The sequence below is a fragment of the Bacillus cereus group sp. Bce019 genome (assembly GCF_051781745.1).
In the GTDB taxonomy this organism is placed as follows: Bacteria; Bacillota; Bacilli; order Bacillales; family Bacillaceae_G; genus Bacillus_A; species Bacillus_A cereus.
This window is the reverse complement of the sequence record NZ_JBPWJX010000017.1, coordinates 57,672-115,342: the sequence shown is the minus strand read 5'-3', so window position 1 is coordinate 115,342 and position 57,671 is coordinate 57,672. Positions and strand designations below refer to the sequence as shown.

Here is a 57,671-nt window from a genome sequence, read left to right as displayed (position 1 = left end):
CAATCGCTCCCGTCGGTCCAGCCACCCCTGTAGGACCAACAGGACCTTCATGCCCTCCAGTTGGACCGATTGGACCACTATTACCTGTCGGACCAGTTGCTCCTATAAGCGGAAGAGGCAGTGCCACTCCGAATTTTTTGTAATTTCTATGATGACGCACAACAACCCCCCTCCCCAAAAATAATTACACTTTTTATATGAAATGCGTTTTTATAACAAAAGTACACATTTAACCTCAATTTTATTAAAATAAAGAAGCCTATCATTTGTTTGAAATGATAGGCTTCTTTTATAAAAACAGTTTACTTTCTAGCTTTAATAATAAAAGTAGTCGGCACCATTCTAGCTTTATATAAAGAATAATACTTCGTAGACGGCTCAGCTAGTTCTCCACCAAACGAGCTTGATGGTTCAGGCTCTTCTATTCTCTCAATTTTAAATCCCGCTCTATTTAACTCATTTATGTATGTACTTATTTTTCTCTTATATAATGTCGCTTGTACATTTTCTCCTTTAAATGTTTCAAACGTAATGGGCGTTTCCTCATGATAAGAAGACTTTATAGCAACTTCTTCTGTACCATACTGTAAGTTTGAATATACTGGGTGCTCCCAACTCAAATAAAACTTCCTCCTGGCTTTACATATGAATAAATCAGTTCCAACGTTTTTCTTAAATCCGAAGTCCAACCTAATGCATAACTGGAATATACAATATCAAAATATCCTTTCGGAATATCTCCTTCTTCTTCCATTGCTCCGCATACTAACTTTGGATTCCAACCCTTTAACGTCTTATTCGCTATTTCAATTTGTGCACTCGAAAGATCAAGCCCCCATAATTCCTCTGCCGCCTGTTCCGCCATAGACTGCAACGAATGTCCACTTCCACACCCAATATCAAGAACCTTTTTCTTTCTAATTGAATCGGATAAATGAATCTCATCTTCAGACGCTGTATACGGACCATATTTAGGTAAACAATCCACTTGAAAGAAATAAGGGGCAACTGTATCCCAACAATTTTTATTTATAGCTAACATTTGCGTACCTTTCATATTCTACATTCCCCCATCCATTTTTCTTTCTCTAATATTAATTACATATCATAACCAGATCGCCCTTTTCTCTTCGCCCGGTAGTTTTTCACTTTCGCAATCGTACCGCATGCTCTTCCTCCTTCTTCTCCAGCATACATACCGCACCATCTTTTACTTCCATTTCGCGAATGATCATAAAATACCCAGCGACAATCTGGACATGCTTTTAACCTTCCCCACACATTTTCTTGAATTGACATTAACACAATGCTTAACACTTTTGTATACACATTCTCTTCATATACTGGTTCATATGTAATACCTTTCATATCATCCTTTATATGTACATGAAATGGGTATTTCTCTAACCATTTTTGCAATGATCCTTCGCCTTCAATTGTCATCCGAATATCTTCTCGAAAATCTCTTAATTCCTCTATCGTATGAAACGGAAACTCTTCATGAAAATATTTATTCATAAATTGCTTTATATTATCTTCTGTTTGTAGCAAATCAATTGCTTCTCTCGTATCATTTGGTATTCTCCATGTATTTAAAAATTCTCGAATATACTCTAATTCACCTGGTGCGTTCTGGTTCAATTCCTTCCACCTTCTTCTTAAAATTTACTTTTTTCTGACTTTATGTATAATTATAGTATAAAATCGTTAACCATCAAATTATTTTATTGGTTACATAATTAGGAGGGTTTCTGTGAAAAGTTTCTCAACACCGATACGTTTCATGCTTATTTCTTCATTTTTTATGTCTTTTGGGTATTTTGCAGTGTACGCATTTTTAGCTATTTATCTATTAAACTTTCTCCATTTTTCAGCTGTTCAAGTAGGAACAGTGTTGACGGTTATGACAATTACATCACGAGTTATCCCTTTATTCTCAGGATTAATTGCTGATAAAATAGGCTATATCATTATGATGATAGTCGGATTATTTTTAAGAGGAATCGGATTTATCGCTTTAGGAATATGCTCTGATTTCTATACAATTTCTATTTCTTCTGCACTTATTGGCTTTGGAACTGCATTTTACGAACCTGCTGCCCGCGCCATTTTCGGCTCACAACCAGCCCATATAAGAAAAAATTTATTTACATATTTAAACCTTAGTTTTAATTGCGGTGCAATAATCGGACCAATTGCAGGAGGTGTCTTACTCTTACTCGATCCAATCTATGCTTTCTCTCTAACAGGATCCCTTATGCTATTATTTGCTTTCATCTTTTACTTACTTAAAAATCAATTCCAAGTCACTTCTGAAAATACATCTATTACATTAGGAATACAGGCTATTTTACAAAACAAACCTTTCCTTTTGTTTTCATTTATCATGATCTTCTTCTATATTATGTTTACTCAGCTTACTGTCGCACTTCCACTTCATATGAAAAACATTAGTAGTAGCAATCAGCTTGCTACATTAGTTATTACGATAAATGCAATAACAGGCGTCATATTCATGGTTTTATTTCGCAAACTATTTCACAAATACAACACACTTTCGATTATTAAATACGGTGTTTTATTAATGGGAACTTCCTTTTTACTCATCCCTTTATTTCAACAACCATATTGGCTATTTATTTGTGTAATTTTATTTACAATTGGTGAAACGCTCGTATTACCAAACGCTGATATCGCTATTGCGAATTACAGTAATGAATCATATACAGCTACTTATTTCGGATTTTATCAACTATCACTCGCATTTGGTTTTATCATCGGTAACTATACCGGGACATCGTTTACATCCAACTTAAACAGAATGTTTACACCATGGCTTATTTTCGGCGGAATAGGACTTATTGGTTTTATTTCTCTTCATATTTTAAATATTAAACAAGGGGACTCTAAAGAGGATATATACCTGTGTAATGAAACGAAACATCTGTAACACATTACAATTGAGAAGGTACTTTTAGACAAGCGACCTATAATAAAAAGATTCGACCATCATCTTTGACAGTCGAATCTTTTTATTTTTCATATTCAAGGTGATTATGTCTTTTACAACCAAATAAATAGCAAGCCCCTATATAATCAGTTTCAAACTCTAATCCTGGAACGTATCCAGATTTGATACGTTCTACCATTGTTTTATAACAATTATTCTCTTCTGTATATTCCTCAATTAACTCTTTCTTATCATTTTCTGTCCAGTTTTCTTCTACTTCTTCATTCTGAACATCTTCTATTTCTGCTGTTTTCGCTTCGATAGATTCCCGTATAACTTCATTTATACGGGAGAAATTATTCGTTTTATATAGAGCATACACAAATCTACCAATCCAATTAGGACTTTTCCAGCATTCTTTGTATCCCTTTTCGAACCATTCAATTGCTTCTTTATAGCAATTCAACTCAACATATAAATCTGCTACATTAATTTCCCCTAAAAAATTATCAGCTTCCCTGTTAAAAGTATCTAACTTCTCTTTTGCTTCTGTCGTTCGTTCTAAATCAATTAAACATTTTACATAGCTATACATGATATAGTCCGAATCCCCTGCAACTCGTAAAAAAAATTCCGAAGCTTTTTCCAGCTCTCCAAGTTTATAATGAGCTACAGCTACATTATGATATGCTTCATCCGATGGTTGAATCGAAATAGATTTTTGTAATACTTCCTCCGCTTCTTCCCACTTTTTTTGTTTTATATAAATTTCCCCTAAGATGTTATAGGGAAAGTATGAAGAAGGATTCAACTTAACAACTTCTCTTATTAATTCAAGAGCTTTCTCATCATTCTCTTCCTCATAAAAGTACATCCAAGCCAGATTATTGAGAGATTGTACATCTCTAGATTTATGTACTGCTTGTTGAAATAGTTCCATTGCTTCCTCATATTTATTTTGTTCAAACATTTCAATTGCCTTCTCATTAATGTTCAAATAACTACCTCCGAAGTGAATGAATTCATCTATTCCCTATCATTATTGTAAAATGTAAAAATTATAATTTCTATAAAAAAATTTCTTTCTCTCGTCTACATTTCGATTGAAATAGAAGCTAAAACACAAGAATTTACAACAATCAGTAAATTCTTCAATCTCCCTTAAATTGGATATACACCCTGTTTTAATTTACATATTATGGTACAATTAAGGGGGGTACTAACTAAACATTTACGCTCCACACTAGTAATCTAGCAATACCAAAATCAAAAATCACATAGAATGGAGGGGATGTTATGAAAAAGAAATTACTTGTTCTTCTATTCACTGGAATCATATTATCAGGATGTTCAACTATAGCAGAGAATTCTTTAGAAAGCGGGAAAGGCAGTATGGAATTATTAACACCAACGATCACAGCAAAAGATAATGAATTAGAAATTAAAACTAAAGGCATTGATGAAAATAAAGTAACTTTTATTTATGTTGCTAATAAAAAAGTGTTAGAACAAAAGCTAAAGAATGGTGAATCCTACAAGCTTAACATTAAAGATATCGAACACGCTCATCGGACAGACTACAAACCAAAAGTTCAACTTTTGCAAACGAAAGATGATAATGATGATGGAGAAATAGTAACCTTCAAACAAGTTAGATATACAGTTAAAAACTAATTTTAAAGTTGTTTCATTATAAATGTAACGAACGAAAATATACTTTTAACAGTAGATAAATGTAAGGGGTGCTAACATGAAAAAACGATGGATTTCTTGGTGGATTGGTAACCTATTTTGGATTATCGTTTTTGGAATATGGGCCGCTATTATTTGGTTACGAGAGGTTGATGGTGCTGGTGTTATTCAAACACCTGAAATTAAATCCATATCACTTATCGTTATATTAATCGCGTTTATCATACCGGTATTTTTTCAAGTTATATGGCTAATCATTAATTTGAGGATGAGTAGAAAAAATAATTATACGATTTAGTTTTTCAATTAACAATAAAAAAGAGAGGAATCTACATCAAAATAGATTCCTCCCTTTTACATTTGGACTTATACTGCACTTTTAATGCAGCACTACTCCTCTTTTTTACGATGCATGTTCATCTTTCTTCTTCATTAACGCTCTTTTCTTCATCGCCTTCGTTAAATATCCACCCTTAAACGAGCGAATTTCATACGAAGACATAAACGCTTTCGGTGCAATTTCATTAATGATTTCTAAAAGCTCTTTCTCTCTAGAACGCTTTGCGACGATATCTAAGCGATAACGTATAGAATTAATACCTTCGCCTTCAAATACTGTAACGCCAAATCCAGAGTGACGTAACTCATCTACTAATTCATTACAACGGTCTAGTAAACTAACTTGATACGTAATATAACCAATTGCTAATTTATTCTCTATATAACCGCCTAATAACAGTCCCGCACTAAAGCCAATGACATAGGCAACGATGTTCATCCAATTTGATAAATCTTGAAACACAATACCTAAACTGACAATGTAAATAGCTCCTTCTAACAATCCAACACCAGCAGCGGATCTTGTTTGATTCTTTACAAGCAAAATCGTACGGATTGTTAAAATTGGAACGTAAATAATTTGAAGCACAAAAATAAGTAGCGCTTGTAACATTGGTATCCACCTCTTTCAAAAAGTCTTTTGTCATAATAACATACATAACCTTTAGAAATCGATGGGTTTTTAATTTTTTTTTTATTATTTTTCATACTATTGAAAAACGCAAAAAAGAAGCGTATTATATTTGTCGTTAATTTGATTACTTGTATCATATCGCTAAACTAAAAAAGGAACCTGATTAGGTCCCTTTCATCATAGCTCTATATTTTTCGAAGCATGTTCTCTTTGCTTCTCTTCTTCTTTCACTAACTGCATATTTGTATAAGCTAAATTTGCAATCATTAAAAAGTGACCACCTAAAATACCTGTACCGAATGCCCACATTTCCATTTCATGCTCAATTTCATACATGATGATAGCTCCTAAAATAGCAGCTGCAAATCGGTTTAAAACTCCTAATCCAGGAGCCTTTTTCTTCATTACGATACTTTTTCCGAGCTTCTCCACTCTGCGAGCTAATAACCAAAGACAATAGGCGCTTACTGCTAATCCAATACCGAACCCTGTCACTTGTTTTCCAAACGGAGTAATCGTCCACATAAGTAGTAAACCACTAAAGATCACATACAATTGTAATCGATATACACGTAAGGCTTCTTGAATCAAAATATCCGCTCCTAAGTTCTCATTTTTTGTACTTTAGAAGAAAAGCAGCAACTTACACAGTTGCTGCTTTCTCTTCTTCTTGTTCTTGTTCTTGTTCCATCTTACGAATTTCAACACGTTTAATTTGGTAAGCGTCTTTTTCTAACACTTTAAATTCATAACCTTCCGCCTCAACGTGTTGTCCTTCTTCGATTTCATGATTTTGCATCATAATCCATCCACCGATTGTATCCACATCATCTTCTTCGATGTGTAATCCAAATAAATCTTTCACTTCTGAGATAAGCACTTTTCCATCAACAATAATATGTTGCTCGTTCACATGTTGAATTGGTGGTGCTTCATCTTCATCATATTCGTCACGAATTTCGCCGACGATTTCCTCCAAGATATCTTCAAGCGTTACAATTCCAGCTGTTCCTCCGTACTCATCATATAAAACAGCCATCGGAATTCGCTTCTTCTGCATTTGAAGTAATAAATCGTGAATTGGAGTCGTTTCCATCACTTCAATAATCGGACGCATATACGAGCGAATAGATGATAAATCTTTTTGATCCTCGGTCATATATCGAATAAAGAAATCTTTTACGTTGACCATACCGATAATATCATCTTTATCTTCTCCAAAAATCGGATAACGTGTGTATCGCTCATTTTGGATTACTTTCATGTGTTCTTCTACTGAATCTTCCAGGTAGAAACCAACGATTTCTGTTCGCGGTACCATAATCTCTTTTGCAATACGATTATCAAATTCAAAAATATTATTTACATACTTGTATTCAGCTTGATTAATTTCGCCACTTTCATAGCTATCTGAAAGGATAAGACGTAATTCTTCTTCTGTATGAGCTACTTCATGTTCAGAAGCCGGTTTTAAACCGAATAAACCAGTTATCACACGAGCTGAACCGTTCAATACCCAAATAAACGGGTACATCACTTTATAGAACATCATTAGTGGAGCTGCAAATAATAATGTTACTTTTTCAGCCTTTTGAATTGCCATCGTTTTCGGAGCCAATTCCCCAACTACAACGTGTAAATACGTCATTAACATAAAAGCAAGACCAAATGTTAATACTGATGAAATAGAAGGATTTAAGTTCCATTTCTCAAATAACGGGTGTAATAACTTTTCAATTGTCGGTTCACCTAACCAACCTAATCCCATAGCTGTAACTGTAATACCTAATTGACAAGCAGATAAATATTCATCTAAATTTGTTGTTACCTTTTTCGCTGCTAAAGCACCGCGTTTTCCTTCCGCAACAAGCTGATCAATACGACTTGAACGTACTTTTACAATCGCAAACTCTGCTGCTACGAAAAATCCAGTAAATGCGATTAAAATCGCAACCATGACTAAATTAAATATTTCCAATGAATCCCCTTAGTTAAAAAACTAAGGTGTCCACCTCCTGTATACTATAATGTTTTCTTATTTGTTTGTTAGAAAACATAGCCCGATACAAAAATTAAAGAGGTCGGATTTCACTTATTCTATAATAATAGAGCAAGTGTCTGTATTAAAGCTGTCGTTTGACCTGATAAAGATTTCGATATTTTTTCACGTTGTGAATCAGTCAATTCATCTAAAAGCGGTTTTAACTCAGTAAGCTCCACTTCTAATCGATGAATATGGTCTGTCACTTCATTCACTTGTTTCGAAACGTGTTCATTGATACCGAGCAGCTTCTTCTTCTCCTCGATTTTCTCTTTAATCTCACAAAGCGGCATATGCATTTCTTTGCACTTCTCAATAAATTGTAATGTCTCAAATGCTGTTTCGTCGTAATAGCGATAATTAGATTGAGATCGCTCCGCTTTTAAGATACCTAGATTCGTATAATAATCAATCGTTCGTTTCGACACGTGAGCCATGAGAGCCAACTGTCCGATTCGATACACCTTCCCAACGATCTTCCCCCCTTGTTTATATTACTTACATCATACAATACATAAACTGTACAGTCAAACGTGACGGTTTATTATTGACGATTTATACCAAATTCCAAGCTCCACCCTACTATTATCCAATACGAGTCACTCATACAATAAAATTACTAAACTATTACCTAATCACTACATTGTCTGTACCTTTTAACCTTTCTTATTTAAAAGCATATCCTACTAATAATGATTGCTTGTATAGGAGGGAATTAACATGAAAAAGACAATCATTTCTCATTTTTATAATGAAGAATACCTACTTCCATGGTGGCTTATGCATCACACGAAAATATTCGATCACGGCATTTTAATTAATAGAGGGTCTACAGATCGTTCCGTAGAGATTTGTAAACTATTAGCACCCCACTGGGAAGTACGAAATTCCAGATTTCTTGAGTTTGATCCAACTAATACTGATATTGAAGTGATGGAAATTGAAAGAGAAGTTTCAGGTTGGAAAATCGTTTTAAATACTACTGAATTCTTTTGTTGTAATAATACTGAAGATTTTTTTTCATCTCTTCATACACTAGGCCAAAACATGTATGCGATTAGAATGATTTTAATGATAGATAATCACAATTATAATTATTCAAAGCCTAGATATTCTATCCCCTTAGTCGAACAGCGATACCACGGTGTCTTCCCTTACAACCCACAACTCGGATGTGCTTGGAGATTTATTCACAATCATCTAGATGGTGCATATTTACCTGGTAGACATCATTCGCGGCACGGATATATAATTTATGACTATCCTTCATTTATTTTAAAATTTTATTTTAGCCCTTGGAATGAACAGTCAAAGGCAAGAAAATTACAAATTACACCTACCCTTTCAAAAAGGGGTGTTCAAATGGGGCTTCAAACACATTACGGTCAATCTCCTGAAGTACTAGAAATACGTTTTTTAGAGCTTAGTAACCTAACACAAGACCTCCGTAATAACCCTGAATACCAAGAATTATTCCCAAAATTCAAACCGTAATATTTTCTACATTGTCATCGCCTCAAACAATTTCATTCGCTTAATCAAAAACAATCTCATTTGCATAAAACATGAATACTGTATAAATAATAAATTTTTATTTTAGGAGGAAAAAATGAAAGCTGTTATTCTTGCTGGTGGGTACGGTACAAGAATTGGGGAAGAAACACATTTAAAACCGAAACCTATGATTGAAATTGGAACAAAACCCATTCTATGGCACATTATGAGTTTGTATAGTCACTATGGGATTACTGAGTTTATTATTTGCTTAGGCTATAAAGGATATGCAATTAAAGAGTTCTTTCTAAATTACAACTTACACATGTCTGATTTCACAATACAGTTAAATGATAATACAATTACTAGCCATTCTCATCGTGTAGAACCGTGGAAAGTTACACTAATCGATACTGGTGTAAATACCGAAACGGGTGGCCGAGTGAAAAAGATTCAAAATTATGTCGGAGACGAACCTTTCTGTCTCACTTATGGTGATGGATTAAGTAATGTAAATATAAAAGAACTTATTACATTCCATAAAAAACATGGAAAAATGGCTACTGTTACTGCCGTACAACCTCCTGGTAGATTTGGTTCTCTCATATTAGATAAACAGTCTGTAACATCTTTTCAAGAAAAGCCATTAGGTGATGGCGGATGGGTTAACGGGGGATTTTTCGTTTTAAACCCTGAAGTTTTCAATTACATTAGTGGAGATAAGTCTGTTTTTGAAACAGACACTTTAGTTCAGTTAGTAAACAAAAACGAATTGGCCGCATATCAACATTCTGGTTTTTGGCATCCAATGGATACATTGCGTGATAAAAATAAATTAGTCGAGCTATGGGAAAGTAATAACGCTCCATGGAAGGTTTGGTAATATGGCTTCATCATCTTTTTGGAATAAGAAAAAAGTATTTATTACGGGACATACTGGATTTAAAGGCTCCTGGCTCACCCTTTTCTTAAGTTCTTTAGGGGCAGAAATAGTGGGCTTTTCTTCGCATCCCCCATCCATTCCTAATCTTTTTGAACAATGTAACGTAGCGAAAGAGTGTATGACAATTCATGGCGATATTACTGATTACGACTCTTTATTCCACGCCCTAAAACAACATAATCCCGACATAATATTTCATTTAGCAGCTCAGCCAATCGTAACCGCTTCATACAAAAATCCTATCGATACATTCAAAACGAATGTTTTAGGTACTGTCCACGTGCTAGAAGCAGCAAAGTCCGTCGAAAGCGTACGTGCCATTATTAATGTGACAAGCGATAAATGTTATGAGAATGATGGTAGTGGCGACCGAGCGTTCGTGGAAAAAGACCGGCTAGGAGGTTTCGATCCTTATAGCGCTAGTAAAGCTTGCGCTGAATTAGTCGCAACATCTTATCACAAATCTTTTTTTCACACGAATACTACTTCGCTTGCTTCTGTAAGAGCAGGTAACGTTATTGGTGGTGGTGATTGGGCAGAAGATCGATTATTCCCTGATATCATTCGGGCATATTTGCACAATCATACTTTGTGTATTCGAAACAAATATGCCGTCCGTCCGTGGCAACATGTTTTAGATCCTCTACATGGCTATATCCTTTTAGCTGAGAAACTTTGGAACGATGCTAAATATGCAGAAGCATGGAATTTCGGACCGATTAATGAACCTAACAAAACCGTAAATGATGTCATTCAATCCGTAACGAAATTATGGAATAAACGACTCACCATCCATTCTCCCTCTACGAAAACTCCTTATGAATCACCAATTTTAACACTCAACAGTACAAAAGCAGTAAACAAACTCGGCTGGACCCCTAAGTTATCAACAGATGATTCTATTGCTTGGACTGTTGATTGGTACAAAAAATATGCATCCGGTGAAAATATAGAATCTTTCACGCGACAACAAATCGATGCATTCAAAAATTTATAAGGGGGCTATAAAATGGAACAGAAAAAATGCCGTTTTTGTCACTCATTACTCACAAATACTTTTTTAGATTTAGGTGTTTCCCCTCTCGCTAATTCATTTGTAACTCCAGAAAACTTATATAAAATGGAACCATTTTATCCGCTGCACACATTTGTTTGTCACTCTTGTTTACTCGTGCAGCTAGATGAATTTGAATCTCCGCACAATATTTTTCATGACTACTTATACTTCAGCTCTTACTCCTCAAGCTGGCTGCTACATGCTAAAAAATATGTAGAAATAGCGATTAAGCGTTTCAACTTAACGAAACATTCAAAAGTGATTGAAATTGCAAGTAACGATGGGTACTTATTACAATACTTTCAAAAAGAAAATATCGAGGCATTGGGAATTGAACCCGCGAAAAACGTAGCAGAAATCGCTATCGATAAAGGAATTCCTACTCATGTGAATTTTTTCAGTAATGACTTAGCAAAAAAATTACCACAAGCAGATTTAATCATCGCTAATAACGTATTAGCACACGTTCCGAACTTACATGATTTTGTAGCAGGTTTAAAAACGTTATTAAAACAAGATGGCACGATAACAATTGAATTCCCGCACCTATTAAACCTCATATCTTTTAAGCAGTTCGATACTATTTATCATGAACACTTCTCCTACTTCTCACTTATAAGCCTTCAAAAAGTTTTAACTCATCATCATTTACAAATTGTTGATGTGGAAGAACTTTCAACGCATGGTGGTTCCTTACGGATTTTTGTAAACCATCTAAGTGCCCAATCAACTATCCATTCCAATGTTACAAAATTAATTCAAAAAGAAGTTGACCACGGGTTAGATACATTAGATTGCTATCTCCTTTTCTCTAAACAAGTGGAACAATTGAAATTAAATATTTTAAAGTTTTTTATTGAAGCGAAAGCTTTAAACAAACAAATTATCGGTTACGGTGCTCCAGCTAAAGGAAACACCCTTTTGAATTATTGCGGGATAGGTAAAGAATTTCTAGCTTATACAGTAGATAAAAATCCTCACAAACAAAATCTCCTTTTACCAGGAACTCGTATTCCAGTAAAATCTCCAGCAGAAATTAAACGTACAAAACCGGATTACATTTTCATACTTCCTTGGAATTTGAAAGACGAAATTATGAAAGAATGCTCTTTCATTCGTGAATGGGGCGGTAAATTTTTAGTGACGGTTCCAGAAGTTGAGGTGATCGAGCCATGAAGAAAGTTGTTGTAACAGGTGGTAGTGGCTGGATAGGTAAATATGTTGTACATTCACTTATACAAAAGGGATATGAAGTGCACGCCACGTATAATAAAAATAAACCCTCTCACCTCCCTTGCCATTGGCATAAAGTAAACTTGCTTCGCGATGACGAAGTAAAACAATTCATTTCGGATGTTCAGCCTAGCCATCTCATTCACCTTGCTTGGGAAGCAGTGCCACCAGCATGCTATGTATCTATTAATAATTACTATTGGCTAAAGTCTAGTATTTCATTGATTCAACACTTCACAACATGCGGTGGAAAGCGTGTTGTCGTTGCAGGTACTGGCGCAGAGTACGAATGGTTTAACGGCGTATTATTTGAAGATTCACCGCTCCTTTCCTATAAAACCCCGTATTCTTTATGTAAAAATGCACTGCACTCCTGGCTAGAAACGTATGCACAACAAACAGGCCTCAGCATGTGTTGGGGCCGCATTTTTCATATGTATGGACCTCACGAACAAGGTAATCGGCTCGTTTCTAACATTATCACTTCCTTATTAAAAAACGAGGAGGCACTATGTACACATGGAAAACAATCGAGAGATTTCCTCCATGTGAGTGACGTCGCTGACGCTCTCGTAACAGTATTAGAACATGGCGTTACAGGCACCATCAATATCGCTTCAGGTCAATCTGTACAAATTAAAGAACTAACTTCTATCATCGCTAAAAAAATAGGAAAAGAACATTTAATTAAACTAGACGCGATTCCTTTCTCTAAAGATGAACCTTTATTTGTCGGGGTTAGTGTAGAACGTTTAAAAACTGAAGTAAACTGGAAACCAACATACGATCTAAATACAGGAATTGAAGAAACAATTTTATGGTGGAAATCATTTATACAAAAACATAACGATATGCATCATTAAAACGTAAATCCTTCGTTCCTCTCGCTAATTCCTTATACCATTCTTCTAATCTTTCCGACGTAACAATATGTTGCGTCCCCATTCCCCCATGCTTACTAGCTTCAGAAAGAGTCGGACCAATTTGTAACTTTCTCTTTCTCATCGCATCGTTCCACGGACTAAACCCAAACCATAGTATACAGGCAAGAGGTGGATAAATCATCGATTCATGCGCAGATAAATGTCTTCCAACCGTATAACTTCCATGCTCATGATTATGAATAAATCTACCTCTTCTCCATAACGGCCAATCTTCTGGTAAATAACCATGAAATCGCTGTTTCATTAAAGGTATTCCAAAGTTAAGGTCCGGATAGTTGTAGTTAGGATCATCAACCATAATAAGCCCTTCCAGCCAATACATCCTCCCCCCCAATTCATTTAGCGATTTCCAAAACTGATTTTTATCTTGCACGCAAAGAAACTCAGTCGTATTTAAAATCATTTTCCATCCTTGTACTTCTTGTTCTATCCTCATCACTTCATGATCTGTCGCATATGCATCAAACTCTGGATTTACAGAATCTCGCACCTCCCAATGCGGTGCGAATTTTTTACAAATCTCAACCGAACGATCCGTAGAACCTTTATTAATTAAAATGCCATGATCAAACAGTTTCGTATGATGTATAAGCCACCACGGCAATAAATACTCTTCGTTATAAAAATGAGAAATAACAGTTGTAGTTATAACAATCTCCTCCTCTTTCTCTATTAATCTACTTTTTCATCCTACTCTTAATATACTTATCTGCTATGTCATTGGTTTCTTTTATTTTAAAAATATGTTTTTCTACCATATACTACGCTTTCTTAGACAGCCACTATTTCCTAAAGAAACATCCCAATAAACTGAAAATTAAGTTATAATATCATTATAAAATATGAAGGAGGAATGCACCTATGTACTACAACACTTCATTCGAAAACGATCAACCTGTAGGCCGTCTATAAACTAAGACGGGCTTATAACACGTGCACCATGCCTCGTCTTAGGGAACTCATATTACCCTAAAAATAGACGGAGGTACTTTACATGAAACAAACAATTTTAGGAGCTATATATTTATCACTAGCAGCAAGTATATGGGGCGGTATGTATGTTGTTAGCAAATACGTACTCGATTTTATCCCACCACTAACACTCGTTTGGCTACGCTTTATTATCGCTTTTGTTGTTTTGTATGGCATTTTAAAACTAGCTGAGAAAAAGCAAAAGAAAAAAGTAACCATCCGCAAAAAAGATTGGCTCCTCTTCGCTTGGATTGGATTTATCGGCTATTTCATTTCGATCACATGCCAATTTATCGGAACAAAATTATCCGACGCCCATACAGGCTCTTTAGTCACATCAGCTACACCTGCATGTATGGTTATATTTGCAGCGCTCATTTTGAAAGAAAAACTAACCGCTCGTAGACTTTTATCTACTATAATAGCGACAATCGGTGTCATAATCGTAATCGGATGGGATATTGAAGTTGGCTCCTATTTTATCGGTACAATCATATTAGTTGGAGCCGCTATTACGTGGGCTTTACTATCTATTTATGTAAAAATTGCTTCAGCCAAATTTTCATCTTTAGTGATTACAACGTACGCCATCTTCTTTTCACTCTTTTTTATTACACCTTTTATGATATGGGAATTTCAATCAAACCCTATTGAACATATGAATATGTACGTACTATTAGGCATACTTTATTTAGGAATCGTCTCAACAGCAGGTGCCTTTTTCCTTTGGAATAAAGGATTAGAATTACTGGATGCAAGCATAGGTTCCTTATTTTTCTTCTTCCAACCTATCGTTGGATCGTTACTTGGTTGGCTCTTATTAAATGAAACATTAAATAGTAACTTTTTTATTGGTGGTATTCTTATTATATGTAGCGTTTTAATTACTACTTTTGAAAAGAAATAAAAAGCAGGCAGAGATTCTTAGTCTCTGCCTGTTCGCATTATTGGATCTTGGTCGTGAAAACCAATACAAATCGGTATATTATTTTGCACTTCACTACGTACACTTATAAAACTACACAGCGTTTTAGCAATTAAATATAAAGTGATACCGATTGCTTTTTCACTTGTGTCAAAGCCATTTTCATTATACATATCCGCTAATTCTACAGACTCCGGTCCCTCAACATCATATGTCCATTCAGAAGCCCAATCATCATCCTCTTCTTCAAGTGGAGCATACTCCTCACAAATATAAAACTGACTAGTCCACTCGTTATCAAGGTCATACTCAAAATAAATCGCTTTTGCTTCTTCATTAGTAGCCATTTCTACAGCTGCATCCAAACCTACTCGAATACTTACCTTATATGACTCTACATCAATTACTTTAATTCGTTCTGCATATTCTGTAGACGCCAACATGCAACAAATATCATAATACTTCGCTTCTATTTGCTCTACTGCTAACGAAAAGACATCCTCTTGCATCTCTTCTAAATACTGAAATATATCCACACTAAATACTCCTCACTCTTTACGCACTCCAATGCGATGGACGAGACAATAATTTCGGTAATTTCGTATGTTTGTCCCCTCTAGCAGCATTAACTTGAACTTGCGTCAGAAAAATACTATTAGTAAAATCAGCCCCGCGAATATCTGCATCTCGCAAATCTGCTCCGATGAGATCTGCTCCTCTTAAATCTGCACCATTTAAGTTAGCCGCAATTAAGTAAGCTCCTCTTAAATTTGCACCTTGTAAATTTTTCTTTTTCAGATTCGCTCCCATAAGGTCTGCTCCGCGGTGAATAATTCGTTTCTTACGCGCAGTATTCATTTCCTTCCATACTAATTCGCTCGTTTCTAAAAGAAGAATGTTCACCTCTGCCCTATGCATTGGAACATTTATTTTCATTAACTCATCTGGATTTAAATTCGAAAGTCGCTCTGTCTCCTCAATTGCGGTCTCTAGCTCTTTATGAATTGGCTGTGTTGCCTTTAAAAGAATCGCTTCATTCAAATACCAAAGCATTTCATGAAGTTGATGCATAACCGGAAAAGCATCGTACATTTTTCTTGCATGCTTTGCATCTTTCCTCCAATCAATCCCTTTAAACGTACCCTGAGAAATCTTCTGCCCAGCACCGAAACATTCAAATACTGTACAACCTTTATAACCTTTTCCTCTAAGATTTTTATGTATACTACATTTAAAATCTGATTGTAAGTTGGAACATGGTTTACCACCATCTTTATTCACTGCAAAATCTACCGATGCTGCAAACGGTAATGCAACGCAACATAGACCGAAGCATTTTTCGCAGTTTGCTTTTAAATGATCGTTATGATTAGTCAAAATCTATACCCCCTGTTGTCTTTTGACTATTTCATAATATTCCAACTGTAATAAATAATCAATTTTAAAATAAACCAGCATCTTTCGTTTCAATTCATAACTTTATCATTCGATTTCCTTTCAATTGAAAAGGACTATTTCTATTTAATGAATTATAATTAAATTATAAATTTTCTAACTAAAAAGGAGACTTATTATGGCACTAGAAATGAAAACAAACTGTCAAATTTGCGATCAATCGCTCGAACAAGATTCTGAAGCATACATTTGCGTATATGAATGTACATTTTGCGCACCATGTACAGAAGAAAGACATAACGTTTGTCCAAACTGCGGCGGCGAATTAGTACGTAGGCCGAAAAAGAAACAATAAAAAGCAAAGCGATATCGCTTTGCTTTTTATTATTTTCTGAGTTTATGAAATTATATCGAATACAACTTAAACATTTACAAACTTCACACAAACAGGCTCTGGCACAACAACATCAGATTGTAAAAGTGTTAACTTACCTGTAGATTCATCTCTTGAAAATAACACAAGATTATGTGACTTTTCATTTGTAGCAACAAGGAACTTTTCAGTAGGATCTAATACAAAGTCTCTTGGCCAATTTCCTTCTGTAGATGTATGTTCAACGAATGTAAGCTGACCTGAATTTTGATCTACGCTATAAACAGCGATACTATTATGACCACGATTACCTGCATATACAAAACAGCCGTCAGAAGAAATATGAATCGCACTTCCTTGATTATTTTCATCAAACTCTTCTGGAACAGTAGAAATATACTGTAATTCTGTAAAGGATCCTTCTGTAGGATTATATGTTAACACAATAACCTCTGAACTAAGCTCCGTCATCACATACGCATACTTTCCATTCGGATAAAAAGTAATATGTCTTGGACCACTTCCTGGATTTACAGATAAACGATTCACTTCTGTTAATGTACTATCTTTTACTTCATACGTAATTATTTTATCTATCCCTAAATCAACGCCCACTACATATTTTTCATCAGGAGTGTACCCCGCGTAATGTGCATGTGGTTTTTCTTGTCTTTCTTTATTCGGACCTGAACCTTCATGTGCCATAATAGATGAAGCAGGATTTACAGTTCCATTTTCTTCATTTATTTCAAAAGACTCAATCGTTCCTTTATGGTAATTCGCTGTAACTACTGTATGATTTCCACTATCAACACTAATATGACAAGGAGAAGCACCTTCTACTACTTGTCTATTTTTCGCTTTTAGTTCTCCAGTATGACTATCAATGGAATACGCAGCTACACCGCCAGATTCGCCTTCCTTAACAACGGAATAGAGATATTCATTATTTCGGTTAATCGTTACATATGTAGGGTTATCCAGCTTAGCGGCAAGTGTTACATTACTAATTTTTTTTGCTTCTACATCTAGCGTAAATTTATAAATTCCTTCGCTATTTTCTTTCGTGTAAGTTCCAACATATCCAATAAACTCTTTGTTATCCTTCATTTTCATAACCCTCTCTCCCTATATTTTTCGTTCATCATGCTTCTTAAAATATTTTATGTTGAAAGAGTATCCTAAAAAATCGGAGTACCTCTTTATACGTTACCATATTTTCTTGGTAAATAGCTTTTAAACCCACTTTTTTTGATACGCTGCTATACTTTCATATTCTTCTTCCAATTGACGGGACAGACGGATATAGATTGGCGTTAAATCTTTATATTTTTCCACACTTTCCATGTTTGGCTCATGATGGAAATCTGCACCTACCATTTCAGAAACTACAGATAATGTATCTACTTCACCTAAACTATATAAACCGAGGATTGCAGCTCCTAAGCAAGAGCTTTCGAAACTTTCTGGAACATATACGTCTTGATGGAAGATGTCCGCCATCATCTGTCTCCAAAGTTCCGATCTTGCAAAACCACCTGTCGCTTGAATTTTTTTCGGTTCACCAATTAGCTCTTTTAAAGCGAGAAGAACCGTATATAAATTATAAATTACTCCTTCTAAAACAGCACGGATAAGATGTTCTTTCTTATGATGCAATCCGAGTCCAAAGAAAGATCCTCGTGCATTTGCATTCCATAAAGGAGCTCTTTCCCCTGCTAAATAAGGGTGAAATAATAAACCGTCGGACCCCGGATTCACTTTTGCTGCTATTTCAGTAAGCACTTCATATGGATCTTTCCCTAAACGCTTTGCAAGCTCAATCTCTGAAGTGCCCAATTGGTCACGAGCCCATCTGAAAATCATACCGCCATTATTAACTGGTCCACCGATTACCCAATGGTCTTCAGTTAACGCATAACAAAAAATTCTACCTTTTGGATCTGTTACAGGACGATTTGTTACAGCACGTATCGCACCGCTTGTACCAATTGTAACAGCCACAACGCCAGGATCTATTGCATTTACACCTAAATTAGATAGTACTCCATCACTCGCTCCTACTACAAAAGGCGTAGAAACAAGTACATTCATCTCTTTGGCAAGCTCTTCATCTAATCCTGTTAAACTGTGCGTTGTTGGAACAAGTTTAGAAAGCTTTTCATCTGTAATTCCCGCAACATGTAAAGCCTCTTCATCCCATTTTAAAGATTTCAAATTAAACATCCCTGTTGCTGACGCTATAGAATAATCAATTACATACTCTTTATATAACTTGTAAAAAACATATTCTTTAATAGAAATGAATTTATAACTTTTTGCGAATAACTCTGCCTGCTCATTCTGTAACCAAACTAATTTCGAAAGTGGTGACATCGGATGAATTGGTGTCCCAGTACGAAGGTAAATTTCATGACCATTCATATCATTCTTTATTTTCTCCGCCCAGCTTGCACTTCTATTATCTGCCCAAGTGATACATCTCGTTAACGGCTCTCCCTTTTCATCTACGGCAATGATACTATGCATTGCCGAACTAAAAGAGACACAAAGAATATCACTTGGCTGTACACTACTTGATCGTACAGTTTCTTTAATCGTATGTATTACTGCACGAAAAATTTCTTCTGGGTCTTGTTCCGCTGTTTCAGGCGTAGGAGAATATAAAGGATATTCAATTCCATGACTAGCAATAACAGATCCATCAGTAGAAAATAGAACGGATTTTGTACTAGTTGTCCCAATGTCTACACCAACCATATATTTTGAGCTCACCATTTCTTCCTCCTAACAAAAAATTGTTACAGTATCCCACCATAAAAATACATACCTTTTATCTATTGATAACGTTGTATGCCACAATTATCTAAATAGAAACATCTTTATCTTAAACAAACATATCGAGTAGTAAAACTCCTCCAAAAGCGATAAATGAAAGTAACGTTTCTAATACAGTCCATGTTTTAAATGTTTCTTTCACTGTTAACCCTAGGTATTCTTTTACCATCCAAAAACCAGCATCGTTTACGTGTGAAAACATAAGTGCTCCTGCACCTGTTGCAATAACGAGTAACTCTAAATTCACACCTGTCGTATTTTCAACGATTGGCGAAACGATACCCGCTGCTGTTGTTAAAGCGACTGTCGCTGACCCTGTCGCAATTCGAATTAATCCTGCTACTATAAATGCTAATACAATTGGGGATAGAGCTAAATGCTCAGACATTTGAGCAATAGCATTCCCTACGCCACTATCGATAAGAATTTGCTTAAATCCCCCGCCAGCACCAATAATCGCAACAATTGAACCGATTGGTAATAAGCTATCTTCTGTTACCTTCTTAATAGCCTTTTTATCGATACCTTGGCGAAATCCAAGAAAATAAAACGCTGCAAAACATGCAATCAATAGTGCAATGATAGGACTACCGATTAATGTGACAGTCTTCATCAAAGTAGTAGAAAGAGGCACATAAGGAGCTGCTGCAGCTAAAACCATTAACATAACAGGTAACAATATAACTAAAAATGAAACTCCTATTCCTGGTAATTTCGTTGATTTTGTATTTACACGAATCAATTCTGGCTCATTTTCAGGAATTACACGTTTGTGAATCCATTTCGCAAATATAGGACCTGCAATAATGGCTGCAAAAAATGTAATAATGAGTGAATACATTAGTACCTTCCCAAGATTCGCTTTATAAATACCAATTGCTACAATTGCCCCTGGATGCGGAGGAACAAGGCCGTGTACGACAGATAGCCCAGCAATTGCTGGTAATGCTATCAATAAAATATTTTGTTTCGTTGTTTTATGAATTGAAATTACTAACGGTAGTAATATTAAAATACCTACTTCAAAAAACACCGGAATTCCAATAATAAAACCTGCAATTAACATAGCCCATGGTAAGTTTTTTATCCCAAAGGATTTAATAAAGAACTCTGCCACTTGCATTCCAGCACCTGACTCTGCCATCATTTTCCCTAAAATTGTACCTAATACTAAAATACCTACTAAATGCCCGAGAACACTTCCAACTCCCGTTTCATAAGCACTTACTATTTTATCCATTGGCATTCCAGACATAATTGCTAAAAACAAACTTGCAATCGTTAAACTAATAAACGCATGCCATCTCCACCACGATACCCCTAAAATAACAATTACAATTGATATTAATGTAATAATTAAAAGGTACATATTCATACTCAATCCCCCTTTATGTAAACCCTTTCATAAATACTATATAATTAAAAGAACCTATATAGTTCTTACTTGAGTAAAAGATACCTTTTCATATTACTATACGTTTAAAAGCATCTTCACATCATAGTGATTTATATAAAAAGAATCTCCCTTATCAGAGATACATGTTACCTACTCTCTCTGATAAGGGGATTTCTCTTTCATAATTATAATGTTATTGTGATAAACGCTACGCGTAAGTATATTTTCCTTCTTCAAAAGTGAATGACACTTTCTTCTCTTGCTATTTTCACGTAGTAAGACGCCAAACTCGGGATCCTAATTAAACGATGAAGTTACCTAGGAATCTGTCCTCTCATAAAAAGCAATTTTCGGAAAGCCTCCCCCACTTTTATATATTATAATTTAGGTGCTTTCGCCCAATCTGCAGCGAACTTTTCAATACCTTGATCTGTTAATGGATGCATAGCAAGTTGTTCAATTACTTTATAAGGAATTGTTGCAATGTGAGCCCCTGCCATCGCTACACGAGTTACATGATCTGGGTGTCTAACAGACGCCGCAATAATTTGTGTATCTAATTGATGAACATCGAATAATTCAGCAATTTTAGCAACTAATAATACACCATCTTCAGAAATATCATCTAAACGTCCTAAAAATGGAGAGACGTACGTTGCACCTGCTCGAGCAGCTAAAAGTGCTTGGTTCACTGTGAAAATAAGTGTAACGTTCGTTTTCACACCTTTTTCAGTAAGGTAGCGACAAGCTTCTAATCCTGCTAACGTCATCGGAAGTTTAATTGTAACTTTTTCATCGCCGCCGTTAATCTTAATCAGTTCCTCTGCTTGAGCAATCATCTCTTCAGCTGTAACAGCATCTGGCGTTACTTCTGCCGAAACAGACTCAACTTTAGGTACTGCCTGACAAATTTCTGCGATACGGTCTTCAAACTTAACGCCCTCTTTTGCTACTAAAGAAGGATTCGTTGTAACACCAGCTAAAACTCCAAGTTTATATGCTTTTTTTATGTCCTCAAGATTTGCAGTATCAATAAAAAACTTCATGATTTATTCCCTCCATTTTTTAAACGTCAATGAGTTAAATTTTTAAGATATTTATTTCTTTTCTACTGCATGTCCGCCAAATTCATTGCGCAGAGCTGCTACAACTTTTCCTGTAAATGTATCATTGTCTAATGAGCGGTAGCGCATTAATAGAGACATTGCGATAACAGGAGTTGCTGTTTGAAGATCTAATGCTGTTTCTACTGTCCATTTCCCTTCACCAGAAGAATGCATAACACCCTTAATTTCATCTAGTTTTGCATCTTTAGAAAATGCATTTTCTGTTAATTCCATTAACCATGAACGGATTACTGAACCGTTGTTCCATACTCTTGATACTTTTTCATAATCGTAGTCAAATTCACTTTTCTCTAGAATCTCAAATCCTTCACCAATAGCAGCCATCATACCGTATTCAATTCCGTTATGAACCATTTTTAAGAAGTGACCACTACCAGCTTTTCCAGCATATAAGTATCCATTTTCTACAGCAGTATCACGGAAGATAGGTTCAACGATGTCCCAAGCTTCTTGATCTCCTCCGATCATATAACAAGCACCATTACGAGCGCCTTCCATTCCGCCAGAAGTTCCTGCATCCATAAAGTGAATGCCATCTTTCTTTAGTTGCTCATATCGGCGAATAGACTCTTTATAATGTGAATTACCCGCTTCAATTAAAATATCTCCTTTTGATAAAAGTGGTGTAACTTCATCGATAACAGAATCTACAACAGCGTGTGGTACCATAACCCAAAGAATTCTTGGTGATTGTAATGACTGAACAAGTTCATTTAAACTAGATGCACCTGTTGCCCCGTACTCTTTCATTTCTTCCACTGCACTTGCATTTAAATCAAATGCTGCTACTTCATGTTTATGATCCATTAAATTTTTCCCTAAGTTTAATCCCATTTTACCTAAACCAATTAATCCTACTTGCATAATATAATTCCTCCTCAAATCATCTTTTATTAAAAATTCATATCACTACAATCTGGAATACCTTGCAGCACTGATATGTACGGAAAGGTATTCACAGTCATAGCTTAAGAATTCAATACATTTTTAGTAATTTGAACAACATTTTCTGTCGTAAATCCAAATAGATTCATGACTTCAGCCCCAGTTCCTGAAGCTCCAAATGTTTCAATCGATAATATTTTTCCTTCTTGTCCTACATAACGTTCCCACCCGAGAGATACACCCATCTCAAGAGATACTCGTTTCGTTATAGAAGACGGAAGAACGGATTCTTTATATTCGTTCGATTGGCGATCGAATAACTCCCAGCTCGGCATTGCAACGATGCGAACAGAAACTTGTTCTTCTTCTAATTTTGCTTTCGCACTAGCAGCTAAGGATACTTCAGAACCTGTCGCAATTAAAATTACATCCGGATTTTCATTTGTTTGTGTTAATACGTAAGCTCCTTTAGAGAGATTCTCTATGTTCGCTTTCGTTTCATTAAACACCGGTAAATTTTGACGGCTCAGTACTAAAACGACTGGACCATCCGTTTGCTGTAAAGCATACGCCCAAGCACTTGCTGTTTCATTTGCATCTGACGGACGGATAACTGTTAAACCAGGAATTGCTCGAAGCGCTGCCAATTGTTCAATTGGTTCATGCGTTGGACCATCTTCTCCTACAGCAATCGAATCATGTGTAAATACGTAAGTAACAGGTAAATTTTGCAGTGCAGCCAGTCGAATCGATGGACGAAGGTAATCATTAAATACAAAGAATGTACTTACGAAAGGTTTTACTCCTCCGTGGAGAGCCAGTCCATTCGCTGCCGCGCCCATTGCATGTTCACGTACACCGAAGTATATATTTCGTCCAGCATATGATTCTACTGCATATACTGCTTCACCTTTTATATCTGTCATCGTAGAATGAGAAAGATCCGCACTTCCACCGAAAATAGAAGGAATCGATTTCACATAATGATTAATAGCTTCCCCACTTGCAACACGAGTGGAAATCGTTTTTTCAGTATCAAAAGATAGAATGTCTTTCGCTTCAATTAAAACATCACCTGTAATCGCTTTTTCTAATTCATCTGCTAGTGCAGGGTTCGACTCTCTGTATGAGTTGAACTGCTCATTCCAGTCATTTTCTTTTTCAATACCTTTTTGTTTCAGTTCATTAAAATGAGCTGTTACTTCTTCAGGCACAAAGAAGTCTTCCTCATAGTGCCAACCATACACTTGTTTTGTCGCTGTCGCTTCTTCTACTCCAAGCGGGTTACCATGTGCTTTGTTCGTTCCAGCAACTTTTGGACTTCCATAACCTATAATGGTTCTAATTTCTATAAGAGTAGGTTGATCCGTATTTTCTTTCGCTAATTGAATCGCTTTTGTAATTGCATCGACATCGTTTCCATCTTCAACTCTTACATATTGCCAATGTACAGATTCTGCCCTTTTCTGCATATCTTCAGAGAAAGCAATGCCTAATTCACCATCAAGTGAAATTTCATTTGAATCATACAGTACAATTAACTTGCCAAGTTTCATATGTCCTGCCATTGACATCGCTTCATAAGCGACACCCTCCATTAAGTCACCATCTCCGACTAAAGCGTACGTATTGTGATCTATAATAGAGTGACCATCCTTATTGAACTTCGCTGCTAAATGCGCTTCTGCCATTGCCATTCCGACAGCATTAGCAATCCCTTGTCCTAACGGGCCTGTCGTCGCTTCAACTCCAGGAGTATGACCAAACTCAGGATGTCCTGGTGTTTTACTATTTAACTTTCTGAAGTTTTTCAAGTCATCAATTGAAACGTCATATCCAGCTAAATGAAGTAAGCTATACAGTAGGCTCGATCCGTGTCCCGCTGATAAAACGAATCGATCACGGTTAAACCATTCTGGGTGATTAGGATTGTGATTTAAATGATTCGCCCATAATGCATAAGCCATCGGTGCTGCTCCCATCGGAAGACCTGGATGACCTGAATTTGCCGCATTAATAGCATCAATTGATAATGTACGAATTGTATTCACTGCTAATTGATTTATGTTTTGTGTCATAGTAATCGTCCCCCTACATGCTTTCATGAAAGAAAGTACTTATTTTTCCGTCTCTTGATCTAACCACCATTTAAATCCACTTTCTTGCAATAATTCATTAGACGCATCTGGACCATATGAACCAGACTCATATTCATGAAGTGGTAATAAGTTCTCCTCGAATGCTTCAAGAATTGGTTGTACCCATTCCCATGACAATTCAACTTCTCTCCAATGTGCAAAGAATGTAGCGTCTCCACTCACCGCATCATGAATGAGTCTTTCATACGCTTCAGGTACTCCCACATCCGCTTGCTCACAAGTAAAGTTAATACGCATCGGTTCAATTTCTCCATTTTTCAATGGATTTTTACTATTTAACTGTAATGAAACGTTCTCACCTGGACTAATTTCAATTATTAATAAGTTAGGTGCTGCATTTGGATTACTATCTTGATATTGCTGTTTTAACGTATTTTTAAATTCGATTACAATACGAGTAGACTTTTCTTTCATTCGTTTTCCTGTTCGTATATAAAATGGAACGCCAGTCCAAAATGGATTATCGATCCACAGGCGAGCAGCAACAAATGTGTCTATGTTAGAAGAAGGGTTTACTCCTGGCTCCTCTTTATACGCTACAACTTGTCCGCCTTTTATTTCTCCTGAAACGTATTGACCGCGAACGATATGGTTTTGAACGTCTTCTTTTTTCACTTTACGAAGCGTCTCCATTACCTTTCGCTTTTCCTCTCGAATTTCACATGCATTAACCTTTTCCGGCAGATTCATAGCAGTCATCATTAATATTTGTAACATATGATTTTGAACCATATCTCGAATGGCTCCTGCCTGGTCATAATATCCTGCCCTTTCTTCAACCCCAACTGTTTCACTAGCTGTGATTTGTACATTCGCTATATGTTCTTTATTCCAAATCGACTGGAGAACAGGATTTGCAAATTCTAGCGCTTCAAGGTTTTGAATCATCGGTTTACCTAAATAATGATCAATACGGTATATCTCGTCTTCTTCAAACGTGCGACTAAGCTTATCATTCAGCTCACGAGCAGATGCAAGGTCGTGCCCAAACGGTTTCTCAATCATCAGGCGTTTCCATCCATCTGTTTTATCAAGTCCGCTTTCCTTAATATTTAAAGCAATCGTCTCGAAAAATTCAGGAGCAACTGAAAGATAGAACATTCTATTACCTTTTATATGTAGTTCTTCTTCCCTTTCACGAACGACTTGTAATAATCTCTCATAGTCTTCCGGCTTACTGACATCTAATGGACAATAGCGAAAATTATCTAAAAAACCTTCCAGTTCCGGAGTACCTTCTTCCCTCTGACGAGAAAACGTCTCTATTGATTCTTTTATTCTTTCTTGAAAATCTTCGTGAGATACTTGACGTCTTCCAAGCCCGATAACGGATATTTGCTTTGGAAGCTTTTGATCTCTATATAAGTTATATAGCGCGGGGTAAATTTTGCGTTTCGCTAAGTCCCCTGTCGCTCCAAATAAAACAAAGGTCATTGATTCCAATTTCAGTCCCCCTCTTGTTGTATAATCCTCTTCAATATACTAAAAATGAATTGTACAGAAGCTCATACTCTTATACTTCCTGTTTTTATAAAAAACAAAGAGTTATCTAATTCCAATTCTTTTTATACCTTTCGCTCTCTCATTGTCCCCAATATTAATAGTGGCAATTCAAAGCATTTCTACTACAACCTACTTATTTATAGAATTTAACGAAACATTTTATATCTGATTACTTTTAGTAATTAAGTAATCCTATGTCTAGTATATTAACCACATAAATTATTATCGTCAATAAAAATGTCTTGAATTAAATACTATTTATTTTGTAATACTTTTCTAAGTTTATCCTGAGTTACCATTCATTTTCAAAGATAATGATCGATATAATAAATATCAGTTTCATCAAAATCTTCAATTAATTCCCCGTTAAACTCGTGAGCAGATGTTATATGATGCCCAAAAGGCTTCTCTATAATAAGACGGTTCAATCCTTTTGTAGCCCACAATCCACTTTCCTTAATATTTAAAGCAATGACATCAAATACTTCTGGTATAACAGATAGGTAAAACATGCGGTTTTCAGGAATGTTTAATTCTGTTTCACGCCTCTTTACAAGACGCAACAAATCTTGATAGTCCTCTATATTCGCTGTATTTAATTGACAATAACGAAATGTGCTAATAAATTCTTCTACTCCTAATTCATCATCAGTAGATCTTCTAGAAAATGTAGCAAGGGATTGTTCTACCTTTGTTTGAAATTCCACATCTGACATTACCCTTCTGCCGATACCGATAATCGAAATACATTGTGGTATATTTTGATTACTAAATAGCTTATATAAAGCAGGATAAATTTTGCGTTTCGCTAAATCGCCTGTCGCTCCGGATAAAGTGAAACTTTAATCAGTGGGGGTTTTGTTCATCCCCACTGATTATTAGTTGAACCAATCGGGCTTTTACAGGCAGTTGCCCCCACCTAACTTCTATGATATCGCTGAATTTTGAGGTGGAGGTCTTACTGCCTGTTAATGCGGGGTAAAAGAAATGTCATTGAATCCATTTGTTCTCTCCCTTTTAAAACAATTGCTAGAATAGAATATATAAGTTCATTCGCTACTTAGCACAATACTGTCTCTAAAACCTCATACTTTACCAATGTTTCTTCAATACAATTTTCCCAAGAGCACGTTCTGACTCACTTATGTGGTGTGCTTTTTTTACACCTTCTACATGTAAAGGCAACACATGCGTGACAACAGGTTTAATCTTCCCGCTCTCAATTAATTCTGTAATAAGAGAAAGTTCACATCCGTTAGGTTCAGTAAATATATGGTCACTCTCAATATTTTTCTCTCTTGATATCTCGGTTTGCGGAATTTTCATACCTTTCGGACCATAAATAGACGCTAACTTTCCATTTGGTGCAAGTACTTTATAACTATTCTTTAGTACATCCCCACCTAACACATCAAATACAATATTGTAATTATGCAAAAGCAAAGAAAAGTCTTCCGTTTTGTAATCGACGACAGTATCAGCGCCTAGATCCTTTACAAATTGCATGTTTTTCGTACTAGTCGTAGTTGCAACATGTGCACCGAAACTTTTCGCTAGTTGAATAGCAAACGTACCTATCCCGCCAGATCCAGCATGAATTAAAACCTTATTACCCTTTTGAACATTAGCGAATTTCACTAAACTTTGCCAACTTGTCAAACCTACTAGAGGGATTGATGCCGCTTCCTCAAAAGATAGATTTCTCGGTTTTTTCGCTACATACTTCTCATCTACTGCCACGTACTCTGCATACGTACCATTTCGTTCAATATCTGGACGACTATATACTTCATCCCCCACTTTACATACTGTTACGTTTTTTCCTATAGCAGCAACTACACCTGCAACATCCCATCCTAAAACGAGCGGGAAGTCATAAGAAATTACGTCTTGAAGTAAACCCTCACGTATTTTCCAATCCACAGGATTTACACCAGCTGCATATACTTCAATCAGTACATCGTTGTCTTCCAATAGCGGTGTCTGCATTTCAATCTCTTGTAGTACACTTTTATCTCCATATTGCATAAGTCCTATTGCTTTCATTCTTTTCACTCCTTTACAAGGCTGGGAAATGCGGTAGCACTTCTTCTCCTAGCTCATCCAATACTTCGTCAGCTGGACGTTGACCATCAAATAGAGCAAGGAATAAATGATTCACACCAATACTTTTATATATATCAAGTAATTCAATTAGTGCCTTACGCCCTGTACGGTAACCTAAACGTATCGGTGTAGGACGTTCATTTGGATCTTCAGATAAATCTAAATGCATCGGTTGTATAAATGGTTTGAATACATCTGGATGATAATCCTCTACTAGTTCTCTCCATTGTCCAATTGCTCCCGCCTGATGCACCGGACTACGTGGATAATACATCCATCCATCTCCATGTTCAGCAAACCATTCCATATTTTGCTGACTAAAACCTGTAATAAAGGTTGGAACACGTTTAGACGGTTTTGGAACTAAATTCGCACCATGAACTTCTCCTAGTGTCGACTGGATAGACGGGAAGTTTTTATACAAAATCTCTTCCAAGTAAGCAAATGCTTCTCTAAACTTTTCACCTCGTGTTTCATGACTAACACCTAACGCTTTGAAATCGGCACGTCTGTCACCGGATGAAACGCCAAGCATAATTCTTTCTGGAAATAGTTGATCTAATGTAGCAATTTCTTTTGCTACACGCAATGGATGACGAAGTGACAACACTGTTGCCGACGTTCCAAATGCAATTTTCTCTGTCTTGCTTGCTAAATACGTCAAATAAATCATCATATCGTAAATTTGACCTGTTGCAGGATCACCAAAATCAGGGTCTTGCAGCAATACATCGCGAAGCCATACACCTGTAAAACCGTATTGTTCCGCTTTTTGTACTAACTCTACTTGTTTTTCCATCGTTGGAGCATGAAACTGATAATTTTCAATCGGAATGTGAACTCCTAACGTAAGTTGATCTTTCGCAAACATACGATTATATCCAAAATGGTTCGCAAACTTTTCCATGTGTTTCACTCACTTTCCCTCATTCATATAAACCTATACTTTTCATATTTCTTCTCAAAATTTATAAGCAACACTGCAACACCACATTGTTGCCGATTGTAATCGTTATAACTTTCTTTGTGCTACGAGTGTTATTATAAATCGGCCATAACATGAATAACAGTACGTACTTTAAAGTGATGTAGGCACTTTAAAGTACCTATACTAAGTGAGTAATAATAAATCATGCTGCAAAAATAACATCTACCCTTTCTTCAAAAAGCTTTACTGTTGCTTTTGCAAATACGTTTCATTATTTCACGTACTTTCCCTTTCTTTATATAAAATTGTTACTAACCAAATTCAAAATATTATACTTATTTTTTGTACTTTGCTATGCTATAACCACGAACAGGAGGTATAAACTATGAAAGCACAAATTATCCATTCTTTTGGGGATTCATCTGTATTTCAATTAGAAGAAGTTTCAAAACCAAAACTTTTACCAGGTCATGTTCTAATTCATGTAAAAGCAACAAGTGTAAATCCAATCGATACAAAAATGCGTAGTGGTGCCGTTTCAGCAGTCGCTCCTGAGTTTCCAGCTATATTACACGGCGATGTAGCTGGTATTGTTATTGAAGTAGGAGAAGGTGTTTCGAAATTTAAATGTGGGGATGAAGTATACGGATGTGCCGGAGGTTTTAAAGAAACTGGAGGTGCACTTGCAGAATTTATGCTTGCTGATGCACGATTAATTGCTCACAAACCTAAAAATTTAACAATGGAAGCAGCTGCTGCTCTACCATTAGTTGCAATTACAGCTTGGGAATCTTTATTTGATCGTGCAAATATTAAACCTGGTCAAAATATTCTCATTCATGGAGCTACTGGTGGCGTAGGACACGTAGCCATTCAACTAGCTAAATGGGCAGGCGCTAAAGTTTTTACAACCGCTTCTCAGCAAAGCAAAATAGACATCGCCCATCGTCTAGGAGCCGACATAGCTATTAATTATAAAGAAGAATCTGTTCAAGAATATGTACAAAAACATACGAACGGAAACGGATTTGAAGTTATATTTGATACAGTAGGCGGCAAGAATCTTGATCATTCTTTTGAAGCTGCTGCGGTCAACGGAACTGTCGTAACAATTGCAGCTCGTTCAACCCATGACCTCTCTCCTTTACACGCAAAAGGACTCTCTCTGCACGTTACTTTTATGGCGTTAAAAATATTACATACAGATAAACGTGATGCTTGCGGGGAAATTTTAACTAAACTAACGCAAATAGTAGAAGAAGGACACCTTCGACCATTGCTAGATTCTAAACTTTTTACGTTTGATGAAGTTGCACAAGCACATGAATATTTGGAGTCAAATAAAGCAATTGGGAAAATAGTGTTGAAAAACGTTTGGTAACTTTCACTAAATAATACAAATAACAGCGGGATTGCTTCGCCTTATCTTTGTCTTAAGAGGCGTGCCACAATCTTAAAAGCTTTCCATCCTTTACAACAAGTAAAAAAAGAACAGCCGAATTTTTCTTATAGTAGAAAATTCGGCTGTTTGCATGTCGCAATTTGCTTTTTATATATTTCCATTAATAGATAAAATACAACTCATTTGCCTTACCATCTTTACCTTCAACAGAATATTATGTTGTTTTTAATTTTTTAAAACACACTACGTACTAATCCCCCGTCTATTCGCAACGCGGAACCATTAATTGCTGAAGAAAGTGGGCTGCTTAAGAACGTGACAAGATTGGCAATTTCTTCTGGTCGAATAAGTCTTTGAATAATAGAGGTTGGTCGATTCTCTTTCATAAATCGCTTCTCAGCTTCTTCTATTGTCAATTGCTCATTAGGATAAAGACTATTTAACATAGTCTCCACTCCTTCCGTTAAAGTCGAACCAGGCATTATAGTATTAACAGTCACATTCGTTCCTGTCGTCAGCTCAGCTAAACTGCGAGAAAGTGAGAGTTGCATCGTTTTAGTCGCACTATAGTGAGCCATTTCTTGAGATGGCATAATAGCTGCTTCGCTAGCAATAAAGATGACTCTTCCTTCTTTTCTTTCAATCATTTTTTTCAAGTACGAGCGAGTAAGTCGAACACCACTCATAATATTGACTTCAAACAATTTAAACCAATCTTCATCAGGGATATCAAAATATTCTACAGGTTCAAAAATTCCTAAGTTGTTAATAAGAATGTCTACTTCAGGGTACTTTTCAATCACATTTTGGCACCCTTGTTCTGTTCCTAAATCAGCTACTACAGGTTGAAGAATAGCATCCGGATACTGCGCTAGAATTTCGTTTATCGTTTGATTAACATTTTCTTCACGGCGTCCATTAATAAGTACAGTAGCTCCTTCCGCTACTAATGAAGTGGCAATTGCTTTTCCAATCCCTGCCGTAGATCCAGTAACCAGTGCTGTTTTTCCTTTTAATTGCATATGCATATAGATCCCTCCAAATTCATGTGCTACATGATTGACTTACGTTGGAATACATAATTACGTTTATATTGTGGTTCACTTCTCTTATCTTTAACAGAAAATAAGCAGATCCACCCTTTTTTCAAAAAAGTATAAACGAAAATTATGTAGCTATTCCACTCTGTACTGAACTAAAAATCAAAATTATCAGTATTTAGATCCACTCAATAATTCTAATTCAAATCATTCTAATGTAAAAAATCACATCAACAGCAGAGTAAAGCTAAAACCAACTAATAAATACCATTATGATATATATTAACGATAAAGAAAATTACGCACTTTAAAGTTCCATAGGAACAAAAAAGTGCCCTATAAACTATAATTTCTAACTCTTTATATTTGCTAAAGTAGTATCTTTTTTTATCATAGAAAAGGTTGTAAAATCACACATTCTTACATACAGTTATAGGATTATTTTTATCCTAATTAACTAAAAACCATATAACACATTTGTAAAATAAAATTCTAAAAAAACCTTGCAGAAAAATTCTACAAGGTTTTTGCCTATACACACAAATTAATCACTATATTAAAATAAAAGGGTTTATAATTCATCGCAATATTATTAAATATAAGCTGCTTTAAAGGCTTGTTGGACAGCTTGTACTTCTAATGAGTCTTTACCATATAAGTTCGTTGCTACACGAATACAAGCTTCTTTTAATTCTTTAAAGTTAGAAGTCATATTTAATTCATCCGTATTTGCATAATAGAAAATATCAAACATTTTATCTTCTCCAATGCCATGTACGTTTACTCCATTATGGTTTCCACCACTAGCAATCAAGTAAGCTACTTTATTAATAATGCTAGAGTTCGTGTGTACACCACCATGATCGTGGTCAGCATCAATAGGTAAGTTATTATAATGTCTATAGTCCTCCGGATATCTAGAAGAGATAGATGATGGGTTTTTCATATCTCTAAAAATACGACCTGATTGTTCTCCCATTGTCCAATTGAACTTTCCGTTATTAGCATACTTTTCAACTGCTACTCCTAAAATATCAGATAGAGCCTCATTAATTGCACCAGCTTCTCCTGCATACTCAAGTCCAGACTCATTTCTTGTAACCGCGTGTGTAAATTCATGTCCTGCCACATCAAATGCTCTAACAATTGGATCTCCGTATACTAGCATAGCTCCATTACTAAATGCATTAAACCACTGCTTAGGATTTCCTTTATTCGTACCATTTGTGTTCCAACCATGAACGACAGAAATTACTTTTTGTCCGTTATTATCAAAGCTGTTACGGCCATATTTTTCTTGATAAAAATCATATACTTTCGTTGCTAAATAATGAGCACTAACTGCTTTAGGATCAGTAAAATTTGTAGAATTACTTGTTACTAAATCATCGAGATAACCCCATACATTTCTTCTATAATTATTATAATCTTTATAATTAGCAGTATATGTTTCAATTCCCTTACCACGAGAATAATCTGCAAGCATGTACGTTCCATCACTTCGCTGCGTAATTCCAAACGTACGATTAATACCTAAGTCATCTTTTCCTGTACCTGTTAATCTTGAAGAATCTTGTGATTTATTTGCTGTCGCAGATTGGACAATACTACTATCTACTTGTATACCCAATTTTTGAACGAGTTCTTTTAATAGATTACCACCAAAAGCATCAATTAATACTGTACCAGATACATATTCAGGTGTAGATGCACTAAAAGTAATTTGATATGCGTTTGTAGCTTTATTTGTATTTTCATCTACATATACCACTTGTTTAATTTCTGGTTCTTCAATAAATGTGAGATTATTTCCATAGATGTTGAAAAGCTGTTTTTTTGCATCCTCTTCTGATAAAGTAATAGGTTGTTTCAAATCTTCCTGTTGTTGTAGATCTTGGGCACTATCCCCTGAAACGCTCGTAAGTACACCATCATCATTAATATGTGCTGTTAGTTGATATCCGTATACATCACGTCCTTCATACGTTTGTTGAAGACGTACCAATGTAGTACCATCATAAGATTTACGACTTTGCGTAACATTATAATTAACTTTGGATTCCGTATTAACTTGCTTTGATGATAATGCTTGTTCTGTTTTTCCTTTTAGTGCATCCTTTGCTACATTTTCTGCCGAATTTTGAGAAGGTGCTGTTAAATTACCTGTTCGGAACGTATCTTCCTTTGTTTCCACTTTTAAATCTTCTGTTTCCGCATGCACTCCTCCATAGGGCATAATCGCCGATAACACCACTCCTGTAGTTAAACCTACCTTTACGAAATTATTCATATTCTTACTCCTTTATAATCTTATTATTAAGTTAAATAAATGTTTTTCAGAATTGGAAACATAGATATTTCAAACTATCTATGTTTATCTACTGTTTATGAATTGTGATTCCTCATAATATAGATAGATTGCGTCTTTACTTTTAGATTCATTTCATTCCTCAAAAATTACTCATTATATAAGCTATCTTTATATTTATTTATATACGTTATTTTTTGTGGTTCTGATAACATATTTATCGCCATCCACACATTCTTTTTCATTTCTAATTTTTGCATTGGTATCTCTTTTAAAACCGGATTACTTATAATTTCTTCCATTTCTTCATCAATTCTTTTCATAAGATTTTCTTCTGGATTATTTTTTAAATAAGTATTTTTCAGTCCCCATTTTGTCATTATAAATTCATTCGTTTTATTCATAGGATTAATAATAGTAGCTTTACTAGTTAATCGTTTTTTTATTTCATCATGATAGATTTTAATTTTATATCCTTCTTTTAGTGGAATAGTATCTTTTACAATCGTTACATTTGTCCCTTCCATTTCCTTCGTATAAATTTTTTCACCTTTCTCATTAAACACCTCTATTGATGCGTATTTTTCATCTGCATAATAGCTATGAGGCGTTTTAGTAGTAACCGTAAAAACAGCCCGCTTTTGCTCTAAGTCTGTATTTAATTCGGCAAACTGATCATCTCCTAATCCTAGGAATTGAATCGTTTCATTTACCAAATTGCTCACTTTCATTTCGTTAACATCAATCGTTAGACTATTATCCTTTTCCTTTACATAGGCATAATACGAACGGAAATGATACATTCTATCCATTTTCTCACCTGAAATTTCAACCGTATAAACCCCATTTGGTACGTCTTGTAAATTGATATCTGCTGTTTCAATTGTTTTTTCTTGAACAACTGTATTCCCTTCTTTTAATTTAATCTTTCTTCCTTTCAATGTATCTATTTCATTTGTATTTAAATGGATATGCAAATTCCCTTTTAACCCAAGTGAAGCAATTTGCTGATTCGTAACTATTTCAAAGTTAGAGTTTATCGGAATATCAGGATCAACTAGAGCTCTCGCCTTAGCTAATTGTGATTCAGGCACTATATACGCTAAAGAAGTAATTGCCGGATAACCTTTCGCCCTATTCATCTCTATTTGTTTATGATTAAGCTTAAAGCCCCATCTTTCAAAAACGGGTGTAAAATCAACTTGTACATTCTCGCTATAATACTGATTCATTAAATCCGGTAAAGAATAATCCCCCTTTTTGAAAGCAGCATTGCTAGCTAGTTTTCGATAACCTTGATACATTTTTGCAAAAGCTTCATCGCCAGCTTTTTGTTTCGCCATCGTTAAAAGAATAAGTTTTTGTCGCAAATCTAAATCATCATAATTTTTATTTTCTTTCATTAAAGCATTGTATAAATTCCGTTCTACCTGTTCCTTCTTCCCAAAATTAAATAACCAACCAACTTGATCTGCTTTTTTGCCGTATTTACTATATTGATATTGAACACCAAATAGATTATTAGAAACTTCTCCTGTAAATATTCCTTGATTATCAAAACCAGCTTGGTATCCATGAGCGATTTCATGTAAGGTTCCCCAACTTAGTTTATCTAACCACATCTTTGTACTATCTGAACTATTCGCTGTCCAATTTGCGCCATAATAGGCACCGCCAGCACCAGATATATCTGCTTTTAAGAAATAACGATTTTGACTTTTTTTATTTTCAACCGTTGAGCCATCTAAACCAATAATTGAATCATACATCGCAAAAATATCTTCATAATATGCAATTAACTCATCCAACGATTGAAAATCCTTTAAAGATCTTACTAACTCTTTATCTTTTTTAGGTACAAATAATTGAAAACTCTCCCCTTGAATTAACGCATACTCTCCATCAAATTGATCCCATGTACTAAAAAATTGAGATACACTTCCTTGTTGTTTATAAATGGGAAGAGGTTTAGTAGCACTTTCATTCCCTACTTGGTACTCAAGTACAGCGTGCTTTTCACCATACGGAGTATCTATGAAAGGAACTAAAGGCGTATCACCTTGAATGGTAATCCACTCATTTCCTACTTGTATGGATTTTTCATTTTTAGAGTCATTAGACAATAAACGTAATGTTAATTTGTCTTTAAAATTAGGATTCGTTTGTCTTACCTTTAATGGTGTATTTCTCTGCAAAATAAATCCTAAATCTTGTCGATCGTGATATTTACCCTTACTTATGCCCGCCTGAAATATCCAAGTAGGCTCTTCTAAACTAGTAATTTCTTTTACATTTGTTCGTTCATCAGCATGTAAGTGTATATTTCCTATGAGGAAAAACATTGTATACATGATGCCTATAACAAGTAGCCTTTTCATTTACATATCTCCTTTTCTATTTTTTATATACAAAATACAATAAAACCCTCCTTCTTTACTTATAACTGTCGTCAGTAAGTTACTTATTAGTGTAATTATTATAGTTACATTAGCTCATGATTATCAATCATTAAATATATGTAATTTTGCATATATTAATGTTTAACGAAAAATTTCGAGATATCTTGTAATGATCCAATATTATTTCATACATTATTCAATAAAAAAAAACACACGAAGCCCCTTAAGTCTTCATGTGTTTTCATACATGTTATTACATTTATAATTGAATAAATTATCTTATTCTGTAATATTAAATTTTGAAACCAATCCCCTTAATTCTTCCACCTTTTCTTTCATTTTGTTGGATTGGATTGATATTTGTTCAATTGATACGGCCTGTGATTGAATTGAATTTACTGTTTGAAGCGTCTCCTTTTTCACATCCGTTGCAGTTTCAGAAACTAGCGAAAGAGAAGCATTTACTTCTTCTGTACCAGCAGACATCTCTTCTGTCGCTGCGGATACTTCTTGAATTTGACTTGTAATCTTATCAATATCTCTCATAATAGACAAGAAGGTTTGATTCGCTTTGTGGGCAGCTTCTTTTCCTTCTACTGCCTTCTGTTGGCCTTTTCGCATGACATTAACTGTATCTTGAGTATCTTGTTGAATGGATTTTATTAAATGATTCACTTCCTTTGCAGATTCTTTAGATTGCTCAGCCAAGTCTCGAACTTCTGCGGCAACCACTGCAAATCCTTTCCCATTCTCTCCAGCACGTGCCGCTTCAATAGCGGCATTTAAGGCAAGAAGATTCGTTTGTTCGGCAATATTAGTAATTGCAGCGAGAGCTGTATCAATCTGTTGTGTACGTGTAACAAGTTTATTTATTACTTTTGATGTTTCCTCGACAACATCATGCACACTATTCATTTGAAGAATAGAGTGATTTATCACTTCACTACCGATATTTATTCGTTCTGTAGTCGTTACTGCTACCTCAGCGACTACTGCTGAAGATTCAGCTACAGTTTGCACCCCTGTTGTAATTTCTTCCATTGAGGATGAGCTCTCCTGAATACTAGTTACCTGTCCTTCTATTTTTGTTTTTACTTCTAAAACAGTCTGTACAACCTCATTTGAAATACTAGACGCTCGATTTGTATCTTGTAATACGCCCTCCGTAGTAGAAATAACCTCTTGTGTTGTCATCTTAACATTCGCAATTAATTGTTGAAGGTTATCTAACATACTATTAAAAGACTGAACAATATGCCCTAATTCATTATTTGCTTTATAAGGAGTACGTGTTGTTAAATCTCCAGCTGCTACTTTTTCCATATCATTTTGTAGTAACACAAGTGGTTTTCGGATAGTTAATTTAATAATATATCCAATTAATATAATTATTAAAATTGCTAAAAGCGAAATACTAACAAACATTATCATTGTATTTTGAGCACTATTATTATTTTCCTTCTGTAAAAGCTCTGCATTATTACTATTATATAAAATTAATTCACGAATTGATTTTATTGATTTTTGCATATTAGGTTCAATCTCTTTTAGGTAATATGCATATGCTTCCTCATTATTAGATTTCCCTAATTCTTGCGCTTTCTTCATTTGAGTTCTTAATTTATTAAATGTTTCATAAAACGTGTTATATAATTCTTTTTCTTTAGTAGAAATAACTTTAGCCTCAAACTGCTTTAAAAGATAATCATTTTCCTGACGAATTCCGTCCATTTCTGTTATTAATTCATTCATTCTTTTTTCATCTTTTGATACCATAATTTCCATAAAGTTCATATTAACATGATAAAAATTAGATTCTACAATACCAATCCACTCAATTGGTAGTAAATTATCCTCATACATATTAGAGGAAGTACTTTTCCCTCTTTCTAATCCCCAAAACCCTATTAGGGATAATACTATACATGCAATACTTGATATAGTTATTAATATGTTTAGTTTTGTACCAACCTTACTGTTTCTTAATAATTCCAATTCACTTTCTCCATTCTAATATATAGTTTAAGTAATGTATTTTATACCAAGAATCCAAAAATTACGATGTTTATTTTGTAATATGCAATTTTGCATATCATCCACTACTGATTCAAAATAACCTAACATTGTAATTTTGGTTTTCCAAAAATTCATGATTATGAACACACCCTATTAATTCTTGAACTTCTCATCCAAAATATCCAAAAATATTGTGGCACCAGGGGAACCCATCATTGATGTATAAATTACACTACCATACAAGACTAGCTTAAAAATATTTTTCTTATTGCTCATTTTTCTATTTCCTCTTTATCAAAAGTACTCCTAACACATCACACTTTAAAGAAACGATAGTATTCCCTATAATCCAAAAAAAATAAGGAAAGACATAACACCTATGTCTTTCCTCTAAAATTGTAACACTCAATATACTCTTAGCTCTATTTGATTTGCCAGTTAAATCCTCACATTTCTTTCTTTATAATATCTCCTAACTCCGTCCAACTTGTAATCCGCGGGATATTGAGATGTTGATTGTAAGAAGTAGTTTTTGCATACACATTTATCGGTTTTCCTATTAACGTTTCTAAGACTGCCGGCTTATCATCAAAGAAATAGTTTAATTTTATTTCTTGTATGAAGTGTATTTTTTCTTCATCCTTCATTCCATAGAAAAAGCGATCTTCATGTACCGGAAAACCTTTTTCTATTAACCATTTTTTTGTTTGCTCTCCATGCTCTTTAGGTCGCGCCGTTATATAGTAAATTTCATGTCCCTGTCTTTCTAATTCTTGTAATGTCTCTACTGCATATGGAAACGGTGAACAAGAAGTATAATAAATCTCATCCAGCAAACTATTCCACATATGACTGCCTTCCTCCGAAGTCATGCCAAATGCTTCATGAATTTCAATTGTTTTTAAAGAATGAAATACATCCAATCCTAATTTTTTGTTTAATTTCTTATTATATAAATGAAAAGCATGCTGCCTTAAATCAATTAATGTATCATCGATATCAAATCCAAACTTCACTCTTCATCGCTCCTTTCTGCAATCCATTTATCGGAACATATAAGTAGCTTTTATTCTCCTTATATTTTCCGATATTCTGGATAGCCAATAAATCTATAATCTTTTCCAACCTGGGTAAATGATACATCCTTAAATTCAATTGCATCTTGCATTTTAGTAATACCAGTCCCCTCTACAAAGCTAGGCGCCAATCTGCCCCCAATAATTTTTGGTGCGACATATAATATAAGTTTATCCATCAATTTATTTTCAATAAACGAAGCATTTACCTCTCCACCACCTTCAATAAGCAGGGAGGAAACTCCTTTTTGCCCTAAAACATCAAGCATTTCATGTAAGTTTATATGCTTTTCTCCGCTAGTAACAAATACTTTAACTCCTGCATTTTCTAATGCTATCTTTTTTTTCGCTGCATGATTACTTGTTGTAAATATCCAGGTAGGAGCTTCTCCATCTGTAACAACGTTAGCTTCCATCGGTATGCGTAATGTCGAGTCCAATATTATTCGAATTGGATTTCGTCCATTTGGAATACGCGTTGTCAATGATGGATTATCCTTTTGAACAGTATTCGCTCCTACTAAAATAGCCGCATTTTCGTTTCGTATTTGGTGTACTTCTTGTCTTGCTTCTGCAGATGTAATCCACTTACTATCCGATGAAGACGTAGCGATTTTCCCGTCTAATGTAACTCCTGATTTAATCGTTACAAATGGACGCTTTGTCAAAATATATTTATTAAAGACTTCATTCATTTTTTTAGATTCTTCTTCACACACTCCTACAAGTACTTCAATACCTGCATCTTGTAGAATTTTAATTCCACGTCCAGAAACAAGCGGGTTTGGATCAAGTGTAGCAACTACTACCTTCTTAATTCCTGCTTGTACAATTGCTTCAGCACAAGGCCCTGTTCTACCATGATGAGAACAAGGTTCAAGAGTTACATAGATTGTAGCACCACGTACCTGTTCTCCAGCCATACGTATCGCATGTATTTCGGCATGTGGTTCTCCGGCCTTCATATGTGCTCCGACCCCTACAATTCGATTATCATTTACAATTACAGATCCAACCAATGGATTTGGAGTCGTTTGTCCCTTCATAGCCTTGGCATTTTCTAGTGCTAGCTTCATATACAATTCATGCTCAAGCATGTAAGTGTCCCCCTTCAAAATGTCCAGAACGCTGAATCTTCGTTTGCAAATATTTCTCATTAAACTCTGAGATATCACCCCATAACGGTTCACGACTCGTAACATTTAATCCAGCTTTTTGTAACGCTTCTAATTTTTTCGGATTATTTGTAATAAGTTTTACAGGTTTTGAGCGTAGCGCTTTTAATACTTCAATTGTATCATCATAGTTTCGAACATCATCTTCAAAGCCTAGGTTCAGATTAGCTTCTACTGTATCTAACCCATTTTCTTGCAAGAGGTACGTCATTGCTTTACTAAACAAACCAATTCCTCTTCCTTCATGATTCGCTAAGTAAAATAAAGCACCTGAACCATGTTCTGTAATCATTTGTAAAGACTGCTTTAATTGGAATCCACAGTCACAACGTTTACTACCAAAGATATCACCGGTGTGACAAATACTATGCATACGAATTAGGGCATCTTCAGAATTCTCAAAATCACCATATACAAGCACACTAGATTGCTGCATATCAGCTAAATTAATAGATGAGAGTTTTTTGATAATTCCTTCTACACTATTTGTAACCTCACTACATTGTAACCAAGAATACCATTGGAAAATTTTAGTCTCCCCATATAAATTAATTGGCAATTTGATAGGTCCTACTAAATAAATATCCTTTCCATCTTGATGTATAAATTGAATTTTATCTTCTAACATATGAATTGTATCTGTTGTAACCATTAGGTACCTCCTAGTATTGAGAATCTCTAAAAATCCTCTTCCATTGTTATATTTTTTATTGTTTAACTTACACAACGTAAGTGTTTTTACAGATGCTATTCTTTTTTCTCTCAGCTTATATGCAATATGTATCATTACAACTTTGGCCATTTAAAGAAAAGAGTTTTAGTTACATAAAACAACTTAGTTACTTTATGTAAGTGAGTATACATTCGTAATTAATTTACGTCAAGTAATTAATTATAAAAACATTTGTTACTAATAGTAAGATGTTATATAATTTGTTTTAGGAGGTGAAGGAAAATGAATGATTCTACATTATGCCCTCGCTTTGAAAAAGGAATGAAATTTTTTAGCCAACGATGGACAGCACTAATTATTTACCAACTTTTTTCTGGATCTCAGCGCTTTTGTACGCTTGAATCTTCTCTTCCTGTCAGCGGAAGATTACTTTCAGAAAGATTGAAAGAATTAGAACTAGAAGGAATTGTCGAACGTAAAGTCTTTCCTGAGACACCAGTTCGTATAGAATATTCTTTAACTCAAAAAGGATTTGCTTTAGAAGCTATTATTCGCGGAATAGAAGAATGGTCACAGGAATGGATAGAACTTGAGGAATAACATAAAAGCTTTTTCGTATATAGTTTTAAGTAATCAAATTACAGATACCTATTATTAAAACGCTAGTTTTTCAAGCATTTATGAAAAGCTAGCGTTTTTTAATGAATAAAATAAAATTTAAGAAATGAAACAAGATGATCAAACCGATCACCTTGTTCCTTTAAAGATTAAAATAGTGATTTTAACAACTTTTATTAATACATACTCGATTAACAGAAATAATAAATAGAATTTTTGTAACTAAACAGTTTTATTTTCGCAATACAGTTAGCTTATCCCGCTATTTGCGGACAGTAAGACCACCACTGATTAAATTTCCATTTTATTGCATTTGAATATTACTTATGAAATTTCACACGCTCTTCAAGTGGTTGGAATTCTTTTTCACCTGGTGCAGCTGTTGGATTACCAAATGGCATTTGTGCAATTAGTTTCCAATTAGCAGGGACATTCCATTCTTGTTTTACCTCATCGTCAATTAATGGATTATAATGTTGTAAAGATGCCCCTAATCCCTCTGCTTCTAAACCTGTCCATACGACTAATTGGTGCATACCTGATGCTTGGTGTGACCAAATTGGGAAGTTTTCAGCATATGCAGCAAATTTTTCTTGAAGCGATTTAACGATAGCCTCATCTTCAAAGAATAGTACTGTTCCATAACCAGCTTTAAAAGAATCCATTTTTTGTTGCGTTCCTGAGAAATCTCCATCTCCAACTACTTTTCTTAATGTTTCAGTTGTAATATCCCATAATTTATCATGAGCTTCACCAAATAATACAACTAATCGCGCAGTTTGAGAATTGAAAGCTGATGGAGTATATTTCACAGCAAACTCCACAATTTCTTTAATTTTTTCATCCGATACTTGTACCTCTTTGTTAATTCCATAGTAAGTACGTCTTTCTTTCAGTGCAGTATAGAAATCTTTTGTCATAATTCATTTCCTCCTAAGTTTTAATATTCTTCAAAATGATACATTGCGAAGATAATATGAGTTGAAATGAGTTCATTTTTGAACCATTGAACACCATAACACCAATTGCTAGTCATTCTGAATCTAAACCACTGCTTCTTGCTTCAGTTTCCCTAAAAAAACACTTATAAGCATCATTGATACAATCTAGTGATCATTCGGTATTATTTTACCCATTCTCTATTCATGTATCCTGCTTGTTTCATATTTACACAAATATGAAAATAACCTTAAATTGCTGGTCAAAAAAGCCAGGTAGCATGAATAACACATTACCTGGCTTTTTACATTTTTAATTTAAATTCAACTAAACATTACCAATGAATAGTAGTAAAAACTATACCTGTCACTTATTTAATAATTAACATCTCATAAGGATGTTGTCCCATAAATCTATTCTCCCAAGGAATCTCTAATGATGTCCAATTTGAACCACCGTCTACTGACTGATACACTCCTTTATTGCTAAACAGATAAAACGTTCCATCACTTGTTGCCTTTAATACTGGTATGATTGTGCCTTTAGGAGTTGGTAAACCTACATTCATTTCTGCCCAAGACTGATTTTTTTCTTTCTTATAAATAAATGATTCACAATTTCCATTATTGTAATCATGCGCTACGTGGGGATTTGAAGATGTCGCGATAATAATATTTTCTGGATCATTTGGGTTAACTGCCATTTGATATGCGTAATGATGCTTTAGCCCGCTACACATATAGTTCCAAGTCTTACCTCCATCATTACTCTCCGCATACTCTTGACCTGGTTCTTTCAAGAATGAATCACCTAACACCCCGTATAAACGATTTGGCGCATCGCCATGTGATTTAAGAATGTGAATATCTTGAGGATAGTTCCCCTCTTTTTCCTCAGTCCATGTCTTACCTCCATCTACACTTTTAATTAATCCGCCTACCTCAATAGTCGTATAAATAGTTTCTGGATTATTAGCATCAATTTCAATATGTTTTACATGGTGTGTATATGTTCTTTGAGGAAAGAACCATGATGAATATGATGGCATTTGTCGATAATCTGTTAGCAGCTCAAAACTGTCTCCTCCATTTTTGGATACGAACATTGCACTCGGTTCAGTTCCTACATATACAATCCCGTTACCGTCATCCCCCTTCGCTGGAGATACAGAAACTGCTGTAATAGCTCTCATATGAATAGCATTTGCTGGGAACACTTCACCAAAGGAAGGTAACGCACCAATCGCTTCCCATGAACTTCCTCCATCTTTACTTCTCCATAATCCCCTATCAAAAGTACCACAATACATTCTTTCTTGGTCGTATGGATCTAAAGCTAAAGCAACTGGATTCGCACCTACAAACTGCGATTGGACGCTCCATGTTGAGTCTTTTTTTTCTGCGATTACAAGTTCTCTATCAAACGCTAATATGAATTTTTCCATAACTAAAATCTCCTCGTTTCATAATATATCTACTGTATTATTTAAATTTTTACCGTTACAAGTTATGAGATAACACTTATATGCTACAGCATATAAAGGATAAATTTTATAAGCAATATGTGATTAAAAACTTACATTATATAATTTGTTAACTTCACATCAGTATGATGAACAAGATGTCCTGTTAACTCATATAAGTCCATATGCCACCTTCAAATAAATCGCAATTTATATGCTATAGCATATATAATATAGAATGTATTATTTTATGTCAAACTTTAATACTGTTAATAAGTTCTTTAGCTCGCCTAAAGTAATTTAAAAGTCATAATATAAACAGAAACATTTTATTGAATAGAAAATAAAAAAAGAGTGCAATTTTTGCACTCTTTTTACTCATTTCTATTAGAAATCAAAGTTATCAGGATCTGGACCAACGCGGTGATTTTGATTTAATGCATCGATTTTTTCCATATCTTCTTTCGTTAATTCAAAGTTAAATACATCGGCATTTGCAATAATGCGGTGCTCTTTCGTTGATTTTGGAATTGTGATCACTTCATTTTGAAGGTCCCAACGTAAAATCACTTGTGCTGTTGTTTTACCATGTTTCTCAGCAATTGCCTGTAATGTTTCATTATCTAATAATTGACCTTGCATAAGTGGTGACCATGCTTCCATTTGAATACCTTGTTCTTTACAGAAAGCTTGTAATTCTTTTTGTGTTAAACGAGGATGGTATTCTACTTGGTTGATCATCGGCTTAATTTCTGCATCTTTTATTACATCTTGCAGATGGTGAATTTGGAAATTACTTACGCCAATTGCACGTACACGCTTTTCTTTATAAAGTGTCTCTAACGCTCTCCATGTATCTTTATATTTCCCTTCTACAGGCCAGTGAACAAGATATAAATCTAAATAATCTAGCTTTAATTTTTTTAAGCTCTCTTCGTATGCAGCAATCGTTTCTTCATATCCTTGATCTGCGTTCCATACTTTTGAAGTAATAAATAATTCTTCTCTTGAAATACCAGTTGTTTCAATACCGGCACGAATCCCCTCACCTACAGCTGCTTCATTTCCGTAAATTGCAGCTGTATCAATGCTGCGGTATCCTGCTTTAATTGCTGATTTAATCGCTTCTACAAGTTCTGGTCCTTCTTCTACTTTAAATACACCTAAACCAAACCAAGGCATTTCCACACCATTACTTAATACTGTTTTACTTTGTAAATTTTTCATTTTATTTTCTCTCCTTTTATTTTACTTGATCTCTTTTTTCTAATGTCATGCTCCATGCTGTTAAAATAACAGCACCTACTACCATAATGCCGCCTACCCAAGCTGTATGAATTAACCCTAACGAGTTCGTTACAATACCGCCTAAATAAGCACCAAGAGCAATCCCAGCATTAAACGCCGCAATATTAATTGCCGATGCAACATCGACAGCACTCGGTACAAATCGTTCAGCTAACATTACGACATATACTTGTAACCCTGGAACATTCATAAATGCGAATAGCCCCATTAAAATAATTGTGATTAACCCAGCTACCTTAAATGGTGCCGTAAATGTTAAAACAAATAGTATAATCGCTTGAATAAAGAACATGTAGAATAGCGCTCGAATTGGATTATGATTCGATAATTTTCCGCCAATCACATTCCCTATCGCAATGGCGATTCCATACACTAATAAAATGATAGTAACCGTATTTGCTTTAAATCCTGTTACCTCTTGTAATAACGGAGATAAATACGTAAAAGTTACGAATGTTCCCCCATATCCTAATGCAGTAATAATGAAAACTAGTAACAGTCTTCCGTTCGTAATCAGTTTAAATTGATCGCGGAATGATACAGACGCACCTTTTTTCATATTAGATGGAATGAGAATACTATTTGCAATTAAGGCGATAATTCCAATTACTACAATTGCTAAAAATGATGTTCTCCAGCCAAATTGTTGACCAATAAATGTTCCAATTGGTGCACCTGTAATAGTTGCAACTGTTACACCAGTAAACATAATCGCAATCGCGCTAGCCCGTTTATTTTCTGGGACAAGTGCCGCAGCAATTGTTGAACCAATTGACATAAACACACCATGCGAAAGTGCAGAAATAATTCGCGCAATAAGTAATACAGTGAAGCTTGTTGCTACCGCTGCGATTCCGTTACCAATAATGAAAATAATCATAATCCACATTAATAACGTTTTTCGTGACATATTAGCTGTTAATGACGTTAATACTGGAGCCCCAAACGCTACGCCTAACGCATATAAAGAAACTGTTAAACCAGCCGTTGTAACCGACACATGTAAATCTTCCGAAATAGATGGTAATAAACCGACACTAACAAATTCAGTTGTCCCAATCCCGAACGCACTAATTGCTAACGCTAACAACGCAAATATACTTCTTCGATTCGTCTGAACTTCTGAAGACGATGCTGTATATGAATTCAATTGAGTTCCCCCTCTTCCCTATAATTCCTATCATAATAGTACGATAAAAAGGCCCTTTTATCTTCTAAAAAACATATTTAATCTCTACAAACGCTATTATGAATGGTTTCATTCTTTTTTTAAAGAACGCACTTTAAAGTACTATAGGTACTTTTTAGTACCGTAAAGCTTGTCTCTCTCTTACATGTACTATTATGAAATATATTCAATACAATGAATAGTACGTACTTTAAAGTGCTGTAGGTATCAAAAAGTAACATAGTTAGTTACCAGTACCGTAAAGCTTGTTTCTCTCTTACATGTGCTATTATGAATGATAATTACCCTAATAAAAAGTACGTACTTTAAAGTACTATAGGTACTAAAAAGTAACATTTATATAACCTAGCTTATTTTGCTCAAAAATTGAAATCTACATTCCATGAAAAAGACTTTCAAATGAAGAAATACACTTTCCCGTAGAGGCAACTTTAGAGAATATTACTTAAACATATAAAGGATCATGTTCATTACCACAGACAAATAATAAAAAGGCAAAAACGAACAGAAATGTGTTCATTTTTGCCTTTTTTATTTACTGATTAAAATGTACGACTTTTGGAAAGGAAATCTGCATTAGCTCCTGTTACACCACTTTGTCCCCAGTTCCCTGGAATCATTTCACGAATAAGAATTAGCACTTTATCCAAAGGTGCATGAGTATATTTAGATGTTACTTGTGTAAGTTCGTTTACCCACTTATCCTTTGTCTCTTGATCAAATGTATTCCATATATCAATCTTAATAATAGCCATTCCATTAACGTTACGACCTAGTGTATCGTAAGACTCTTTTGTCTCCCAATCGGACACCCTACTTTTCACAGCAAAGGTAGCATCACTTGCTACAGCCCCAGCTTTCCCCCAGTTTTCTTTCTCAAGTTCCGTTATCAACACTTGAATTTTGTCAGGGACAATTTTTAATAGTTTTATTGTAAGTTCCGTTACACTATAAATAAATTCCTTCTTTTCTTCTGTTGACATGGTTGGCCAAGTATTTAGCTCGATTAATGGCATAGTATTGCCCCCTAAATTTAATTATCTATTGACTAGTTACAACTATTGGTTCAAATGATTTTTAACTGCTCTTACTACCAATTCGTGATCTTCTTCTGGTGGTAATCCTGAAACTGTTATCATTCCAATAACCCCTACGTTTTTTATCCTGATAGGAAAGCATCCACCAAACGCAGCATATTCCGAAGTATCTAAAAGATATTTTTCATTATATGAAATTCCAGTTATTTCACTTTGTATCTGCATATAATACGAGCTACGATCATGCAGGGAAACGACTCGTTTTTTACGCTCAATCCATTTCGTATTTTCCGCATTTGTCCCTGTCATCTTGAAATGAAATAATTGCACACCATTTTTCGTTATATCAACAGCAATCAATTTCCCCTCTCGCTTTGCTGTTTCAACGATAAATAAACCTAGTTGCAAGGCATCTTCATTTGTAAAAGAGGAAAATTGAAGCGTTTCCTCCTCTTTTAAAATTTGTTTACTTATTTCATTCAAATTTGAAGTGCTCATATCTTTAACCTCCATAATTGTTTTATGCCACACCGACATTTTTTCGAAATTATTAGGCCATATAGTACAACCCTTCAATCAATCTGATTCTAAATAAACTGCTGTAACATCGTTGGTAACTAGTAGTACCGTAAAGCTTGTTTTCTTCTTACTGGTGCTATTATGAATGATATTCAAAGTTATAAAAAGTACGCACTTTAAAGTGCTATAGGTACTTTAAAGTACTATTCTACTTATCCCTATCTTACAGAGACTATTATGAAATATATTTAACATCTTAAAAATGTATGTACTAAAGAATAATATTTTTAATCACTAACTTTTTTGCTCAATGGTTGTAATTCATCAGATACAGAAATAGACATACAAAAACGCCATCCTTTCCTATAATTTTAAAGAAAGAATAGCGTATTCTTTTCAAAAATGAGTTCTTTTATTGAGAAACTTTGATTCTATATCATACATAAAAGGGCAACCAGTGCTAAAACAGCTGGAAGTCCTTGTTTCACAATAATTGATTTATTAGATGTGAAACCTCCGAAAATAGCTGCTACCACCACACAAATCACGAAAAATAATTGGACCATATAACCAATTGGATTGAGTCCAAGTACAAGTCCCCAAATGAGACCAGCCGCTAAAAATCCATTATATAAACCTTGGTTTGCAAACATAATGGCTACGTTTCGATCTCCTTCTAAATGCTTCGGTAATTTGAAAGCACGTTTCGCTACTTTTGAATTAATAAAAAACATTTCAAGGATCATGATAAACAAATGTTCTAATGCTACGATCCCGACTAAAATAGCTGCGATTATTTCCACACTATTCTGCCCCCTACACTCTCTATTCTTTAATATTCTCTACATTTTTTTGCATCTGTAATAGAACATGAATAAGTATTTTGCGTTCTTCTCCACTGATATTTACGAACATTTCCTTCATAAAATGTTCCTTTTCTTTCTTGTCAAAATATTAATTGATATATCAATTATTGATACATCAATTAATATACATCCCTCTTTTTATTTTTGCAAGTTTTTTTGCTCAATTGGTTTTATTTTGTTCTAGCAACTTTAAACCAATTCAAAACATCAGTTCGCATTTCTAGAAATCATAATTACTTTAAGTTCATTCTGACAATCATATTTAACTAAATATATAAAAGAATTGAGTTATATCTCCATCAATTTATAAAAATTAATTTTTTTCTAAAAACAGATACTTTACGTTTTTTATAGTAATAAAAATCATTTTTTTGTTTCAGAGGCAATCCATTTTGTTAGCCTGATGTGCATAAAATAGCACCCATATGGAGAACCAATTATCTTTCAAGAAAACGGCTTGAAATCTGGATTTGGTACAAGAGTTGCCTACTTCCGTGATCCAGATGGTACTAATTTAGAGCTAATTGCTCCAAAAGGTCCATTTAGACGTGAATAATAAATTAATACCGAAACAGCCACCTTATCTGAAAGGTGGCTGTTTGTTAATAGATTGAATAAAAAGGACAAACTCTCCAACTTGAGAAGTTTGTCCAAAAATAGATATTTCATATTCCACTACTTTGACACTAAAATCAACAATAGTGAATTAGAATAATGACTTAATACTTGCTAAAACTGTAAGTACACCTACAATAATAACAAATACGTTGCTCATTTTCCCTTTGTATTTAGCTAGTACTGGCACTTTTTGAATCGCATACATCGGTAATAGACATAAGATAGCAGCAACTAAAGGACCGCTTAGAGAATCAATAAGTCCAAGAATACTTGGATTTGTATAAGCAACAAACCAGCATGATAATACAACAAAAGTAAGAATTATTGTCTTAATTGTTTTTTCTTCAATATCTTTTCCACGTGATTTACCAAACTTAATAATCATGTCACGCATTACTTCAAATGCTCCTATATAATGGCCTAGGAAAGACTTTGTAATAGCCACAAAAGCAATAATTGGAGCTGCAATAGTGATTACAGGCGAATTAAGCTCATTAGCAAGATATGAAAGAATTGATAAGTTTTGTTCTTTTGCCATTTTTATATCATCTGGAGTCAAGCTCAATGCGCTACTCCAAACGAAGAACATAACAACAGCGAATGTCATAATATAACAAACCTTTTGTATTTGCGCACATTTAGCATCAGTGGCTTCGATTCCATACGTAGCTCTCTGTTTCACAACAAATGATGAAATCATAGGTGAATGATTAAATGAGAATACGATGATTGGTAGAATCATCAATATCGTCCCAAAATAGCCTGTTCCTGTTGAAGCAGTTGAAACAGCTGAAAAACTAAGCATTGACGTATTCCACTGTGGAATTAAAGATATTGCGATAAACAGTAGAGAAACTATGAAAGGATACACTAACATACTCATTACCTTTACAGTAATATCTTGACCAAAATTCAGTATAGCGATAAGACCAAGAACTAATACAAGTGATAAAATAGCTCTTGGAGGTTCTGGCATGTGCAATTGATGCACGATAAAACTACTTGCAGTGTTTGTAAGCGCAACCGAATACATTAGTACGATTGTATAAATTGAACCGAAATATACGATGTTAAAAATGATACTCGCTTTATTTCCGAAATACTCTCTAATTGTACCTGTGATCCCCTCATCAGCAGAATTAGAAGCGTATATCATTTTAGCAAGTGCCCTATGTGAGTAGTACATAACTGGATATGCAAGCAATGTAATTAGTAGTAAAGATAATAAACCACCTGAACCTGCATTAATCGGTAAAAAGAGCACCCCTGCTCCAATTGCAGTTCCAAATAGACTGAGTGCCCATGTAGTATCCTGCTTATGCCACTTTTTCGGATCTGCATATTGCTCATTTTTTAGTGCGGTATTTTCAGCTTGAACTTCTATTTTCTTTGCAGTATTCCCGTTCATATAATAACTCCCCCTTGTATCTATTCCTGCATCTCTCTTTGCACCTAACAAATATTCCCTTTTCGGAAAATGAATTCCTTACAAGTTGCCCCACATTGTATGTCCTTCATCATAATGAATCCAAATTGAAACATTCGCTAATTAGCGTCCTAATATAATTGTTAGCGTTCACAAAAAAGTTTACTCGTAATATCCGCTCTTTATATAAAGAACCCTTAAGAGAACAATATAGAATAGACTTCATAAATACGTTGCAACATTTCTAATAACAGTGTATTACTTTAATGGTTTCTCTTTTTTACTTTTAACAGTAATTTTAGCTAAACCGGCCTCTCTTCATTTGCGAGGCATTTCTTTCTCAATTCTATACATTACTTTCATAACTTCGGTAGCACTGATGATATTGCTCACACAAGCCACTGAAGCACATTACATACATTTCGCCTCTAATCACACACCTTTCTTACTAATAATCGCATTTTTTATATTTTCTCCAGAGATAATAAAATTTCTCTCGACGCCCTCATTATAACGTGTATATTTATAAAATTAATATTTTTATATTTTCAGAAATATTAAAGAGGAATAATTTTATATGGATAATATTTTACAGTTAGCATGTAGCCATTGTTTTTATCGCTTAAAGCTGAATTAGTTAGTAAAAAAATACAATAATACATTGTTTTTCTAGGTGACTTATTATAAAAATACTTATATCCCCTTTTATCAAAAAATTTTATTTTAAACATAAAAGATATTCTAATAAATAATTAATGTAGGTAAAAAGAAAAAAATCCCAAAACATAAAAACCAAATTTTAGGATATATATTATTAATATTGAATTCATATACAATTTAAAAAGCTACACTGAGCAAAAAACAAAAAAGCTGCCCCATATGGACAGCTCATTTACATAATTATCGTTATCAGGAATACACAAACAAATCACTTCAATACCATCTTAATTGTAGTTTGTTCGGCTCTTCTTCAGGGATATCTCTATGCTTGTAATGAATCGTTTTTACATCATTTCCTTTTATGCGAAAAGTAATTGTGTCCCATAAGGCGGATTGTGTGCACCCTCAAAAGTTTAAATTTTAAAATCCCTCATTAACTAGCTCTTTTATCGAGTTTAATTTTGAAGAAAGCTCGATAAACCATTCTTCATCCCCTGTTAATAATGCAAGATCTATAAGATAAAGGATTTGTTCCTTATTTATTACTTTTGATTCAGGGAGTTTGTTAACGTGTTTACTAAAGAGTAAAATCGCTTCGTTTATTGTGTACTGGCCGTCACGTTTCACAATACTAACTGTAACTATATCCTCTACATTATCAAGTGATACAATATAACCAACTATTAATTCACCTTCATTTGATATTCCACGAACCCAATCTCCTACTTTTAAAACATGATTATTATTTGACATCATACCGTTTCACCTTCCTATAAATATTTTTTGTGACGATAAAAAAGATATAAAAACAAATTATACTGTAATATTTTTCATTACATTTAAGTGTTAAGAACTCACGGCTATATAATAGTTAAGCCGCTTAACGCTCTTGATTGATAAGGTCAACAACTTCTTTCATTGTATAATTCTTTAAGTATTCACCTAGATGCTCTTCAGCACCTAAGAAAATAGCAAAAAGAACTTTTCGCATATTCGAACCTACAACACACTGATTGTTTGATTCTGGACACTTCGGCTGCAAAGCACCTTCAGAGGTTATCTGATAAATATGCCAAAGATTAATTTCATCTAAATCGCGAGCGAAAATAAAACCGCCACCAGTCCCCTCTTTCGATTGTATAAACTTATGTTTTTTTAACAAACTTAGTACTTTGCGAATGCGTACTGGATGAACACCTGCACTTTCTGAAATAGCATTACTTGTTGACATCCGGTCTGGCTGTAAAGCTAAATAAGTTAAACTGTGTATGGCCAAGGTAAAGTCGCTGTTCATGATTTTCCTCCTACGATTAAAAATATTGTTTCTCATATATTAACATACTGTAGCCATAAATATTACAGATTGGTTAGAACGTTAAAACATGTGGAATGCTTCTTGCCATAAAAAATTAATTCCCTTATATTCTATCCCGTCCCACCTATATCTGATAACTTCATTTAGCTTTTTAAGTTAAAAAGAAAATTAAACACTCCACTGTTTCTTCACTTGTTCTTCTGCCAACTGTTCAATTTTTGTCCAAATCGTATCTTTACTCACAATAACATTTGTTTGATAATTTCTATCATTATAATTAACTGTAACACATACTTCAATCATCTTCTGCTTCCTCCTTTCAAGAAAATTTCTTATTTATATTTAATACCTGAAAAATTTTGAATTTAGTTATAATCTCTAGCATATAAATTCATTTTTTTAAATAATTAAGTTTAAAAACCCCACTGTTTCTTCACTTGTTCTTCTGCCAACTGTTCAATTTTTGTCCAAATCGTATCTTTGTTCACAATGACATTTGTTTGATAGTTTCTATCTTTATAATTAACTGTAACGCATACTTCTATCACCTTCAGTTTCCTCCTTTCAAAAAATTTCTCTTTCATACTATTACTTATTAATTAGCCAACTTTTGCAGTTCAATGTTTAAAAATGTTCGGACACTACGTGGTAAAAATTTGCGAATTTCTTCTTCGTTAAAACCAATTTGCAATCTTTTTTCATCCAGCATAATCGGGCGACGCAACATTAGTGGATGCTCAATTATTAATGTATAAAATTCATTTAGCGAGAGCTCATCAATATTTATATTTAAGTCCTGAAAAGTTTTGGATCTAGTTGAAATAATTTCAGTAGCCCCCTCTTCAGTTAAACGAAGAATCGATTTAAGCTCATCAACTGTCATAGAATTTGATACGATGTTTTTTTCAATATAATCAATTTGATGCTCTTCAAGCCATGCTTTCGCTTTTCGGCATGAAGCACAGCTTGCTGTTGTATATAGAATCACCATATTTAACTCACTCCTTTAATGTTATTAAACGTACATTTTAAATATCGGTTATTGAAATGTATTAAAAAAAATTACAGTTTAGAATCAAATACACATAATGTTAGTTATTCAGCAATGTTTCATTTATCTCTATTATTCATGCTACATTTTACAGACGTTAACAACTCACTTTTAAAAATCTTACTGTAATTTTAAACTTTACAGTTCAATTAATCAACTGTTAAGTCTTGGATTAATTTTAATAACACAACAAATTATTCTCATGTAAAATTCCCCATAGCATGATGGCTCCTTCAAAGCACATTTCACGCATTTCTTGCTTACAAGTGCTATTATGGATTATATTCATCCTAATAAAAAGTACGTACTTTAAAGTGTTATAGGTACTAAAAAGTAACATATGCATTTTCAAGTGCCATTCTGCTTATTTCTCTCTTACATCGGTTATTATGACCGATATTTAGCACAATAAATAGTACGCACTTTAAAGTGTTATAGGTACTAAAAAGAAATAATTTTAGTATTGCAACGGATGTAGGCTCACAACTGTAATCTAAATTCATCAAAGGAGTTTTTTTATGAAGACATATAATATTCCTGTAGAAGCGACTTTAGAAGTTATTGGTGGAAAGTGGAAGGTTGTTATCCTTTGTCATTTAAAAAAAGGAACAAAAAGAACGAGTGAATTAAAACGTTTAATGCCTGGTATTACGCAAAAAATGTTAACGCAACAATTACGGGAACTAGAAGAAGATGGTGTAATCCAAAGGAAAGTATATGACCAAGTACCACCGAAAGTAGAGTACTCTCTAACGGATTACGGTTCGTCTTTAGGAGCTATACTTGATTCCCTCTGTTCCTGGGGAGAAGTTCATCTTGAAAAAACCGGGAACACATCCATGCTGATTACAGCAGATGAATCATAACTGTAGAAGACATAAAATAGGTTGAGACAATGCTTGCCTCAACCTATTTTATATCTCTTTATAATTTTTTGCCGTAATGACTGTTTCAAACTCAAAGGTTTCCGGTAGATGATCTGCATAAGAATATTCAAAAGTTCGTCCATCCGTTAAGTAAGCTACTTGCTCAACTCGCATTAGGAAATCCTGATTTGTTAAGTTCATAAACTGCTTTTCCCTATCATCTGGGCGAATCCCTTTAACCCTGACAACAGATGTCCCTACTTCAAGACCAAGTTTATTTTGAATATGTGAGTATATCGACTCCTCTAAAACAGAAGCTTCAATACCTGGGATAACCGAAATTGGCATCCATGTATGCTCCATAATCGTCGGAATGCTGTGAATGATGCGGAGGCGAATGATTTTATAGACGAAATCACCAATTGAAACTCCCAATTTCTCAGCAACTACTTCATCAGCACCTACAATCGCAAACTCGATAATTTTACTTTCTACCTCACTACCGTAAACAGCTTTCGTACCTGTTAAAGTTTGAATCATTCGTGCCTTTTCCTGCTGATGCCAATCTTGTACCACTGTTCCACTTCCGCGCCGACGGATAATGTAGCCGTCTCTTACTAATAGATCCAGCGCTTTTTTAATCGTAAGTGCTGAAACATCGAATTCTTCAGCAAGGACGGAGCTACTCGGAATTTTTTCGTTGATTTTATATTCACCGTCTAAAATTTGCTGTTTAATCTTTTGATAAATGCCGAGGTATTTTACTTGTGTTGATCCGCTTGCCATTTCCATACCTCCTTTATACTGCAAACTCTCTTCTATTCATTCAAATGTAAAGCCTCAAGTTTGTAAACTGAAGGTGATGGGGCAGCAAATCCGTTTTCCAAGATTTCAATATTCGTTACTGCTTCTTCATCTTTCACAAGTTTTGGTGCACCATTTACAATTGTGTCATACGCTGCATCATAGAAACGACCGTAATCACCAAGCGGCGTTTTAATTTGTTTTTCAATCCAGTCACCATTTGCATTACGATACTTAGCAATTCCATAATACATCGGCGAATCTTCACCAAATCCTGCACTCTCAGGCATAATACCCGCTTTCAAATCATTTTCCTGCTGATCTTCACCGTATTTAATAAAAGAGCCATTTGTTCCATGAACGATAAAGCGTGGATAATCTTTTGCTACGATATGGTTCGTTTTCAGCTTAATCTTCAACTGATTTCCATAATGTAGACCAACATCGAAATAGTTATCAACCGCACCTTCCACTTCATTATTACGAATATCGTATGTCACTGTATTTGGACGGCCGAATAGTGAAATCATGCGGTCCATCGTATGAATACCTAAACTGTAAAATGAACCTTCTTCTTTTGGAGCTTCATGAGTGATTGAACCAGGACGGAAATAATCAATATGTGATTCAATCTCAATAATATCACCAAGGAATCCTTGTTCAATTACTTGCTTCACAGCTAAAAAATCACCATCAAAACGGCGGTTTTGATAAGGCATAACGACTACACCTTTCTCTCGTCCTAATGCTAATAATTCTTTGGCGTGTTCTACTGTATCGCAAAATGGTTTTTCAACGATAACTGATTTTCCGGCTAGTATAACTTTTTTTGCTAATTCATAATGCGTATGTGCTGGCGTACAGATCGTCACGACTTGAATTTCTTTGTCATTCAACAATTCGTCCAAATCAGTAGTGAAGTAAACACCTCTTTCCTCATATGGAGCCGCTAATTCTTCATTTATTTGAC

At 34.7% G+C, this 57,671-nt stretch carries 54 protein-coding genes and 4 pseudogenes (2 of these 58 cut by a window edge); 14 read left to right on the top strand and 44 right to left on the bottom strand.

Translation table 11 applies throughout. The annotated features are described in order from the left end of the window. From ACS2QP_RS20725 to ACS2QP_RS20715, 3 genes and pseudogenes are all read right to left on the bottom strand, one after another. Positions 1-160 carry the beginning of a collagen-like protein gene (locus tag ACS2QP_RS20725; protein ID WP_438882792.1) on the bottom strand. It extends 2,345 nt beyond the left edge of the window, so 160 of the gene's 2,505 nt are visible here — the first part of the coding sequence; the start codon lies at positions 158-160; its stop codon lies beyond the left edge, outside the window. Positions 161-302: 142 nt separating this feature from the next. Then, positions 303-1,057: pseudogene (locus tag ACS2QP_RS20720) on the bottom strand (class I SAM-dependent methyltransferase). Positions 1,058-1,098: 41 nt separating this feature from the next. Next, positions 1,099-1,641: a CGNR zinc finger domain-containing protein gene (locus ACS2QP_RS20715; RefSeq protein WP_017673878.1), complete on the bottom strand. Its 543-nt coding sequence runs from the start codon at positions 1,639-1,641 to the stop codon at positions 1,099-1,101. Positions 1,642-1,753: 112 nt separating this feature from the next. On the opposite strand from ACS2QP_RS20715, the gene ACS2QP_RS20710 reads away from it, so the two are divergent. Further along, positions 1,754-2,950, top strand: a complete 1,197-nt coding sequence (locus ACS2QP_RS20710) for an MDR family MFS transporter (RefSeq protein ID WP_017673877.1) — start codon at positions 1,754-1,756, stop codon at positions 2,948-2,950. 82 nt (positions 2,951-3,032) lie between these two features. Here the strand turns inward: ACS2QP_RS20710 and ACS2QP_RS20705 are convergent, their stop codons facing one another. After that, a complete protein-coding gene (locus ACS2QP_RS20705) occupies positions 3,033-3,947 on the bottom strand; it encodes a tetratricopeptide repeat protein (RefSeq protein ID WP_098584006.1) in 915 nt (304 codons plus the stop codon). A gap of 299 nt (positions 3,948-4,246) precedes the next feature. On the opposite strand from ACS2QP_RS20705, the gene ACS2QP_RS20700 reads away from it, so the two are divergent. Both ACS2QP_RS20700 and ACS2QP_RS20695 read left to right on the top strand, forming a co-directional pair. Then, on the top strand, positions 4,247-4,624 hold the full coding sequence (locus ACS2QP_RS20700; protein ID WP_000728047.1) for a hypothetical protein: 378 nt from the start codon (positions 4,247-4,249) through the stop codon (positions 4,622-4,624). Between the two features lie 76 nt (positions 4,625-4,700). Beyond that, positions 4,701-4,940 carry a DUF3923 family protein gene (locus ACS2QP_RS20695; RefSeq protein ID WP_000747695.1) on the top strand — a complete coding sequence of 80 codons (240 nt, stop codon included), beginning with the start codon at positions 4,701-4,703 and terminating at the stop codon, positions 4,938-4,940. Between the two features lie 105 nt (positions 4,941-5,045). On the opposite strand, the gene ACS2QP_RS20690 is transcribed toward ACS2QP_RS20695, so the two are convergent. The 4 genes from ACS2QP_RS20690 to ACS2QP_RS20675 form a co-directional block, all read right to left on the bottom strand. Continuing rightward, positions 5,046-5,594, bottom strand: a complete 549-nt coding sequence (locus ACS2QP_RS20690; RefSeq protein WP_000938438.1) for a DUF2179 domain-containing protein — start codon at positions 5,592-5,594, stop codon at positions 5,046-5,048. 198 nt (positions 5,595-5,792) lie between these two features. Beyond that, complete coding sequence (locus ACS2QP_RS20685; protein ID WP_438882791.1) at positions 5,793-6,206, bottom strand: ATP synthase subunit I; 414 nt, start codon at positions 6,204-6,206, stop codon at positions 5,793-5,795. Positions 6,207-6,258: 52 nt separating this feature from the next. Next, positions 6,259-7,593 carry a hemolysin family protein gene (locus ACS2QP_RS20680; RefSeq protein ID WP_410988154.1) on the bottom strand — a complete coding sequence of 445 codons (1,335 nt, stop codon included), beginning with the start codon at positions 7,591-7,593 and terminating at the stop codon, positions 6,259-6,261. A 119-nt stretch (positions 7,594-7,712) separates the two neighbouring features. Next, positions 7,713-8,120 (bottom strand): MerR family transcriptional regulator, encoded by a 408-nt coding sequence (locus ACS2QP_RS20675; RefSeq protein WP_000285639.1) that lies wholly within the window; start codon positions 8,118-8,120, stop codon positions 7,713-7,715. Between the two features lie 256 nt (positions 8,121-8,376). On the opposite strand from ACS2QP_RS20675, the gene ACS2QP_RS20670 reads away from it, so the two are divergent. The 5 genes from ACS2QP_RS20670 (at position 8,377) to ACS2QP_RS20650 (ending at position 13,246) form a co-directional block, all read left to right on the top strand. Beyond that, entirely contained in the window at positions 8,377-9,150 is a 774-nt protein-coding gene (locus ACS2QP_RS20670) for a glycosyltransferase family 2 protein (protein ID WP_000750969.1), read from the top strand. Between the two features lie 115 nt (positions 9,151-9,265). Further along, a complete protein-coding gene (gene rfbF / locus ACS2QP_RS20665) occupies positions 9,266-10,033 on the top strand; it encodes a glucose-1-phosphate cytidylyltransferase (protein WP_000648807.1) in 768 nt (255 codons plus the stop codon). 1 nt (position 10,034) lies between these two features. After that, positions 10,035-11,090 (top strand): CDP-glucose 4,6-dehydratase, encoded by a 1,056-nt coding sequence (rfbG, locus tag ACS2QP_RS20660; RefSeq protein ID WP_078421343.1) that lies wholly within the window; start codon positions 10,035-10,037, stop codon positions 11,088-11,090. Between the two features lie 12 nt (positions 11,091-11,102). Then, positions 11,103-12,326 (top strand): class I SAM-dependent methyltransferase, encoded by a 1,224-nt coding sequence (locus tag ACS2QP_RS20655; RefSeq protein WP_061457497.1) that lies wholly within the window; start codon positions 11,103-11,105, stop codon positions 12,324-12,326. Beyond that, positions 12,323-13,246, top strand: coding sequence for an NAD-dependent epimerase/dehydratase family protein (locus ACS2QP_RS20650; protein WP_017673876.1), 924 nt, complete (start codon positions 12,323-12,325; stop codon positions 13,244-13,246). Before ACS2QP_RS20655 ends, ACS2QP_RS20650 begins: the two co-directional genes overlap by 4 nt. On the opposite strand, the gene ACS2QP_RS20645 is transcribed toward ACS2QP_RS20650, so the two are convergent. Then, positions 13,215-14,000, bottom strand: coding sequence for a glycosyltransferase family 2 protein (locus ACS2QP_RS20645; RefSeq protein WP_078421344.1), 786 nt, complete (start codon positions 13,998-14,000; stop codon positions 13,215-13,217). The genes ACS2QP_RS20650 and ACS2QP_RS20645 overlap by 32 nt on opposite strands. A 321-nt stretch (positions 14,001-14,321) precedes the next feature. On the opposite strand from ACS2QP_RS20645, the gene ACS2QP_RS20640 reads away from it, so the two are divergent. Further along, positions 14,322-15,206, top strand: a complete 885-nt coding sequence (locus ACS2QP_RS20640) for a DMT family transporter (RefSeq protein ID WP_410988152.1) — start codon at positions 14,322-14,324, stop codon at positions 15,204-15,206. 17 nt (positions 15,207-15,223) lie between these two features. Here ACS2QP_RS20640 and ACS2QP_RS20635 read toward each other — a convergent pair whose 3' ends face one another. Both ACS2QP_RS20635 and ACS2QP_RS20630 read right to left on the bottom strand, forming a co-directional pair. Then, a complete protein-coding gene (locus tag ACS2QP_RS20635; RefSeq protein ID WP_000350943.1) occupies positions 15,224-15,760 on the bottom strand; it encodes a hypothetical protein in 537 nt (178 codons plus the stop codon). A 19-nt stretch (positions 15,761-15,779) separates the two neighbouring features. After that, positions 15,780-16,601 (bottom strand): pentapeptide repeat-containing protein, encoded by an 822-nt coding sequence (locus ACS2QP_RS20630; RefSeq protein WP_000181430.1) that lies wholly within the window; start codon positions 16,599-16,601, stop codon positions 15,780-15,782. Positions 16,602-16,797: 196 nt separating this feature from the next. Between ACS2QP_RS20630 and ACS2QP_RS20625 the strand changes: the two genes are divergently transcribed. Further along, entirely contained in the window at positions 16,798-16,974 is a 177-nt protein-coding gene (locus ACS2QP_RS20625; RefSeq protein WP_001162789.1) for a DUF1272 domain-containing protein, read from the top strand. Between the two features lie 66 nt (positions 16,975-17,040). On the opposite strand, the gene ACS2QP_RS20620 is transcribed toward ACS2QP_RS20625, so the two are convergent. From ACS2QP_RS20620 to ACS2QP_RS20575, 10 genes and pseudogenes are all read right to left on the bottom strand, one after another. Beyond that, positions 17,041-18,108 carry a lactonase family protein gene (locus ACS2QP_RS20620; protein WP_103622637.1) on the bottom strand — a complete coding sequence of 356 codons (1,068 nt, stop codon included), beginning with the start codon at positions 18,106-18,108 and terminating at the stop codon, positions 17,041-17,043. 120 nt (positions 18,109-18,228) lie between these two features. Beyond that, on the bottom strand, positions 18,229-19,770 hold the full coding sequence (gntK, locus tag ACS2QP_RS20615; RefSeq protein ID WP_438882788.1) for a gluconokinase: 1,542 nt from the start codon (positions 19,768-19,770) through the stop codon (positions 18,229-18,231). Positions 19,771-19,879: 109 nt separating this feature from the next. Beyond that, a complete protein-coding gene (gene gntP / locus ACS2QP_RS20610; protein WP_438882786.1) occupies positions 19,880-21,205 on the bottom strand; it encodes a gluconate permease GntP in 1,326 nt (441 codons plus the stop codon). A gap of 398 nt (positions 21,206-21,603) precedes the next feature. After that, on the bottom strand, positions 21,604-22,272 hold the full coding sequence (gene fsa / locus ACS2QP_RS20605; RefSeq protein WP_063675558.1) for a fructose-6-phosphate aldolase: 669 nt from the start codon (positions 22,270-22,272) through the stop codon (positions 21,604-21,606). Between the two features lie 51 nt (positions 22,273-22,323). After that, entirely contained in the window at positions 22,324-23,217 is an 894-nt protein-coding gene (gene gnd, locus ACS2QP_RS20600) for a phosphogluconate dehydrogenase (NAD(+)-dependent, decarboxylating) (protein ID WP_001994033.1), read from the bottom strand. Positions 23,218-23,321: 104 nt separating this feature from the next. Then, positions 23,322-25,316, bottom strand: coding sequence for a transketolase (gene tkt / locus ACS2QP_RS20595; RefSeq protein WP_078421347.1), 1,995 nt, complete (start codon positions 25,314-25,316; stop codon positions 23,322-23,324). A gap of 39 nt (positions 25,317-25,355) precedes the next feature. Then, positions 25,356-26,840, bottom strand: coding sequence for a glucose-6-phosphate dehydrogenase (gene zwf / locus ACS2QP_RS20590; RefSeq protein WP_017673871.1), 1,485 nt, complete (start codon positions 26,838-26,840; stop codon positions 25,356-25,358). 365 nt (positions 26,841-27,205) lie between these two features. Continuing rightward, positions 27,206-27,742, bottom strand: a pseudogene (locus ACS2QP_RS20585) (glucose-6-phosphate dehydrogenase); the annotation flags it as partial. A 250-nt stretch (positions 27,743-27,992) separates the two neighbouring features. Further along, a complete protein-coding gene (locus ACS2QP_RS20580; protein WP_326234653.1) occupies positions 27,993-28,946 on the bottom strand; it encodes an NADP-dependent oxidoreductase in 954 nt (317 codons plus the stop codon). Positions 28,947-28,959: 13 nt separating this feature from the next. Further along, entirely contained in the window at positions 28,960-29,913 is a 954-nt protein-coding gene (locus tag ACS2QP_RS20575; protein ID WP_002195683.1) for an LLM class oxidoreductase, read from the bottom strand. Positions 29,914-30,319: 406 nt separating this feature from the next. Between ACS2QP_RS20575 and ACS2QP_RS20570 the strand changes: the two genes are divergently transcribed. Continuing rightward, positions 30,320-31,315 carry a zinc-dependent alcohol dehydrogenase family protein gene (locus ACS2QP_RS20570; RefSeq protein WP_017673867.1) on the top strand — a complete coding sequence of 332 codons (996 nt, stop codon included), beginning with the start codon at positions 30,320-30,322 and terminating at the stop codon, positions 31,313-31,315. Between the two features lie 254 nt (positions 31,316-31,569). Here ACS2QP_RS20570 and ACS2QP_RS20565 read toward each other — a convergent pair whose 3' ends face one another. The 7 genes from ACS2QP_RS20565 to ACS2QP_RS20535 form a co-directional block, all read right to left on the bottom strand. Beyond that, entirely contained in the window at positions 31,570-32,364 is a 795-nt protein-coding gene (locus tag ACS2QP_RS20565) for an SDR family NAD(P)-dependent oxidoreductase (RefSeq protein ID WP_438882782.1), read from the bottom strand. 604 nt (positions 32,365-32,968) lie between these two features. Continuing rightward, positions 32,969-34,666 carry a M4 family metallopeptidase gene (locus ACS2QP_RS20560; protein ID WP_001058949.1) on the bottom strand — a complete coding sequence of 566 codons (1,698 nt, stop codon included), beginning with the start codon at positions 34,664-34,666 and terminating at the stop codon, positions 32,969-32,971. A gap of 167 nt (positions 34,667-34,833) precedes the next feature. After that, the gene (locus ACS2QP_RS20555; RefSeq protein WP_438882780.1) at positions 34,834-37,062 is read right to left on the bottom strand and encodes a putative mucin/carbohydrate-binding domain-containing protein; all 2,229 of its coding nucleotides are present in this window, start codon (positions 37,060-37,062) and stop codon (positions 34,834-34,836) included. A gap of 300 nt (positions 37,063-37,362) precedes the next feature. After that, positions 37,363-39,078, bottom strand: a complete 1,716-nt coding sequence (locus ACS2QP_RS20550) for a methyl-accepting chemotaxis protein (RefSeq protein WP_438882778.1) — start codon at positions 39,076-39,078, stop codon at positions 37,363-37,365. Positions 39,079-39,545: 467 nt separating this feature from the next. After that, complete coding sequence (locus ACS2QP_RS20545) at positions 39,546-40,115, bottom strand: 5' nucleotidase, NT5C type (RefSeq protein ID WP_438882776.1); 570 nt, start codon at positions 40,113-40,115, stop codon at positions 39,546-39,548. Positions 40,116-40,174: 59 nt separating this feature from the next. Continuing rightward, positions 40,175-41,272, bottom strand: coding sequence for a bifunctional diaminohydroxyphosphoribosylaminopyrimidine deaminase/5-amino-6-(5-phosphoribosylamino)uracil reductase RibD (ribD, locus tag ACS2QP_RS20540; protein WP_139365881.1), 1,098 nt, complete (start codon positions 41,270-41,272; stop codon positions 40,175-40,177). Beyond that, positions 41,265-42,002: a GTP cyclohydrolase II gene (locus ACS2QP_RS20535; RefSeq protein ID WP_000258858.1), complete on the bottom strand. Its 738-nt coding sequence runs from the start codon at positions 42,000-42,002 to the stop codon at positions 41,265-41,267. Before ACS2QP_RS20535 ends, ribD begins: the two co-directional genes overlap by 8 nt. A 303-nt stretch (positions 42,003-42,305) precedes the next feature. Here ACS2QP_RS20535 and ACS2QP_RS20530 point away from each other — a divergent pair, with 303 nt between their 5' ends. Continuing rightward, the gene (locus tag ACS2QP_RS20530; protein WP_001000104.1) at positions 42,306-42,623 is read left to right on the top strand and encodes a winged helix-turn-helix transcriptional regulator; all 318 of its coding nucleotides are present in this window, start codon (positions 42,306-42,308) and stop codon (positions 42,621-42,623) included. Between the two features lie 338 nt (positions 42,624-42,961). Here the strand turns inward: ACS2QP_RS20530 and ACS2QP_RS20525 are convergent, their stop codons facing one another. From ACS2QP_RS20525 to ACS2QP_RS20495, 7 genes are all read right to left on the bottom strand, one after another. Further along, positions 42,962-43,561, bottom strand: a complete 600-nt coding sequence (locus ACS2QP_RS20525; RefSeq protein ID WP_000158938.1) for a nitroreductase family protein — start codon at positions 43,559-43,561, stop codon at positions 42,962-42,964. 389 nt (positions 43,562-43,950) lie between these two features. Continuing rightward, complete coding sequence (locus ACS2QP_RS20520) at positions 43,951-45,024, bottom strand: WD40/YVTN/BNR-like repeat-containing protein (protein WP_103621613.1); 1,074 nt, start codon at positions 45,022-45,024, stop codon at positions 43,951-43,953. A gap of 405 nt (positions 45,025-45,429) precedes the next feature. After that, positions 45,430-46,269 carry an aldo/keto reductase gene (locus ACS2QP_RS20515; protein ID WP_000793565.1) on the bottom strand — a complete coding sequence of 280 codons (840 nt, stop codon included), beginning with the start codon at positions 46,267-46,269 and terminating at the stop codon, positions 45,430-45,432. 16 nt (positions 46,270-46,285) lie between these two features. Further along, the gene (locus ACS2QP_RS20510) at positions 46,286-47,500 is read right to left on the bottom strand and encodes an MFS transporter (RefSeq protein ID WP_001089891.1); all 1,215 of its coding nucleotides are present in this window, start codon (positions 47,498-47,500) and stop codon (positions 46,286-46,288) included. A 581-nt stretch (positions 47,501-48,081) separates the two neighbouring features. Further along, on the bottom strand, positions 48,082-48,555 hold the full coding sequence (locus tag ACS2QP_RS20505) for a tautomerase family protein (protein ID WP_001128306.1): 474 nt from the start codon (positions 48,553-48,555) through the stop codon (positions 48,082-48,084). A 42-nt stretch (positions 48,556-48,597) separates the two neighbouring features. After that, positions 48,598-49,113 carry a heme-degrading domain-containing protein gene (locus tag ACS2QP_RS20500; RefSeq protein WP_105559683.1) on the bottom strand — a complete coding sequence of 172 codons (516 nt, stop codon included), beginning with the start codon at positions 49,111-49,113 and terminating at the stop codon, positions 48,598-48,600. A gap of 413 nt (positions 49,114-49,526) precedes the next feature. Further along, positions 49,527-49,898, bottom strand: a complete 372-nt coding sequence (locus ACS2QP_RS20495; protein ID WP_000402483.1) for a DUF1304 domain-containing protein — start codon at positions 49,896-49,898, stop codon at positions 49,527-49,529. Positions 49,899-50,382: 484 nt separating this feature from the next. Here ACS2QP_RS20495 and ACS2QP_RS20490 point away from each other — a divergent pair. Then, positions 50,383-50,517 (top strand): annotated as a pseudogene (locus ACS2QP_RS20490) (VOC family protein); the annotation flags it as partial. A 150-nt stretch (positions 50,518-50,667) separates the two neighbouring features. Here the strand turns inward: ACS2QP_RS20490 and ACS2QP_RS20485 are convergent. The 7 genes and pseudogenes from ACS2QP_RS20485 to spxA form a co-directional block, all read right to left on the bottom strand. Then, positions 50,668-51,987, bottom strand: a complete 1,320-nt coding sequence (locus ACS2QP_RS20485) for an aromatic amino acid transport family protein (protein ID WP_001014168.1) — start codon at positions 51,985-51,987, stop codon at positions 50,668-50,670. A 951-nt stretch (positions 51,988-52,938) separates the two neighbouring features. Next, positions 52,939-53,078 (bottom strand): annotated as a pseudogene (locus tag ACS2QP_RS20480) (DUF3888 domain-containing protein); the annotation flags it as partial. A 7-nt stretch (positions 53,079-53,085) separates the two neighbouring features. Next, positions 53,086-53,421 carry an IDEAL domain-containing protein gene (locus ACS2QP_RS20475; RefSeq protein WP_103622256.1) on the bottom strand — a complete coding sequence of 112 codons (336 nt, stop codon included), beginning with the start codon at positions 53,419-53,421 and terminating at the stop codon, positions 53,086-53,088. Positions 53,422-53,545: 124 nt separating this feature from the next. Next, entirely contained in the window at positions 53,546-53,959 is a 414-nt protein-coding gene (saiR, locus tag ACS2QP_RS20470; RefSeq protein ID WP_001083465.1) for an Rrf2-family transcriptional regulator SaiR, read from the bottom strand. Positions 53,960-54,148: 189 nt separating this feature from the next. Beyond that, the gene (locus ACS2QP_RS20465; RefSeq protein WP_000573530.1) at positions 54,149-54,283 is read right to left on the bottom strand and encodes a BA3454 family stress response protein; all 135 of its coding nucleotides are present in this window, start codon (positions 54,281-54,283) and stop codon (positions 54,149-54,151) included. Positions 54,284-54,393: 110 nt separating this feature from the next. Beyond that, entirely contained in the window at positions 54,394-54,528 is a 135-nt protein-coding gene (locus ACS2QP_RS20460) for a BA3454 family stress response protein (protein ID WP_000573515.1), read from the bottom strand. A 47-nt stretch (positions 54,529-54,575) separates the two neighbouring features. Continuing rightward, positions 54,576-54,971: a transcriptional regulator SpxA gene (spxA, locus tag ACS2QP_RS20455; RefSeq protein ID WP_000236189.1), complete on the bottom strand. Its 396-nt coding sequence runs from the start codon at positions 54,969-54,971 to the stop codon at positions 54,576-54,578. Positions 54,972-55,549: 578 nt separating this feature from the next. On the opposite strand from spxA, the gene ACS2QP_RS20450 reads away from it, so the two are divergent. Then, complete coding sequence (locus ACS2QP_RS20450; protein ID WP_000860832.1) at positions 55,550-55,897, top strand: winged helix-turn-helix transcriptional regulator; 348 nt, start codon at positions 55,550-55,552, stop codon at positions 55,895-55,897. A 48-nt stretch (positions 55,898-55,945) separates the two neighbouring features. Here ACS2QP_RS20450 and ACS2QP_RS20445 read toward each other — a convergent pair whose 3' ends face one another. Further along, positions 55,946-56,683, bottom strand: coding sequence for a GntR family transcriptional regulator (locus ACS2QP_RS20445; protein WP_326234648.1), 738 nt, complete (start codon positions 56,681-56,683; stop codon positions 55,946-55,948). Positions 56,684-56,715: 32 nt separating this feature from the next. Next, positions 56,716-57,671, bottom strand: partial view of an oxidoreductase gene (locus ACS2QP_RS20440; RefSeq protein ID WP_098584712.1) — the 3' portion only. The gene runs 106 nt beyond the window's last position; the window shows 956 of its 1,062 coding nt (coding positions 107-1,062); its start codon lies off the right edge, out of view; its stop codon occupies positions 56,716-56,718.

Bases quoted from the DNA above. Each gene is read 5' to 3' on its own strand.
- ACS2QP_RS20565 (WP_438882782.1), bottom strand. From the start codon at position 32,364: ATGCATATGCAATTAAAAGGAAAAACAGCACTGGTTACTGGATCTACG.
- ACS2QP_RS20640 (WP_410988152.1), top strand. From the start codon at position 14,322: ATGAAACAAACAATTTTAGGAGCTATATATTTATCACTAGCAGCAAGT.
- ACS2QP_RS20620 (WP_103622637.1), bottom strand. From the start codon at position 18,108: ATGAAAATGAAGGATAACAAAGAGTTTATTGGATATGTTGGAACTTAC.
- ACS2QP_RS20670 (WP_000750969.1), top strand. From the start codon at position 8,377: ATGAAAAAGACAATCATTTCTCATTTTTATAATGAAGAATACCTACTT.
- ACS2QP_RS20465 (WP_000573530.1), bottom strand. From the start codon at position 54,283: ATGATTGAAGTATGTGTTACAGTTAATTATAATGATAGAAATTATCAA.
- ACS2QP_RS20505 (WP_001128306.1), bottom strand. From the start codon at position 48,555: ATGCCATTAATCGAGCTAAATACTTGGCCAACCATGTCAACAGAAGAA.
- ACS2QP_RS20525 (WP_000158938.1), bottom strand. From the start codon at position 43,561: ATGACAAAAGATTTCTATACTGCACTGAAAGAAAGACGTACTTACTAT.
- fsa (WP_063675558.1), bottom strand. From the start codon at position 22,272: ATGAAGTTTTTTATTGATACTGCAAATCTTGAGGACATAAAAAAAGCA.
- ACS2QP_RS20445 (WP_326234648.1), bottom strand. From the start codon at position 56,683: ATGGCAAGCGGATCAACACAAGTAAAATACCTCGGCATTTATCAAAAG.
- saiR (WP_001083465.1), bottom strand. From the start codon at position 53,959: ATGAACAGCGACTTTACCTTGGCCATACACAGTTTAACTTATTTAGCT.
- rfbF (WP_000648807.1), top strand. From the start codon at position 9,266: ATGAAAGCTGTTATTCTTGCTGGTGGGTACGGTACAAGAATTGGGGAA.
- spxA (WP_000236189.1), bottom strand. From the start codon at position 54,971: ATGGTGATTCTATATACAACAGCAAGCTGTGCTTCATGCCGAAAAGCG.
- ACS2QP_RS20520 (WP_103621613.1), bottom strand. From the start codon at position 45,024: ATGGAAAAATTCATATTAGCGTTTGATAGAGAACTTGTAATCGCAGAA.
- ACS2QP_RS20625 (WP_001162789.1), top strand. From the start codon at position 16,798: ATGGCACTAGAAATGAAAACAAACTGTCAAATTTGCGATCAATCGCTC.
- ACS2QP_RS20450 (WP_000860832.1), top strand. From the start codon at position 55,550: ATGAAGACATATAATATTCCTGTAGAAGCGACTTTAGAAGTTATTGGT.
- ACS2QP_RS20690 (WP_000938438.1), bottom strand. From the start codon at position 5,594: ATGTTACAAGCGCTACTTATTTTTGTGCTTCAAATTATTTACGTTCCA.
- ACS2QP_RS20485 (WP_001014168.1), bottom strand. From the start codon at position 51,987: ATGAACGGGAATACTGCAAAGAAAATAGAAGTTCAAGCTGAAAATACC.
- ribD (WP_139365881.1), bottom strand. From the start codon at position 41,272: ATGCTTGAGCATGAATTGTATATGAAGCTAGCACTAGAAAATGCCAAG.
- tkt (WP_078421347.1), bottom strand. From the start codon at position 25,316: ATGACACAAAACATAAATCAATTAGCAGTGAATACAATTCGTACATTA.
- ACS2QP_RS20475 (WP_103622256.1), bottom strand. From the start codon at position 53,421: ATGATGTCAAATAATAATCATGTTTTAAAAGTAGGAGATTGGGTTCGT.
- ACS2QP_RS20575 (WP_002195683.1), bottom strand. From the start codon at position 29,913: ATGGAAAAGTTTGCGAACCATTTTGGATATAATCGTATGTTTGCGAAA.
- ACS2QP_RS20535 (WP_000258858.1), bottom strand. From the start codon at position 42,002: ATGGTTACAACAGATACAATTCATATGTTAGAAGATAAAATTCAATTT.
- ACS2QP_RS20570 (WP_017673867.1), top strand. From the start codon at position 30,320: ATGAAAGCACAAATTATCCATTCTTTTGGGGATTCATCTGTATTTCAA.
- rfbG (WP_078421343.1), top strand. From the start codon at position 10,035: ATGGCTTCATCATCTTTTTGGAATAAGAAAAAAGTATTTATTACGGGA.
- ACS2QP_RS20500 (WP_105559683.1), bottom strand. From the start codon at position 49,113: ATGTCGGTGTGGCATAAAACAATTATGGAGGTTAAAGATATGAGCACT.
- ACS2QP_RS20580 (WP_326234653.1), bottom strand. From the start codon at position 28,946: ATGAAAGCAATAGGACTTATGCAATATGGAGATAAAAGTGTACTACAA.
- gntK (WP_438882788.1), bottom strand. From the start codon at position 19,770: ATGGTGAGCTCAAAATATATGGTTGGTGTAGACATTGGGACAACTAGT.
- ACS2QP_RS20560 (WP_001058949.1), bottom strand. From the start codon at position 34,666: ATGAATAATTTCGTAAAGGTAGGTTTAACTACAGGAGTGGTGTTATCG.
- ACS2QP_RS20515 (WP_000793565.1), bottom strand. From the start codon at position 46,269: ATGAAAAATTTACAAAGTAAAACAGTATTAAGTAATGGTGTGGAAATG.
- ACS2QP_RS20655 (WP_061457497.1), top strand. From the start codon at position 11,103: ATGGAACAGAAAAAATGCCGTTTTTGTCACTCATTACTCACAAATACT.
- ACS2QP_RS20650 (WP_017673876.1), top strand. From the start codon at position 12,323: ATGAAGAAAGTTGTTGTAACAGGTGGTAGTGGCTGGATAGGTAAATAT.
- ACS2QP_RS20555 (WP_438882780.1), bottom strand. From the start codon at position 37,062: ATGAAAAGGCTACTTGTTATAGGCATCATGTATACAATGTTTTTCCTC.
- ACS2QP_RS20695 (WP_000747695.1), top strand. From the start codon at position 4,701: ATGAAAAAACGATGGATTTCTTGGTGGATTGGTAACCTATTTTGGATT.
- gntP (WP_438882786.1), bottom strand. From the start codon at position 21,205: ATGAATATGTACCTTTTAATTATTACATTAATATCAATTGTAATTGTT.
- ACS2QP_RS20530 (WP_001000104.1), top strand. From the start codon at position 42,306: ATGAATGATTCTACATTATGCCCTCGCTTTGAAAAAGGAATGAAATTT.
- gnd (WP_001994033.1), bottom strand. From the start codon at position 23,217: ATGCAAGTAGGATTAATTGGTTTAGGTAAAATGGGATTAAACTTAGGG.
- ACS2QP_RS20700 (WP_000728047.1), top strand. From the start codon at position 4,247: ATGAAAAAGAAATTACTTGTTCTTCTATTCACTGGAATCATATTATCA.